At 63.1% G+C, this 57,671-nt stretch carries 52 protein-coding genes (2 of these 52 running past the window's edge); 30 read left to right on the top strand and 22 right to left on the bottom strand.

From position 1 onward, the window contains the following. Window positions 1-1,223: the 5' portion of a type VII secretion protein EccE gene (gene eccE / locus AB0H22_RS05300; protein ID WP_358145215.1), read on the bottom strand. Its footprint begins 409 nt before the window's first position; only the first 1,223 of its 1,632 coding nucleotides appear in the window; its start codon is at window positions 1,221-1,223; its stop codon lies off the left edge, out of view. 217 nt (window positions 1,224-1,440) lie between these two features. On the opposite strand from eccE, the gene eccB reads away from it, so the two are divergent. Continuing rightward, window positions 1,441-2,955, top strand: a complete 1,515-nt coding sequence (gene eccB / locus AB0H22_RS05295) for a type VII secretion protein EccB (protein WP_358145213.1) — start codon at window positions 1,441-1,443, stop codon at window positions 2,953-2,955. 6 nt (window positions 2,956-2,961) lie between these two features. On the opposite strand, the gene eccD (AB0H22_RS05290) is transcribed toward eccB, so the two are convergent. Then, window positions 2,962-4,467 (bottom strand): type VII secretion integral membrane protein EccD, encoded by a 1,506-nt coding sequence (eccD, locus tag AB0H22_RS05290; RefSeq protein ID WP_358145211.1) that lies wholly within the window; start codon window positions 4,465-4,467, stop codon window positions 2,962-2,964. A gap of 106 nt (window positions 4,468-4,573) precedes the next feature. Between eccD (AB0H22_RS05290) and eccCa the strand changes: the two genes are divergently transcribed. The 3 genes from eccCa to mycP are packed head-to-tail and all read left to right on the top strand — an operon-like array spanning window position 4,574 to window position 11,510. After that, the gene (gene eccCa / locus AB0H22_RS05285) at window positions 4,574-8,602 is read left to right on the top strand and encodes a type VII secretion protein EccCa (protein ID WP_358145209.1); all 4,029 of its coding nucleotides are present in this window, start codon (window positions 4,574-4,576) and stop codon (window positions 8,600-8,602) included. Between the two features lie 5 nt (window positions 8,603-8,607). Continuing rightward, entirely contained in the window at window positions 8,608-10,086 is a 1,479-nt protein-coding gene (gene eccD / locus AB0H22_RS05280; RefSeq protein WP_358146086.1) for a type VII secretion integral membrane protein EccD, read from the top strand. After that, complete coding sequence (gene mycP, locus AB0H22_RS05275; RefSeq protein WP_358145206.1) at window positions 10,080-11,510, top strand: type VII secretion-associated serine protease mycosin; 1,431 nt, start codon at window positions 10,080-10,082, stop codon at window positions 11,508-11,510. Before eccD (AB0H22_RS05280) ends, mycP begins: the two co-directional genes overlap by 7 nt. Here mycP and cysC read toward each other — a convergent pair. From cysC to AB0H22_RS05260, 3 genes are all read right to left on the bottom strand, one after another. Further along, window positions 11,507-13,408, bottom strand: coding sequence for an adenylyl-sulfate kinase (gene cysC / locus AB0H22_RS05270; protein WP_358145204.1), 1,902 nt, complete (start codon window positions 13,406-13,408; stop codon window positions 11,507-11,509). The two genes, mycP and cysC, sit on opposite strands and share 4 nt — an antisense overlap. Beyond that, a complete protein-coding gene (gene cysD, locus AB0H22_RS05265; RefSeq protein WP_358145202.1) occupies window positions 13,408-14,394 on the bottom strand; it encodes a sulfate adenylyltransferase subunit CysD in 987 nt (328 codons plus the stop codon). Before cysD ends, cysC begins: the two co-directional genes overlap by 1 nt. Window positions 14,395-14,575: 181 nt before the next feature. Beyond that, window positions 14,576-15,499, bottom strand: coding sequence for a helix-turn-helix domain-containing protein (locus tag AB0H22_RS05260; RefSeq protein WP_358146084.1), 924 nt, complete (start codon window positions 15,497-15,499; stop codon window positions 14,576-14,578). 119 nt (window positions 15,500-15,618) lie between these two features. Here AB0H22_RS05260 and AB0H22_RS05255 point away from each other — a divergent pair, with 119 nt between their 5' ends. The 5 genes from AB0H22_RS05255 (at window position 15,619) to dtd (ending at window position 20,576) form a co-directional block, all read left to right on the top strand. Continuing rightward, on the top strand, window positions 15,619-16,791 hold the full coding sequence (locus AB0H22_RS05255) for a hypothetical protein (RefSeq protein ID WP_358145200.1): 1,173 nt from the start codon (window positions 15,619-15,621) through the stop codon (window positions 16,789-16,791). Window positions 16,792-16,823: 32 nt separating this feature from the next. After that, window positions 16,824-17,609, top strand: coding sequence for an SDR family oxidoreductase (locus tag AB0H22_RS05250; protein WP_358146082.1), 786 nt, complete (start codon window positions 16,824-16,826; stop codon window positions 17,607-17,609). 16 nt (window positions 17,610-17,625) lie between these two features. Beyond that, the gene (locus AB0H22_RS05245; RefSeq protein WP_358145198.1) at window positions 17,626-18,777 is read left to right on the top strand and encodes a sulfotransferase; all 1,152 of its coding nucleotides are present in this window, start codon (window positions 17,626-17,628) and stop codon (window positions 18,775-18,777) included. 61 nt (window positions 18,778-18,838) lie between these two features. Beyond that, the gene (locus tag AB0H22_RS05240; RefSeq protein WP_358145196.1) at window positions 18,839-20,143 is read left to right on the top strand and encodes an FAD/NAD(P)-binding protein; all 1,305 of its coding nucleotides are present in this window, start codon (window positions 18,839-18,841) and stop codon (window positions 20,141-20,143) included. Between the two features lies 1 nt (window position 20,144). Then, window positions 20,145-20,576: a D-aminoacyl-tRNA deacylase gene (dtd, locus tag AB0H22_RS05235; protein WP_180749002.1), complete on the top strand. Its 432-nt coding sequence runs from the start codon at window positions 20,145-20,147 to the stop codon at window positions 20,574-20,576. A 1-nt stretch (window position 20,577) separates the two neighbouring features. Here the strand turns inward: dtd and AB0H22_RS05230 are convergent, their stop codons facing one another. Together AB0H22_RS05230 and AB0H22_RS05225 are read right to left on the bottom strand one after the other, a co-directional pair. Further along, window positions 20,578-21,015, bottom strand: coding sequence for a hypothetical protein (locus tag AB0H22_RS05230; protein ID WP_358146080.1), 438 nt, complete (start codon window positions 21,013-21,015; stop codon window positions 20,578-20,580). Window positions 21,016-21,067: 52 nt separating this feature from the next. Then, complete coding sequence (locus AB0H22_RS05225; protein ID WP_180749001.1) at window positions 21,068-22,267, bottom strand: Rieske 2Fe-2S domain-containing protein; 1,200 nt, start codon at window positions 22,265-22,267, stop codon at window positions 21,068-21,070. 140 nt (window positions 22,268-22,407) lie between these two features. Here AB0H22_RS05225 and AB0H22_RS05220 point away from each other — a divergent pair, with 140 nt between their 5' ends. Continuing rightward, window positions 22,408-22,929 (top strand): gamma carbonic anhydrase family protein, encoded by a 522-nt coding sequence (locus tag AB0H22_RS05220; protein WP_180749000.1) that lies wholly within the window; start codon window positions 22,408-22,410, stop codon window positions 22,927-22,929. A 10-nt stretch (window positions 22,930-22,939) separates the two neighbouring features. On the opposite strand, the gene AB0H22_RS05215 is transcribed toward AB0H22_RS05220, so the two are convergent. Then, complete coding sequence (locus AB0H22_RS05215; protein WP_358145194.1) at window positions 22,940-23,416, bottom strand: nitroreductase family deazaflavin-dependent oxidoreductase; 477 nt, start codon at window positions 23,414-23,416, stop codon at window positions 22,940-22,942. A gap of 124 nt (window positions 23,417-23,540) precedes the next feature. On the opposite strand from AB0H22_RS05215, the gene AB0H22_RS05210 reads away from it, so the two are divergent. Further along, window positions 23,541-24,887: an FAD-dependent oxidoreductase gene (locus AB0H22_RS05210; RefSeq protein WP_180748998.1), complete on the top strand. Its 1,347-nt coding sequence runs from the start codon at window positions 23,541-23,543 to the stop codon at window positions 24,885-24,887. A 65-nt stretch (window positions 24,888-24,952) separates the two neighbouring features. Here the strand turns inward: AB0H22_RS05210 and AB0H22_RS05205 are convergent, their stop codons facing one another. From AB0H22_RS05205 to AB0H22_RS05190, 4 genes are read right to left on the bottom strand one after another with little or no spacing between them, the layout of a single operon-like run. Then, window positions 24,953-25,354: a nuclear transport factor 2 family protein gene (locus AB0H22_RS05205; protein ID WP_358145191.1), complete on the bottom strand. Its 402-nt coding sequence runs from the start codon at window positions 25,352-25,354 to the stop codon at window positions 24,953-24,955. Further along, window positions 25,351-26,541: a thiolase domain-containing protein gene (locus tag AB0H22_RS05200; RefSeq protein WP_180748996.1), complete on the bottom strand. Its 1,191-nt coding sequence runs from the start codon at window positions 26,539-26,541 to the stop codon at window positions 25,351-25,353. The genes AB0H22_RS05205 and AB0H22_RS05200 overlap by 4 nt, the downstream gene beginning before the upstream one ends. A 2-nt stretch (window positions 26,542-26,543) precedes the next feature. Further along, window positions 26,544-27,599 carry a thiolase domain-containing protein gene (locus AB0H22_RS05195; protein ID WP_358145189.1) on the bottom strand — a complete coding sequence of 352 codons (1,056 nt, stop codon included), beginning with the start codon at window positions 27,597-27,599 and terminating at the stop codon, window positions 26,544-26,546. After that, a complete protein-coding gene (locus tag AB0H22_RS05190) occupies window positions 27,599-28,582 on the bottom strand; it encodes an OB-fold nucleic acid binding domain-containing protein (protein WP_180748994.1) in 984 nt (327 codons plus the stop codon). The genes AB0H22_RS05195 and AB0H22_RS05190 overlap by 1 nt, the downstream gene beginning before the upstream one ends. 77 nt (window positions 28,583-28,659) lie before the next feature. On the opposite strand from AB0H22_RS05190, the gene AB0H22_RS05185 reads away from it, so the two are divergent. Next, window positions 28,660-29,691, top strand: a complete 1,032-nt coding sequence (locus AB0H22_RS05185; RefSeq protein WP_358145186.1) for an LLM class F420-dependent oxidoreductase — start codon at window positions 28,660-28,662, stop codon at window positions 29,689-29,691. A gap of 3 nt (window positions 29,692-29,694) precedes the next feature. On the opposite strand, the gene AB0H22_RS05180 is transcribed toward AB0H22_RS05185, so the two are convergent. Together AB0H22_RS05180 and AB0H22_RS05175 are read right to left on the bottom strand one after the other, a co-directional pair. Then, the gene (locus tag AB0H22_RS05180) at window positions 29,695-30,312 is read right to left on the bottom strand and encodes an LON peptidase substrate-binding domain-containing protein (protein ID WP_358146078.1); all 618 of its coding nucleotides are present in this window, start codon (window positions 30,310-30,312) and stop codon (window positions 29,695-29,697) included. 32 nt (window positions 30,313-30,344) lie between these two features. Next, the gene (locus AB0H22_RS05175) at window positions 30,345-31,154 is read right to left on the bottom strand and encodes a crotonase/enoyl-CoA hydratase family protein (protein ID WP_358145184.1); all 810 of its coding nucleotides are present in this window, start codon (window positions 31,152-31,154) and stop codon (window positions 30,345-30,347) included. 83 nt (window positions 31,155-31,237) lie between these two features. On the opposite strand from AB0H22_RS05175, the gene AB0H22_RS05170 reads away from it, so the two are divergent. After that, window positions 31,238-32,890 carry an acyl-CoA synthetase gene (locus AB0H22_RS05170; RefSeq protein ID WP_180748991.1) on the top strand — a complete coding sequence of 551 codons (1,653 nt, stop codon included), beginning with the start codon at window positions 31,238-31,240 and terminating at the stop codon, window positions 32,888-32,890. Window positions 32,891-32,893: 3 nt separating this feature from the next. After that, window positions 32,894-34,009, top strand: a complete 1,116-nt coding sequence (locus AB0H22_RS05165) for a nitronate monooxygenase family protein (protein WP_180748990.1) — start codon at window positions 32,894-32,896, stop codon at window positions 34,007-34,009. Here the strand turns inward: AB0H22_RS05165 and AB0H22_RS05160 are convergent. From AB0H22_RS05160 to AB0H22_RS05150, 3 genes are read right to left on the bottom strand one after another with little or no spacing between them, the layout of a single operon-like run. After that, window positions 34,006-35,568 carry a long-chain-fatty-acid--CoA ligase gene (locus tag AB0H22_RS05160; RefSeq protein WP_358145181.1) on the bottom strand — a complete coding sequence of 521 codons (1,563 nt, stop codon included), beginning with the start codon at window positions 35,566-35,568 and terminating at the stop codon, window positions 34,006-34,008. The two genes, AB0H22_RS05165 and AB0H22_RS05160, sit on opposite strands and share 4 nt — an antisense overlap. A gap of 10 nt (window positions 35,569-35,578) precedes the next feature. Then, window positions 35,579-36,676 carry an acyl-CoA dehydrogenase family protein gene (locus tag AB0H22_RS05155; RefSeq protein WP_180748988.1) on the bottom strand — a complete coding sequence of 366 codons (1,098 nt, stop codon included), beginning with the start codon at window positions 36,674-36,676 and terminating at the stop codon, window positions 35,579-35,581. A gap of 30 nt (window positions 36,677-36,706) precedes the next feature. Continuing rightward, on the bottom strand, window positions 36,707-37,882 hold the full coding sequence (locus AB0H22_RS05150) for an acyl-CoA dehydrogenase family protein (protein WP_180748987.1): 1,176 nt from the start codon (window positions 37,880-37,882) through the stop codon (window positions 36,707-36,709). Between the two features lie 240 nt (window positions 37,883-38,122). On the opposite strand from AB0H22_RS05150, the gene AB0H22_RS05145 reads away from it, so the two are divergent. From AB0H22_RS05145 to AB0H22_RS05090, 12 genes are all read left to right on the top strand, one after another. Further along, entirely contained in the window at window positions 38,123-38,314 is a 192-nt protein-coding gene (locus tag AB0H22_RS05145; protein WP_180748986.1) for a ferredoxin, read from the top strand. Between the two features lie 94 nt (window positions 38,315-38,408). Beyond that, the gene (locus AB0H22_RS05140; RefSeq protein WP_180748985.1) at window positions 38,409-39,314 is read left to right on the top strand and encodes a 3-oxoacyl-ACP reductase; all 906 of its coding nucleotides are present in this window, start codon (window positions 38,409-38,411) and stop codon (window positions 39,312-39,314) included. 224 nt (window positions 39,315-39,538) lie between these two features. After that, window positions 39,539-40,306: an ABC transporter permease gene (locus AB0H22_RS05135; RefSeq protein WP_180748984.1), complete on the top strand. Its 768-nt coding sequence runs from the start codon at window positions 39,539-39,541 to the stop codon at window positions 40,304-40,306. Between the two features lie 118 nt (window positions 40,307-40,424). Further along, window positions 40,425-41,231, top strand: coding sequence for an ABC transporter permease (locus AB0H22_RS05130; protein ID WP_180748983.1), 807 nt, complete (start codon window positions 40,425-40,427; stop codon window positions 41,229-41,231). A gap of 7 nt (window positions 41,232-41,238) precedes the next feature. After that, a complete protein-coding gene (locus tag AB0H22_RS05125) occupies window positions 41,239-42,441 on the top strand; it encodes an MCE family protein (protein WP_358145178.1) in 1,203 nt (400 codons plus the stop codon). Further along, window positions 42,442-43,479, top strand: coding sequence for an MCE family protein (locus AB0H22_RS05120; RefSeq protein WP_358145176.1), 1,038 nt, complete (start codon window positions 42,442-42,444; stop codon window positions 43,477-43,479). Further along, window positions 43,472-44,530, top strand: coding sequence for an MCE family protein (locus AB0H22_RS05115; RefSeq protein ID WP_358145174.1), 1,059 nt, complete (start codon window positions 43,472-43,474; stop codon window positions 44,528-44,530). The genes AB0H22_RS05120 and AB0H22_RS05115 overlap by 8 nt, the downstream gene beginning before the upstream one ends. Next, window positions 44,527-45,924, top strand: a complete 1,398-nt coding sequence (locus tag AB0H22_RS05110) for an MCE family protein (RefSeq protein ID WP_180748979.1) — start codon at window positions 44,527-44,529, stop codon at window positions 45,922-45,924. Before AB0H22_RS05115 ends, AB0H22_RS05110 begins: the two co-directional genes overlap by 4 nt. After that, entirely contained in the window at window positions 45,921-47,087 is a 1,167-nt protein-coding gene (locus tag AB0H22_RS05105; RefSeq protein ID WP_180748978.1) for an MCE family protein, read from the top strand. Before AB0H22_RS05110 ends, AB0H22_RS05105 begins: the two co-directional genes overlap by 4 nt. Then, complete coding sequence (locus AB0H22_RS05100; RefSeq protein ID WP_180748977.1) at window positions 47,087-48,610, top strand: MCE family protein; 1,524 nt, start codon at window positions 47,087-47,089, stop codon at window positions 48,608-48,610. The genes AB0H22_RS05105 and AB0H22_RS05100 overlap by 1 nt, the downstream gene beginning before the upstream one ends. Before the next feature lie 11 nt (window positions 48,611-48,621). Next, window positions 48,622-49,335, top strand: coding sequence for a mammalian cell entry protein (locus tag AB0H22_RS05095; RefSeq protein ID WP_358145171.1), 714 nt, complete (start codon window positions 48,622-48,624; stop codon window positions 49,333-49,335). Beyond that, entirely contained in the window at window positions 49,314-49,817 is a 504-nt protein-coding gene (locus AB0H22_RS05090; protein ID WP_180748975.1) for a mammalian cell entry protein, read from the top strand. Before AB0H22_RS05095 ends, AB0H22_RS05090 begins: the two co-directional genes overlap by 22 nt. On the opposite strand, the gene AB0H22_RS05085 is transcribed toward AB0H22_RS05090, so the two are convergent. Further along, a complete protein-coding gene (locus AB0H22_RS05085; protein ID WP_180748974.1) occupies window positions 49,814-51,325 on the bottom strand; it encodes a trehalose-6-phosphate synthase in 1,512 nt (503 codons plus the stop codon). The genes AB0H22_RS05090 and AB0H22_RS05085 overlap by 4 nt on opposite strands. Window positions 51,326-51,350: 25 nt before the next feature. Next, window positions 51,351-51,515, bottom strand: a complete 165-nt coding sequence (locus AB0H22_RS05080) for a hypothetical protein (protein WP_180748973.1) — start codon at window positions 51,513-51,515, stop codon at window positions 51,351-51,353. 76 nt (window positions 51,516-51,591) lie between these two features. On the opposite strand from AB0H22_RS05080, the gene AB0H22_RS05075 reads away from it, so the two are divergent. After that, entirely contained in the window at window positions 51,592-51,948 is a 357-nt protein-coding gene (locus tag AB0H22_RS05075; protein WP_180748972.1) for a cupin domain-containing protein, read from the top strand. Between the two features lie 176 nt (window positions 51,949-52,124). Here AB0H22_RS05075 and AB0H22_RS05070 read toward each other — a convergent pair whose 3' ends face one another. From AB0H22_RS05070 to AB0H22_RS05060, 3 genes are all read right to left on the bottom strand, one after another. Continuing rightward, entirely contained in the window at window positions 52,125-53,918 is a 1,794-nt protein-coding gene (locus tag AB0H22_RS05070; RefSeq protein WP_358145168.1) for a PE-PPE domain-containing protein, read from the bottom strand. Between the two features lie 231 nt (window positions 53,919-54,149). Next, a complete protein-coding gene (locus tag AB0H22_RS05065) occupies window positions 54,150-54,593 on the bottom strand; it encodes an SRPBCC family protein (RefSeq protein WP_180749743.1) in 444 nt (147 codons plus the stop codon). Window positions 54,594-54,618: 25 nt separating this feature from the next. Next, window positions 54,619-54,978 (bottom strand): metalloregulator ArsR/SmtB family transcription factor, encoded by a 360-nt coding sequence (locus AB0H22_RS05060; protein WP_180748970.1) that lies wholly within the window; start codon window positions 54,976-54,978, stop codon window positions 54,619-54,621. A 233-nt stretch (window positions 54,979-55,211) separates the two neighbouring features. On the opposite strand from AB0H22_RS05060, the gene AB0H22_RS05055 reads away from it, so the two are divergent. The 3 genes from AB0H22_RS05055 to AB0H22_RS05045 form a co-directional block, all read left to right on the top strand. Next, complete coding sequence (locus AB0H22_RS05055; protein ID WP_180749742.1) at window positions 55,212-56,405, top strand: MFS transporter; 1,194 nt, start codon at window positions 55,212-55,214, stop codon at window positions 56,403-56,405. After that, window positions 56,402-56,929: a mycothiol transferase gene (locus AB0H22_RS05050; RefSeq protein ID WP_180748969.1), complete on the top strand. Its 528-nt coding sequence runs from the start codon at window positions 56,402-56,404 to the stop codon at window positions 56,927-56,929. Before AB0H22_RS05055 ends, AB0H22_RS05050 begins: the two co-directional genes overlap by 4 nt. A 113-nt stretch (window positions 56,930-57,042) precedes the next feature. Continuing rightward, a protein-coding gene (locus AB0H22_RS05045) for an aldehyde dehydrogenase family protein (protein ID WP_180748968.1) crosses the window boundary here: on the top strand, window positions 57,043-57,671 show its start. The gene runs 901 nt beyond the window's last position; 629 of the gene's 1,530 nt are visible here — the first part of the coding sequence; its start codon is at window positions 57,043-57,045; its stop codon lies off the right edge, out of view.

Below are 57,671 nucleotides of genomic sequence, written 5' to 3'. Positions count from 1 at the left end.
AGATGAAGGGTGCCGGAGATCTCTACACGCTCGATCTGTGGACCGAATATCGGCAGCGCGATGGCTCGCCCGTACTCGTCGGCCCCGATGACTTGGCCGCAACCGGATGCAGGCAGAGCCAGTTCTCGGAAGTCTTCGACGCGCCGCCCGTACACCCAGTGTCCTAATGGCCGCTTCGGTTGCGGCAGAGGCAGGCTGGAGACCAGCGCGTTGAACTGCTGTCCGCGCAGCGGTGCCAACCCCTTCAGGTTGATGCGGCTGCCGGAGCCATGACTGTCGAAACGAACAAGGCCGCGAATCTTGATGTAATCGTCCTCGCGGGCATTCTGCAGGGAGACGCACACCGTGGTCGAGTAACTCGGGATGGTCCACATCATGCCCAGCCCGGCAGTTGTCAACGTGCTGCCCTTCAGGGCGTAGCTGCGGAGCTGAAAATTGCCCTCGCGGCAATGGGTCCAGGTTTCCTCCACGTTGGTGAGGTTGACGCCGTCGGAGAGCTGATTGGTGGCATGGGCGATCTCGGCGGCGGTGAGGATTCGGGTGCGCAATCCGGCCTCGGTGAGACGGTTCGCGACGCGGCGTGTGGCAGTGGTCGCGGTACGCAGGATTCCAGTGCGTCCACCGCCGCGTTGGTTGACCGCTTCGACGCAGCGGGACGGGTCGAAACGTACTGCGATCCACACATTGCGTTGCGCGATGGCCGGTAGCGGCCCGAGTACCGCGTCATAGACGGCGGCGATTTGGGTGTGGCCGGAGGAACGCGCACCCTGGCTGATCACGTCGATCGAGTCGAGGTTGATATCGAACTGGCGCAAGCATTCGACGAGCAGCTTCACCGAAACCGTCTCGCCGGAGACAGTCATCCCAGGCTCCATGACGGTCAATGCCTGCGGGTTTTCTTCAATCTTCAATAGCGACAGGAGGGTTCGGCCATCCCAGCGGAATCCGATCTGCGCGTCGTCACCGAGCGGTGCGTCGAATGGTTCGGCCGCAGTCCTTTTCCGGATCTTACTGTGCTGGCCGCGGAAGTAGTCGAACCGTGCGGCTAGGGCACGCGGCAGCGTGGTGCCGCGGATTCGGACGACGAATATGAGCGAGAGCGCTAGGCCTGCAAGCCCGCCCTGCCACCACGGCACATTGATGAGCAACGCAACGGCGATGCCCAGTGCTGCTAGGAATTCCAACAGCAGGACATCGACGATCGGCAACGCCCGCTGCGGCACTATGTCCGTAGTGTTTAGGAGCTTGCTGGGGTCGATTGGCGTGGGCTGGCCTCGACGTGACTTGGCTTTGCGAGAGCGAGCTGCCACGTAATCGCCTTCCTGGTCCGGTTCCCGCGAGTGTGGTGTCGCTTCCCTGGTCGCTGTCGGCGTACCTGCGGTACGCTACCGTCGCCCACGGGGGGACGGATTCCCGCCATTGATGCAGATGGGAGCGGTGATGCCAGCGCAGATTACCACGCGTGCGCAGGTCAACGGGTACCGTTTCCTGCTCCGCAGACTTGAGCATGCGCTGATCCGAGGTGACTCCCGGATGATCCACGACCCGATGCGCGGTCAAATGCGTTCGTTGGTCGTCGGACTGGTAGTCGGCATTCTCATTACCGGTGCCTGCGGTGTGCTGGCCTTCTTCAAGCCTTCGCCCGCTATTGGGAATGCGCAAATTCTGCTCAGCAAGCAGGGCGGGTCGATGTATGTGCGCATCGGCGATAACGTGCACCCAGTCTTGAATCTAGCCTCCGCCCGGCTGATCGCTGGAAAGGCCGACAAGCCTGCGGCCGTCGATGACAAAAAACTTGGAGCGCTTCCACGTGGGCCGGTTGTGGGCATTATCGGTGCGCCGAACGCAATCTACGGTGGCGACGATATGGGCACCTCGCATTGGGCTGTGTGCGACTCGTACACCACCACCGATGTTCGGGAGACGGTTGGGTCCTCCAAACTGAAGACCACGGTGCTGGCGAACAAGCCCGAGTTGGGTAAGGAGATTCGTGCTGCCGCCCCCGGAGACATGTTGTTGGTCGGATCCGAGAACAACATGTTCCTGATCTACGACGGGGTGCGCGCTCCGATCGACACCACTGACCCCATCGTGGTGAAGGCGTTACACCTGGAGCAGGCCCCCATCCGAGAGATTTCTCCCGGGCTGTTGAACGCATTTCCTCGAGTCGAGCCGATCAAGAGGGTCCTCATCGACGGTATGGGTGACTGGAGCAACAACGAAGCTCTGCGTTCCGCCGGTGCGCGAATCGGTTCGATCGTCGAGACCGAGGATTCCAGCGGAAAGCGCTTGTTCGTCGTGCTCCGTGATGGGATTCAGCCGGTTTCTCCCGCCACGGCCGACATCATCCGCTACGGAGACCCCACCGGGCAGGTACGCGAGATCCGGAAGCTGCCGCCGGTGGTGGCTGGCATGACGCCCACCGTCCACACCCTGCCCGTCGACAAGTACCCGCAAGTGACTCCGGTTATCGCTCCGCTGGAACCTGACCGCGTGGTTTGCCAGGCTTGGGAGAAGGACAACGGCGCTCCGGAGGCAAAAATGCGCTTGTTGCTTGGACACCGCTTGCCCATCCCGCAGGATGCCGCACCAGTGCAGTTGGCCACCGCAGACGGCAATGGTCCAGGGCTTGATGAGGTCTATCTCAAGCCGGGGACCGGCGAATACGTGATGGCCACTGGGGGTGAAAAGGATTCGCGCGCATACGGTCAGCAGTTTTATGTCAGCGATACCGGGCAGATTTACCATATCAAGGACTTCCCGGCGGCCGCTGCGTTGGGCGTGACCGGATGGATGCCACAAGACAAGAAGGACACGCAGCATCCGCAGGATGCGCCCTGGCCAATTATCAAGCTGCTGCCGCCGGGCCCTGAGCTGTCTCAGCAGGCCGCACTTATCGCACATGACGGCATGGCCGCAGATCCCAAAGGGCTCAAAATCGGCCCGCCGAAATAGCTTCGGTCAGATGCGCATATCCCGCGCGAAGGAATAGAGCTGGACGATCCAGAAACACAGCGGGAACACCAATGCGATTGCCAGGTATTCCAGCACCTCTACCCACCGGCGCATCACGGGCGAGAATTCCAAGAGCGGTGCCACCACACCGCAGGCCACCGCGAGTGCGGACACGATCAACAAACCGAGCAGCGCGTTCAGCTCCCAGTCAGGGAGAAAGGTCCCAGATTTGACCATCACCGCCCACCCGATGACCAGTCCGGAACTGATCAAGGTCGCGGACTGGGTCAGATTGTGGTGGCTGCGACCGCGTAGGCACAGCACCGTCGCCACCGTGATCGCGAAAACTGTTCCTTGCCAGAAGAACCCGTTGGACACGTCGACCGCTAGGTACGCGCCGACAGCGGCGGTGACGGCCGCAGCGGCGAGAATGCCGCTGAGGTACTGATTGGCGCGTTTGACGCGCACAATCATGCCCTCTTCGGTCGGGATGATCTGCTTGCCAATCGCGTTCACGCCTTCGACCGTGGTGCCACCTTGGGTTTCGATGTCATCGAGCGGTTCCCCGGCGGTCGGTACTCGTGGAATCGGGAGTTTCGACAGCACGATGGTCATGCGCGGCGACATATACACGACGATCACTGAGAGGGTGGCCAGCACCGCGCCGAGTGCACGCGAGGGTGGCGTGAGTAGCACATTGGCCAGTGCAGTGCACCCGCCCAACACGGACAGGGCGATCACGAAGGTGTGGAACGTTCGACCTTCTCTACCAATTTGCAGGGCGAGAAGCGAAGCGAGTGCAGTAAGCGCACATGCCATCGGGAGGGACATCGCCCCAAACCCATCGGGAATCACATAAAGCGCACCGGCGAAGATCAATGGTGTTGCGACCGCGGAGAGCCCCAGCGGAACCCGCGGATCTTCGTCGCGGTGTGCGAGTACTGCACTGGTCACCAGCAGCACGACGCCGCTCAGTAGGGTCGCCAGGCCGGCCACCATGTTCTCGGAGTAGTGGTGTAGCAGCAGCGCGGCCGATAATGAGGCAGTCAGGCCCACACCAAAGTAGGTGATGTAGTTTCGATTGCGCTCCCAGAGATTGGGTTGGTCAGTGCCGGGTCGTCCTGTGCCGTCAAGCGCGTCGACGTCGTCGAACAGCAGCGGGGCCGCCGCTCCTGTCACTTCCCGCAGGACGAGGACGTCGCCGTCATAGATATCGGCTTCGGAAAGAGATTTGGCCAGATCGGCCGGTGGTGAGCCAAGCTTGCCCAAGCTCCACCGGCCCTCGGTGTTGTCGAACAGCTTCGCATCGCTACCCGAGATCGTTCCGACAGACTGCATTTGTAGTTGCCTGTTTGCGATGTCGATGACGTCGTCGATGAAGGCGCCGACACCGACATTGGCGGGCATGCCCACGTCCAATTGCATCCCGCCGACCAGCAGCGTCATCCGACTGAGCTCGGGTTCTGACCCGGCGTCCGGCTCAAGGTCAGCTAGTGACGGCGGTAATGTCATCGGCGGGAATGCCTCCATAGTGTGGTGCCAGGTCGGTTAGCGTTGCTGGATGGTGTGAGAATACCGACCAGCGCTGGTGTTGAGGGCATGTCGGAGGGGAGTGGGATTGGGAACACAAGGTTTCGTGCGGCGATCGCGGGTGGCACCGCCTCGCATGCCAGGCGGTGAGGTCAACTTGCAGGCACCGCCGGAGGTGCCGCGCGTCATTCCGGGGAATCTATTCATGAAACTGATGCCCTTCGTGATGATTGTGGCTGTCATCGGGATGATCGCATTGATGGTCACCGTCGGTGGGCGCAACTTGACCAGCAACCCGATGTTCATGATGTTCCCGATGATGATGATCATGTCCATGGCTGGCATGTTCATGGGTGGCGGTGGCCGTACCGGTAAAGCCGCCGCGGAACTGAACGAGGAGCGAAAAGACTACTTCCGATACCTCGCAAATTTGCGTGATGACTCCGATATGACGGGAGACGGACAGCGCGCCGCGTTGGAATGGAGCCACCCGGACCCGCGTGCTCTGGTCGATGTCGTCGGGGCGCGACGCATGTGGGAGCGGCGTCCCTCGGACCCGGATTTCTGTCACGTGCGTGTCGGGATCGGTACTCATCGTCTCGCCACTAGGTTGCTTGCGCCTGAAACCGGGCCTCCGGAGGATCTTGAGCCGGTGTCGACTGTGGCGCTGCGGCGATTCGTCAAAACACATTCAGTGGTGCACGCGCTGCCGACTGCGGTGTCGCTACGCGCGTTCCCGGCGATCAATTTGGAGGGCGACCGCAAACTCACCCAACAGCTGGTTCGTTCGATGCTGGTGGAGCTCTGTGTATTTCACGGGCCTGACCACGTTCAGATCGCCGTCGTCACGGCGAACCCGGATGGCGAGAACTGGGGCTGGGTGAAATGGCTGCCGCACGCTCAACATTCGACCGCACGTGACGGCATGGGCCAGGTGCGCCTGGTCTTTCCAACTCTGGAACTGCTGGAGAACTCACTGGCTGCCGAGTTGGGTGAGCGAGGCCGGTTCACCCGCAATGCCCAACCTGTGCAGGGCGTCAAGCATCTCGTGGTCGTCATTGACGACGGTTACACCGCAGGAACCGAACGGCTGATCACGGAGGCTGGATTGGACAGTGTCACCGTTCTAGACCTCAATGCCCCCGCCGACGGCGTGGCTGCTCGGCGCGGTCTGCAACTGGTGGTCGAGCCCGGTGATATCGGTGCCCGCACGGCTGTTGGTGTGGAGAGATTCGCCACCCCAGACGCACTGACGGTCGCGGAGGCCGAGGCGACGGCTCGCCGAGTCGGGCGGTTCCGGCCCGCGAATGCGGCACACATCGTCAGCCTCGAATCCGATTCGCGTGCAGTCGATCCAGGCCTGATGGCGTTACTCAAGATCCCCGATGCCGCCGAGATCGTTCCTGAACAGGTATGGCGACCTCGCTCTCCCCGTGAGCGCCTGCGGGTGCCCATCGGGATTACCCCCAATGGGCAGCCGCTTGAGCTGGATATCAAAGAAGCCGCCGAAAACGGAATGGGACCGCACGGTCTGTGTATCGGAGCGACCGGATCGGGTAAATCGGAGTTCCTGCGTACTCTTGTTACGGCGATGATTACGTCCCACTCGCCGGACGCGCTGAACCTGGTACTCGTTGACTTTAAGGGTGGCGCAACGTTTCTGGGTTTGGACGATGCGCCGCACGTCTCGGCCACTATCACCAACTTGGAAGACGAACTCATCCTCGTCGACCGTATGCGTGATGCACTCGCAGGTGAGATGAACCGCCGCCAGGAGTTGCTGCGATCTGCCGGCAACTTTCCCAACGTCACCGAGTACGAGCGCGCACGCGCGAATGGTGCCGACCTCGATCCGCTACCCGCGTTGTTCATCGTGGTCGATGAGTTTTCCGAGCTGCTCTCGCAGAAGCCAGATTTCGCCGAGCTGTTCGTCATGATCGGTCGACTGGGCCGCTCGCTGCATGTCCATCTACTGTTGGCGTCGCAGCGGCTGGAGGAGGGCAAGCTGCGCGGTCTCGACTCTCACCTGTCGTATCGAATTGGTCTTAAGACGTTCTCAGCCGGCGAGTCGCGCAGTGTGCTGGGGGTGCCGGATGCGTATCACTTGCCTAGCGTGCCGGGGTCGGCGTATTTGAAGACCGATTCGGCCGAGCCCACGCGCTTCAACGCGTCGTATGTCTCTGGTGATTACGTCAAACCACGCGGGGCGGCCCGTTCCGGCCGTGTGTCGCAGCTGGGCGCATTGGCCCCGAAGCTTTTTACCGCCTCGCCTGTGGCCAAGGACCCGAAACCGGAGACATCGGCCGCGATGGTTCTGGAGGAAACGGCCCCCGTATTACAATCGCCCACCAAGATCACCCTCCTCGATGTTGTAGTGAGCCGCATTAGGGGTCATGGTCGGCCCGCACATGAGGTGTGGTTGCCCCCTCTGGAGGAGAGCCCGGCGGTCAACCAGCTGCTGCCCGAGCTGGAGTGGAACAGCCCGGACAACATCAATGGGCGGCTGGTGATGCCGATGGGCATCATCGATCGTCCTTACGATCAGCGTCGCGATGTCCTGATGATCGACCTTGCCGGTGCGAACGGAAATGTTGTGGTGGTAGGCGGTCCGCAGTCAGGTAAGTCCACTGCGCTTCGCACCTTGATTGTTGCGGGTGCGGCCACGCACACCCCTGAACAGTTGCAGTTCGTCTGTTTGGACTTCGGTGGTGGAACACTGACCAGCCTCACGAACCTTCCGCATGTTGGCTCGGTGGCCGGACGCATGGATGCCGACAGAATCCGACGCACGGTGGCGGAGGTATCGGGGCTGCTGCGCGCACGCGAGCTGCGATTCCGTGACCTTGGTATCGAGTCGATGCGCGACTTCCGTCAGCGTAAGGCCCATCTGGCAACGTTGCCGCCCGAAGTCGCAGCACAGGATCCATTGAGCCAGGACAAATTTGGCGATCTTGTTCTCGTCGTCGACGGGTGGGCGTCAATCCGCAGCGACTTCGAAGCTCTGGAGCCGATTCTGCAATCCATCGCCATACAGGGGCTTTCCTACGGAATTCACTTGGTGATCTCCGCCTCTCGGTGGATGGAGATGAGGCCTGCGGTGAAGGACATGTTGGGTACCCGTATCGAACTGCGCCTTGGTGACCCGATCGACAGTGAGATGGGGCGTAAGTTCGCCGAATTAGTCCCCGTTGGTAGGCCTGGGCGCGGTATCAATGCAGAGAAGCTGCACATACTGCTGGCGTTGCCGCGTTTGGATTCCAGCTCGGATGTCGAGACGCTGCCACAGGGTGTGGCGGCCTCTGTCGAGATGATGCGTGATCACTATCAGGGCCGTGGCGCGCAGCAGGTGAGGATGCTGCCGTTCGATCTGGATCGCAATCTGGTGATCGAAGCCGCTCGCCGCGTGGGCCGGCTGTCGAAGTCGAAGATCGCGATCGGTATCGATGAGGGCGAGCTGGCTCCCGTGGTTGTCGATTTCGATGCCCAGCCGCACCTCGTTGCTTTCGCGGACGTCGAGTGTGGAAAGACCTCGCTTTTGCGCAATATTGCGCAGGGCGTAATGGAAAATTCCACCCCGGAGGAGGCCAAGGTCATCTTGGTGGACTACCGCCGCTCCATGCTCGGCGCGGTGGAAGGCGACCATCTTGGTGGGTATGCCACCGCTGCCCAGTCGTGCGGTGAGCTGATGGTGAGCTTGGCGAACTCGTTGCGGGAGCGGTTACCACCCAACGACATTACCCAGCAGCAGCTCAAGGAGCGGTCCTGGTGGTCGGGACCCGATATCTTCGTATTGATCGACGACTACGATTTGGTAGCCATCAGCAACATGAACAACCCGCTTGCTCCGATTGCCGAATTCCTGCCGCAGGCACGGGATATCGGGCTCCGTGTGGTGGTTACCCGCCGCATCGGCGGTGCCGGTAAGGCCATGTTTGATCCATTCATCGGCCGTCTGCGTGACCTGTCGTGCAACGGTCTGGTGATGAGCGGATCCAGGGAGGAGGGTGCGTTGTTCGGCGGATACAAACCGACGCAGATGCCGCCGGGGCGCGGCATGCTGGTTTCCCGCAGTATGTCCAGCGGCGTCATCCAGCTGTCGAGGATGTTCGAGCTGTGACGGGGATGAGGGAACTGGCGCAGGCCCAGATATTGTCGGCAGCAGCTGAGCATGTCCGTGTGTCGGTGTTCGGCGGCAGAACGCAACTCGATATTGCGCTCCCCCTCGATCTTCCGATTGCGGCGTTCGTTCCCGAGCTTGCCAAACTGGTGTCCTCACGGGATATCAAACGTGACGAAGACGTGGCTCCACGCGAGGAGCGTAAGAACCACTGGGTGCTTCGTCGCATGGGCTCCAAGGTCTTGCTGGAGCCGCATTCCACACTGCGCGACGCCGTTGTGAGCGACGGAGAATTGCTGTACCTGTCATCCGAGCGCACGCTCGATACTCCCACGTTGTATGACGATGTCGTGGACGCTGCCGCTCGGATCAACAAGTCGTCCTATGCGCCCTGGGATGCGACCGCTGCAGGGATTATGGGGGTGACCGGTCTGTATCTGGTATCGGCGGCCTTCGTGTACTTCTTGGTGGACCTGTCATTCCGGCCTCAGTGGCCGGTGGTGGCGGCGTTGTCGGTCATCATGGTCGGTGTGCTGTTGGCAGGTGCAACAGTCGGCTTCCGTTCCTATCAGAGAGCAGATGTCGCGGCCGCGTTGGCATGGGCGAGTATCCCCATTGCGGCCGGAACGTGCTGGGCGTTCTTGCACGTGTTCGGCGATTATGGTGTCGCTGGCGCCTGCCTTGCCGCGTTGGTGGTCAACTTTGCCGCGTATCGGCTTGTGGGGACAGGAAACTGGGGATTTCTCGCCAGTTCAGTGGTTTTCGCTTTGTGCGGGGCGACCTTGACAGTGCAGGGAATCTTGACTCCGGACACCTCGATCACCGGCGCGGCGCTGGCAGTAGGCGCAGCCCTGCTGACGATTTTGGTGCCCGGTATGACCCGATCACTTGGTCGTTTCGAGACGCCCACCGTCGAGACTGTCGAGGAAGAAGAACTTTTCGAAAACCCCTTCCAACGATCTCAGAAGGACAGTCAGGGGGAGGAGAATTCCGCCGAGTCAGTTCCGACCGCAGAAAGTGTGCGCGAGCGCGTGCGGCTGGCGGAGACGACTCGGTCGGCGTTCTTCGCAGGCTTTGCAGTGACGGCCGGAATCGGGATTGCGGTCACGCTGCGTCCCGCCAGCCAGGTGTCCTGGGCGGCATTGGCATTGGCGGCAGCTGTTGCGGGGGTGCTGGGCCTACGTGCTCGACTTCGCACGGCCGGGATAGAACGAGCAGTGCTGGGAGTGCCCGCCGTCGCGATTGTCGTGATGGCGTGTGTGCTCGCACAGTCTGGTCCGACGTTGATCGGGCTTGTCACTTTTGGGGTTCTGCTTGGGCTGGGCGTGACGGCCGCATTGATCGGCGCGGTACTCGCGGGCGGTCGTCGGGCGCCTCGCCTTACGACGAGTCTTTCTTACTTGGAGTATCTACTGTTGGCCTCCCTGATTCCGTTGGGGCTGTGGGTGGCCGGTGCTTACCGGCACTTCGGTGCGCCGTGGTGAGTGTGGCGGTGCGTAGTGCCGCGGTATTGGCGACGGTGGGTTTGGTATCTCTTTTATCACCGCCCTGGGCATATGCCATCGGACCGCCGATCGTCGAACCGGGCCCGCCTCCGTCAGGCTCGGTAGGCCCCACCGACCCTACGGAACAGAAGCAGGTGTGCGCGGTCACTGGGCTGCTCCCCGGGACCGATCTGGGATTGGTTACGCCCGCCGAAAGTATGCTGAACTACACAGCTGCACAACAGTTCTCCCGTGGGGCGGGACAGAAGGTCGCCGTTATCGATACTGGAGTCAGTCCGCATCCTCGGTTGCGAGTCGAACCGGGCGGCGACTATGTGTCGGGTTCCAACGGGCTGGAGGACTGCGATGCTCACGGTACCTTGGTCGCGGGTATCATCGCTGCGGCACCTTCGGACACCGATGCTTTCGTGGGCGTTGCACCGGAGGCGACTATCCTGTCGATCCGGCAGAACAGCAGCTCGTTCGCCGCTAAGGGCAGCGGTTCGAACAAGGACGATCCAAGCTCCAACTCGGCGGGTTACGGGAACACCACGACGCTTGCGCTGGCGATTGTGCGTGCGGTCGACCTTGGTGCGACGGTGATCAACCTGTCCGAAGTCGCCTGTGCCCCGGCTGGTGTGCAAATCGACGATGCGGCATTGGGTCGCGCGGTCCGATACGCGTATGAACGCAATGTCGTGGTGGTGGCCGCAGCGGGAAACACGGGTAACGACGGCGCATGCAAGACACAGAACGAGATCATCGATCCCAACCGGCCAATCGACACCGCCTGGTCAACGGTCAAAACCGTTGCCTCACCGGCATATTTCTCCCAGTATGTACTCACCGTTGCGGCGCTGAGTAAGGAAGGGGAGCCCGCCGACTTCAGCCTGCGCGGTCCCTGGGTCGGTGTGGCCGCCCCAGGGGAGGGGATCACGTCGCTGGATCCTTTGGGGCCTGGCCTCATCAACGGAGTCATGAGCCAGCAGGGAATGTCACCGGTGAACGGCACCAGTTTTGCCACGCCATTTGTCGCCGGTGTGGTGGCGTTGGTGCGGTCACAACGGCCTGATCTCAATGCAGGGCAGGTCATCGACTTAATCAAACGAACCGCACGTACGCCTGGTAACGGACCCAATATTGCGACGGGGTACGGAATGGTGGACCCGGTCGCAGCGTTGTCGGCCGAAGTCCCTCCAGTGGATCAGATGCCCGATCCTGACCAGGACAAGGCAGTCGTCGAACCGCCGAAGGCCAGTCGCGCGGAAACCTTGGCGCGCAACATCATGCTGATCGCCACCGCAACGTGCATCGCCGCGATGGTCGCCGTCTGGGCGCTGTTCCTGCCCAACCGGCGCCGCGAGGAGGCAACGGCGCCAATCACTGATGGGGACGCCGCGACCACCGTCGATATCAAGCGTTAGCCGACCGATAGCCAGAACTCCAGGATCGCGGCCGCCTGCTGTTCTGGATTGCCTTCATGGGGGCGCAGCACCAGGTCGGCCCGCTCGGGAGCCTCGTAGGGAGCATTGACTCCGGTGAAATCGCTGATCTCGCCGGCACGGGCCTTGGCGTACATGCCCTTCGGATCGCGCTGCTCGCAGATCTCCACCGGGGTGTCGACGAATATCTCGACGAACGGCAGCCCGGCCTTCTCGTGCTGGTCCCGGATCTTGTCACGATCGGCTCGATACGGACTGATGAGCGCGGCCACCGCGACAACGCCCGAGTCGGAGAGGATCTGGGCGACGGCACCGACACGGCGCACGTTCTCGGCGCGGTCGGTCGCGGAGAATCCGAGATCGGCGTTGAGGCCGTGTCGCAGATTGTCGCCGTCGAGTCGATAGGCGGGAATGCCCATCGCAACCAAGCGTCGCTCCAATTCTACTGCCACGGTGGATTTTCCGGAGGCCGAAAGCCCGGTGATCCAGATCGTCCCACCCTTGGTGGAGCGTTCCTCCCGCGAAACCGCGGACGAGTGCCAGACCACCTTGGACTGGTGCAGCGTGGGTCCGGAAATCATGCCCGCCGCGACGGTGTTGTTGGTCGCCTCGTCGATCAGGATGAAGCTGCCCGTGGTCCGGTTGCGTCGGTACGGGTCGAACATGATCGGTCGCTGCAGTCGTAGCTGCACACGACCGATCTCGTTGAGCTTCAGCTCTTTTGCTTCCTGGTCGCGGTGCAGGCTGTTGACATCGAGACGGTAGTCGAGCCCTGCGATGGCGACCTTCACCGTCGAATTCGCGTGCTGCATCACGAACCGCGACCCCTCGGACAGCGTGGACACATCGGTGAACCAGCACACCATGGCATCGATCTGCGCACCGACCAGCGGCCGGTTGTTCGGACGGCAGAGCATGTCACCGCGGCCCAGGTCCAGCTGATCGGCCAGTTGCACACTGACCGCGCTCCCGGCGAAGGCCTCGTCCACGACCGAACCGCCCGGCCCCCAGATCGCCGATACGGTTGAGGTGAAACCGGAAGGCAGCGCCACGATCTCGTCACCAGGTTTGAACACGCCACTGGCGACGGTTCCGGCGACGGCACGGAAATCGTGCAGGTCGGTGATCTGCTCGGCACCGTGTGCTGCCGCACCACCCTGGGGACGGATGACGTACTGGATGGGGAAGCGAGCGTCGATCAGGTTGCGGTCCGACGAAATGTGTACCTGCTCAATATGATGCAGCAGCGACGGGCCCTCGTACCACGGGGTATTGGTGGACCGGGTGACGATGTTGTCGCCGAGAAGCGCCGATACCGGAATGACGGTGAGGTCGTGCAGTTCTAGCTTCGTTGCGAATCGCCGGAACTCCTCCTTGATTTCGTCGAATCGCTGAGGGGACCAGTCGACCAGGTCCATTTTGTTGATGCACAGCACCACATGCTCGACACCGAGCAACGAGGTGATGAACGCATGCCGACGGGTCTGCTGGGTCAGGCCGTTACGCGCGTCGACCAGAATGATCGCCAGGTCTGCGGTGGAGGCGCCGGTCACCATATTGCGTGTGTACTGCTCGTGGCCTGGGGTATCGGCGATGATGAATTTACGCACGGGCGTGGAGAAATAGCGGTGCGCGACGTCGATGGTGATGCCCTGCTCGCGCTCGGCCCGTAGACCGTCGGTGAGCAGCGCGAGGTTGGTATGCGTTTCGCCCTTGGCCTTGCTGGTGGCTTCCACGGCGGCCAGCTGATCGGCGAAGATCGACTTCGAGTCATAGAGCAGGCGGCCGATGAGGGTGGACTTGCCGTCGTCGACGCTGCCCGCGGTGGCGACGCGGATGAGCTCCTGAGCCGGCTCGGCGGTTTCTATCACGGTGCTCATCAGAAGTACCCTTCCTTCTTGCGGTCTTCCATACCGGCCTCGGAGATCCGGTCGTCGGCTCGGGTGGCTCCCCGCTCCGTGATGCGTGTGGCGGCAATCTCTTCCACCACCGCGCTGGGCGTCGACGCGACGGACTCAACAGCGCCCGTGCAGGTGGCGTCGCCGATGGTTCTAAAGCGCACCGACTTCTCGACAAGTTCCTCACCCGGTTGCAGGGTAAGGAACCTGGTGTCTGACAAGAGCATTCCGTCGCGCTCCACTACACGGCGAGTGTGCGCGTAATAGAGAGGGGGCAGCGCCAGGCCATTGCGGCTCTCCGATTCGATGTACTGCCAGATGTCCAGCTCGGTCCAGTTGGACAGCGGGAACACACGGATGTGCTCACCCTTGCGGTGGCGGCCGTTGTAGATGTTCCAGAGTTCGGGGCGCTGCGCGCGTGGATCCCACTGACCGAACTCATCGCGGAAGCTGAACACCCGCTCCTTGGCACGGGCCTTCTCCTCGTCGCGGCGGGCCCCACCAAACACCGCGTCGAAGCGGTGCTCGGTGATGCTGCGCAACAGAGTCGCGGTCTGCAGACGGTTACGGGTGGCGCCCGGCCCGGTTTCCTCGACCACCGCGCCGGAGTCGATGTCGTCCTGCACGCTGCCAACTTCCAGGCGCAGGTTGTACCGGCTCACGGTCTCGTCGCGAAAGGCGATGACCTCGTCGAAGTTGTGCCCGGTATCGATGTGCATGACCGGGAAGGGCAGCGGCGATGGCCAGAACGCCTTGGCCGCGACATGCAGCATGACGACGGAATCCTTGCCGCCGGAGAACAGCAGTACGGGCCTTTCGAAGGTTGCTGCAACCTCTCGGAATATGTAGACCGCCTCTGCCTCCAGGGCGTTCAAGTGCGACAACTCATACGAATCGGCCCGTGATGAGGCCCCCGCAAGCGGGAGGGACCCCCAGCTTGCGCGAAGAGCATCGGTATCTGCCGTCATCCTCGACTCCTTTAGTGGTCCAAATATGTACCGCATCGGTTCGTATTCGGTCCAGCCCAGATTAGAACGCGTTCTCGTCGGGTGTCAATGGCGAGTCGCCGGACGTCGAGTGTGAGTGTCAGCGCGCGAAAACCACCGAGTGTGGGCGCGGGTGCGCACACACTCGGCAGAAAAGGTGCAGCTAGGCGGGCTTGATGCCGCCGATGTGTTCGGTGATCCCGTCCGCGGTGCGAACCAGCGCCTTGGCCCGCGCGGTGATCTCCGCGTCCGTGAGGTCGGCGGCGATATAGAGGCTCGCGACCATGGCTTGCTTGCCGTTGTGGTCGTAGACCGGTGCCGACATGACATTTACCCGGTGGCGCGCCTTCGCCCCCGAGCCGACGGTGTAGTTCTCACTGCGCAGGTAGACCCGCTCGCCGATTCCCGAGACGATCTCCCCGAGTAGGGCGCGTAGCTCATTGGGTATGTCGCCGGGCACCCCGGCCATGAGGGAGTACAGCTGCCGGCCGGCGGGGGTCAACAGCTCGACGAGGTAGCCGTCGGTGCGACATTCCTCGATCACCTTGCGGAGGCGATCATCTGCGGTGCGGCCGGGTGCGGTGGGGTCCTTGGCCAGCCAGGAGGTGATGGTCTCGTCGGTATCCCAGAGGACGAACATGAGGCCCACCGGAGGGGTGAACGGATAGCTCTGGCCGACCTCGACACGGACGGGGTGATCGGGGTCGCTGACCACTTCCAGCACGGTGACCCGGTCGCTGACCACTGCGGACAATGCCGCAGTATGGCCGAATTCGCGTGTCAGCGCCAACAATTGATCGCGGCTCGCGGGCTTGGCGCGCAGTGACTCCTGGGCGGCTCTGCCGATGCGGATGAGCGCCGGGCCCAGGCTGTACGTCTTATCGCGGTCGTCCCGGATGAGGTACCCCGACTCGGCGAGGGTGGTGACGATGCCCAGGCAGGTGGGCTTGCTCAGGCCGAGTCGACGCGCCAACTCGGAGAGTCCGAATCGTTCGGTGCGATGCCGCGCCATGAAGTCGAGTACGGCCATCACGCGTTCGGTGGGAGGGGATGTCCTGCCGGCCCCATTGTCCCGATCCTCGACCACTGGCGAAACCTCCTGTGCCCCTCCGTAGTTCCTGGCATTCTTGACGTACCTGTGCATAGCGCTCTAGTGTCGGAGTAATTCTACCACTGCGGTACAAATTTGTACCAGTCAGGAGCGCCATGTACAGCGAGGCATTCACTTCTGCGATCGCGGAAGCGGAGGAGCTGATTGTCGCGGCACCCCATATCGAAACCGAAGCCGACCTGCTTGAGGGGTTGCAATATCTGGCCCAGGGGATTGCGGCCTGCACTCATGTGGCGTTCCACACCGACCGCGATCATCCGTTTCTGCTCTCCGGCACAGGGCCATTCACGAAAATGGGGTTGGACAACCCGGACACTCTGTACTTTGGCGCCCGTGTCAACGGCGAGCACGAGTATGTCGTCACCGGAAAGCGCGGCACCACTGCCGATTTGAGCTTCCAGGTGCTCGGGGGCGGTGACTACACCGACAAGAATGTGCCGGGCAGCGCCATCGCTTTCGATGACCGTGAGATCCATATCGAGAGCGACGGCAGCTTCGAGGTCCGTTTCGGGCCCGGGCCGGCGAGCGAATCGCGGCCCAACTACTTCGCCCTCGGGCCGGGTCCGGCGCAGCTGGTCATGCGTGAGGTGTACAGCGACTGGCGCGCGCAGCGCGGCACCCTTGCCATCGCACGGGTGGACACTGCAGGCACGGCGCCAGCCCCGTTGACGAAAGAACAGATCGAAAAGCGTTATGCCAGTGCAGGTAAGCAACTGGTGAACCGTGTCAAGACATGGCTGCAGTTCCCCAAATGGTTCTACGACAATCTGCCTGTCAACACCATGACCGAGCCTCGACTCACCCCAGGCGGCCTCGCCACCCAGTTCTCCTCGGTGGGGCACTACGACCTCGCCGACGATCAGGCGATGATCATCACCGTTCCCAAGTCCGATGCGCCGTACCAGGGTTTCCAGCTGGGCAGCCTCTGGTACATCTCGTTGGATTACGTCAACCATCAGACTTCGCTGAACTCCAGCCAGGCCCAGGTCGACCCGGATGGCAATATCCGGATGGTAGTGAGCAATGCCCATCCCGGTGTTACCAACTGGATTGAGACGTTGGGTCATCGGCGTGCGTATCTCCAGTTCCGGTGGCAACGGGCGGACAGGAAGCTCACCGCTAGCGATGGGCCGACGGTCGAGGTGGTCGGCATCGACGAAATCGCCACCGCGTTACCGCATTACCCGCTCAATCAGATCAGCGCGGAGGGCTGGCGCAGTCGTATCGCGGAGCGCCAGACTGCCATCGGGGCAAGGATGTTGGGCTGATGAGTCTCTCGGGCGAAGAAGCGACAACTGGTATGGGTCTCCTCAACTTTCACGGCAAGGTTGCCGTGGTATCTGGTATCGGTCCGGGTCTCGGCGCCATGTTGGCCGTCAAGTTCGCCGAGGCGGGCGCGGATGTGGTTCTCGCCGCACGTACTCAATCGCGCCTCGACGAGGTGGCCGAACAGGTCACCGGCACTGGGCGCAAGGCGCTCACCGTGGCGACGGATATCACCGACGAGGCCAGCGTCGCCAATCTTGTCGAACGTGCGAGGGAAACCTTCGGCAGCATTGACGTTCTCGTCAACAACGCCTTCAGCATTCCCTCGATGAAGTCGTTGGAGAAGACGGACTATCAGCAGATTCGCGATAGCGTCGAGCTCACTGTGGTCGGCACGCTGCGTTTGACGCAGGGGCTCTCGGGCGCGCTGGCCCAATCGAAGGGTTCGGTGGTCAACATCAACTCGATGGTCATCCGGCACTCGCAGATCCGCTATGGCAGCTACAAGATTGCCAAGGCCGCACTGCTGGCCATGTCCCAATCGTTGGCCACGGAATTGGGTCCGCAAGGGGTTCGGGTGAATTCGGTTGTACCCGGATACATGTGGGGTGAGAACCTCAAGGGGTACTTCGAACACCAGGCCAAGAAATACGGCGGCACCGTCGAGCAGATCTACGAGTACACAGCCGCAAACTCGGATCTCAAGCGCCTGCCGACCACCGACGAGGTGGCCAATGCCGTGTTGTTCCTTGCCTCCGACCTGGCGAGCGGGATCACCGGGCAGGCTCTCGATGTCAACTGCGGCGAGTTCCACGCCTAGCCACAAGGAGGATCCAATGAGTACAGAGCGCACCAGCGTCGGCACCGTCGACGATCTACACGAGTCGGCCACCCGGCTGATCGGCCTCGAGGACTTCGGGGACGGGTCGGTTGACAACTACCGCGAAGCACTCGGCGTCCTACTGGACTCCTATCAGCGTGAGGCCGGGCTGACTCCGCTGGGCTCCAAGATGTCTCGGGTATTCCTGCGGGGCGCGCTGGGCGCGCGGCTGCTCAGTGAGGCCGCATTCAAGGCGCATCCCGACTACGCGCAGGTGGCCATCGATCGGCCGATCTTCGTCACCGGCCTACCGCGTACCGGCACCACCGCGCTGCATCGTCTCCTCAATGCCGATCCGATGCACCAGGGCCTGGAGATGTGGCTGGCTGATTTCCCGCAGCCGCGGCCTGCGCGCGACTCCTGGGATACCAATCCGGTGTACCAACAGCTGGAAACGCAGTTTTCGCAGCACCATGTGGCGAACCCGGAGTTCATGGGCCTGCATTACATGTCAGCCAGCGAGGTGGAGGAATGCTGGCAGCTGCTGCGTCAGTCGGTGCACTCCGTGTCGTATGAATGTCTTGCCCATGTGCCGTCATACGCACAGTGGCTGGATCAACAGGACTGGACACCGGCATACCGTCGCTACAAGGCCAATCTGCAGCTGATCGGTCTCAATGACATCGAAAAGCGCTGGGTGCTCAAGAATCCGAGCCATCTGTTTGCCCTCGACGCGCTCATGGAGGTGTACCCGGACGCGTTGGTTATTCAGACTCATCGCCCCGCCGAGACCATAATCGCGTCGGTATGCTCGCTCAACGAACATGCAACGGCGGGTTGGTCGGAGACCTTTGTCGGTGCCACCCTTGGCGCCGATCAGCTGGACACCTGGGCCCGCGGCCTGGAGTCGTTCAAGTCGGCTCGCACCAAGTACGACGAGGCCCAGTTCTGCGATATCGACTACTTCGACTTCATCTCCGACCCGATCGGCACCGTCGAATCCATCTACCGGCATTTTGGACTGGAGCTCTCGGCGTCTGCGCTGGTGGAGATGCAGAAGATGAATGACGAAAGCCAAAAGGGTCCGCGCGCACCGAAGCACGTCTACTCGCTCGCCGACTATGGGCTGAGCAAGGAAGCGGTGATGGAGCGCTTCTCCGGGCTGTGATGTTGGTCTTCGCGCAGGCGGCTCATCCGGTGTTATTGGTCTTCGCGCAAGCGGCTCATCTGTGACACACGTTGCCGTCGTGGGTGCAGGTGCCGCCGGAACAATGGCGGCGCTGCACTTGCTGCGTCGCAAAGACTCACGGGCATTGCGTCTCAGCCTGATCGATCCCGAGACAGGTACCGGACCCGGAGTTCCGTACCGTACGGCAGATCCGCGGCATCTCCTCAACGTTCCGGCGGGAAAGCTCAGTGCTGATGTGACTGTGCCGCTGGAGTTCGTGAAGTGGTTGGGGAACAACGGCCTACCGGGCGCAGGCCCCGAGGATTTCGTTCCGAGGGGACTGTTCGGGCGTTATCTCTCAGGTGAATTCGAGGGAGCGCGGGATGATCGCGTGACCCGTATCCATCGTCGAGCCGTCGCGGTGACGCGGCAGGGTGACGGGCTCTCGGTAGCCTTGGGTAACGGCGATAACGTGCAGGCAGACGCCGTGATCCTGGCCGCGGGCCCCAACATTCCCGGAACATCCTGGGCCCCAACCTGGTTGCGTGACAGCACAGTATTCGTCGACGACCCCTGGCGTCCGGGTGCGCTCGACGATATTCCCGAGGGCGGGGATCTGCTGCTGGTGGGAACCGGTCTGACGATGGCCGATATGGCGTGCACGCTACGAAGCCCCGGTCGCGTCGTGCACGCCATATCCCGCAGCGGACTGCTACCCAGAGCGCATCGACCGCAACCGTCATCGCCGGTGTCTGCCCCTACGTTCACCATGGATCGCGGCCACGTGTTGGAGCGTTCCGTGCGCTACATCCAGGACGTGATCGCCGAGGGCGGCGATGCGTGTGCGGCCGTGGATGCGCTGCGCCCCCGTGCCGGCGTGCTCTGGGCCGGTATGACCGTCGATGAGCACGAGCAGTTCCTGCGAAAGTATCGCAGGCTGTGGGATATTCACCGGCACCGGATGGCCCCGCAGACCGCTGCTCGGATCGACGATGACATCGCCGACGGTGCGCTGCGTATCCATCGTGCGGAGTTGCGGGATTCCGCGGCCTCCGGCGTGGGAGCCAGGGTGACGTTGTCGACGGGGCAGGTTCTCGATGTATGCAGGGTGATCAATTGCACGGGCCCGCAATATGACATCACGACAGGTACCGATCCACTGTGGAGCCGGCTGCTTGCCAGTGGCTTGGTGCGACCCGGCCCGCTCAACCTCGGACTGGATACCGACCCGGACGGGAAGCTTGCCCCGGGGGACGCACCGATGTGGACGCTCGGGCCGCTTCGGCGCGGAAATCTATGGGAAACAACAGCATTCGTGGAGATCAGGGCGCAGGCGGAGGGGCTTGCGGCGCTGATAGGCTCGTAGCGTGCGTGTTCTGGTGCAGCGGGTCGCGTCCGCAACCGTATCCGTGGACGGGGAAGTGGTCGGGGAGATCCGGCCCGAAGGTCAGGGGCTGCTGGCACTGGTGGGCGTCACCCACGACGACGATGCGGCGAAGGCGGCACAGCTCGCCGAGAAGCTATGGCAACTAAGGATTCTCGACGACGAGAAGTCCGCTGCTGACCTCTGTGCGCCGATATTGGTGGTCAGTCAGTTCACCCTATACGCCAATACGAAGAAGGGGCGTCGTCCGGCGTGGAACGCGGCGGCACCCGGAAGTGTCGCCGAACCCATCGTGACGGCATTCGCCGACGCCTTACGGCTGCTCGGTGCACAGGTGGAAACCGGAGTGTTCGGCGCGCATATGCGGGTTGAGCTGATCAACGACGGTCCGGTGACCGTACTGTTGGAGCTCTAGTTCAGCCGTCTCCGGGCGGGGGAGCCGTGCAGATCGGGTCGAGGCAGCCCTCGGCGACGGCGTGGGAGATGCTGTCGGAGAGGCGCGGGCACCCACGCACCCTCGCGGTGTTGGTACCTTCCTCACGCATTTGCGCGAAGAAGGCGCACCTCCCGGCCGCTGCGGTATTCCATTGCACGGCAGTTTGATTGATGCCCAGCTTCTTTACCATCACCGAGCCATGGCAGAACCGGCAGTCGACCTCCTGCAAGCCCGAGGTCAAATACCGCTGCTTGTCGCCCTCGGTTGCCTCGTGTAGCCGGGCGGCCCGTTCTGGATCGTGCTCGAATGCGGGCGCTTTCGACCATTGGCCGTTCGGGCGCCCTGTCGATGGATGATCGTGATCGTCTTCCCCGTGGGCGCCATGCAGTGCCAGCATCGACTGAGCCAGCTCCTCCACGCTGGGAGGGCTGGTGTTGGCCTCAGTCGATTCTGAAACTTCGGTCATGGCACTAGCTTTGCGTCGCCTCGGCATGAGATTCGGCCTCGGCCGCAGCCTTCTCTTCTGCTTGGCGTTTGAGGTTTTCGTCGACTTCTCCGTGCCAGAATTCGTTGGCTTTGGTGGTGTCGATTTCCAGCTCGAACCGGTCGGTCATTTCCGGGGTGACATCGGCCTTATCGACGTAGAACTGCGAGTACCAGCGACGCATCTGATAGACGGCGCCGTCCTCCTCGACAAGCAGGGGATTGTCGATGCGGGTCTTGTTCTTCCAGATCACGACGTCCTGTAAAAAGCCTTGTCCCACACCCTTGGTCATCGCCCGCGAGAGCTTGCCGGTCATCTTCTCGTCCATGCCCTCGGGCTTTTGGACCATGACGCCGTATTGGAGCACAAAGGAATTCTGGTCGATGGGGTAGTGGCAGTTGATCAGGATCGACTCGGCTTTGTAGCCGGCGTAGTTGTTGTGCAGCCAGTTGATCATGAACGAGGGCCCGAAGTAGGAGGCCTCCGAATCGAGGATCTGCTCACCGGTGTACTGCGAGGAGCCGCCCAGCGTGACGTCCGGGCGCCCGACGGTACGCAGATATTGCGAGGCGATATGGCCCTCGAAGACGTTCTTGAAGAACGTCGGGAAGCCGAAGTGGATGTAGTAGAAGTGCGCCATATCGGTGACGTTGTCCACGATTTCGCGGCAGTTGGAACCCTCGATGACGATGGTGTTCCAGTCCCAGGTGGTCCAGCCGTCGTCGTGATACTCCGGGACTTCCGGAATCGCAACGTCATCCGTGGGGCCATTGCCCTCGGCGTCGTGCCAGACGAACAGCAGGCCGCTCTTGACGTCGGTGGTCCAGCTGCGGGTACGGGCCAGCTTCGGGGTGCGCTTGGCGTAAGGCACCAGCTTGCATTTGCCGTCGCCGCCCCAGCGCCAATCGTGGAACGGGCACGCGACGTTATCGCCCTTGACGGAGCCCTGGGAGAGGTCGCCGCCCATGTGGCGGCAGTATCCGTCCAGCACCTTGATATCGCCGTGGGAATCGGCGAACACCACCAGCTTGGTGCCGAAGGCATCGATCGCATGGGGTTCGCCGTCCCTGAAGCTCTCGGCGACGCCCAGGCAGTGCCAACCGCGGGCATAGCGCGTTGGTAGCTCGCCGACGTCGATCTCGCGGACAGTGTTTCCTTCGGAAACGGGCCGAGTATCTGTGCTCATGGCGGGGCTGCCTCCAGTGTTTCGATGCTGGCCGCCCTAGCGGCCATCTCCAACTAGAACATGTTACAGTTTTGCCACCCTCGGGCGCAAGAATTATGCTTGCCACAAGCAGAAATAGATGCTTTGGCTAGGGTCTGCGCATGCCTTTGTACTCACTCGACGGAAAAAGCCCGAGCGTCCACCCCGAGGCGTTTGTCGCGCCGACCGCCTGTCTTATCGGCGATGTCACGGTGGAGGCCGGTGCATCGATCTGGTTCAACACGGTCCTCCGCGCCGATTACGCGCCGATTGTCATCCGCGCGGGTGCCAACATTCAGGACGGGTCGGTGCTGCACAGCGACCCGGGGATGCCGGTCGATATCGGCGAGGGAGCCACTGTGGCTCATATGTGCCTGGTGCACAGCTGCACCGTCGGCGACGGTGCTTTGATCGGAAATCACGCGACGGTGCTCGACGGGGCCTCCATCGGTTCCCGCAGCATGGTGGCCGCAGGATCGCTGGTCCTCGGCGGCGCTCAGATCCCCGAGGACGTGCTGGTCATGGGCTCGCCCGCCAAGGTCAAGGGGCCCGTCGCGGGAACCCCGGCGGAGTTCCTGACTAAGGGCGTTCCAGCCGCGTACCAGGCGCTGGGCAAGCGCTACCTGGCCGGTTTGGACACGTAGTCCAGCACCGTCAGGTCCTCGTCAGTTGTAGGCATTCGGGGACGTTGAACAGCCGCAGCATTCGCAGCTCCTTGGCCGGGAGCTGTGACCGCACCCCGGCTGTGGGGACCACCCTCGGGTTGGTCAGACCGAGCTGCTCGCCGGCCCGGAGTAGCTCGGCGCCGCCGTGGGCGGTCACGTTGCGTACCCAGTCGGCCGTCTGCCCGTAAGGCAGGAGTATCACCACGGTGCCGTCGGCGGCATCGAAGACCTCGACCGGGGTCTCGTACGCATGGCCGCTACGCCGACCGGTGTGCCGGATGATGGCGGTCGAGCTGGCGGTGGTCCGGGCGGTGGCCATGATCCTCGGGTTGGTCACGGCGTGATTGAACCGGCGGATTGCATTGAGAATCGGGCGGATCGGCAGCCGGATGCCCGCCACGAGAAGCGTGAACAGGACGAGCGGCACCAACACGATGGCGCCGACGACGATTAATGCAATTGCCACGTGATCAGGCTACTGAGATCCGATGGCGGTGTGACGGGGATCTCGGGACGTGCGTCCCACTTCCTGAGGAATTATATTTAGGCTTGCCTTACCTAAGCGATTTCCTAAATCAAAGAGGATGGGCATGAGGAAGATTCGAGTTGCGGTCGTTGGCGCAGGTCCGGCAGGCATTTATGCCGCCGATATCCTCACCAAGGAGTACGAGCAGGCACAGGTCGATGTCTTCGACCGGCTGCCGGCGCCGTACGGCCTGGTGCGCTACGGCGTGGCTCCCGATCATCCGCGCATCAAGGAGATCATCAAGGCCCTGCGCCGCGTACTTTCGCGTGACGAGATTCGGTTCATCGGCAACGTCCACTACGGCACCGATATCAAGCTGTCCGACTTGCGGCGCTTCTATGACGCGGTGATCTTCTCCACCGGTGCGCGCGCCGACCGTGAACTCGATATCCCGGGTGTAGACCTCCCAGAGAGTTATGGCGCCGCCGACTTCGTCTCCTGGTACGACGGTCACCCCGATGTCCCGCGCGAGTGGCCGCTGACAGCCAAGAGCGTCGCGGTTCTGGGCGTAGGGAATGTCGCGCTGGATATCGCGCGCATGCTCGCCAAGCCGGCGGACGAGCAGCTCACTACCGAGATCCCGGCCAACGTCTACCAAGGATTGGCGCTCAACCAGGCAACGGACATTCACGTGTTCGCGCGGCGTGGTCCGGCGCAGATCAAGTTCAGTCCCATGGAGTTTCGCGAGCTCTCGCACTCGCCGAGTGTGGATGTCATCGTGCACCCGGAAGGATTCGAGATCGACGAGGGCAGTCAGCAGGCCATCAACTCCAGCAAGGCCACCAAGCTTGTCGTCGACACCATGATGAAGTACCTCGATCAGGAGCCCACCGGTGCACCGCATCGCATTCACATCCACCTCTGCCAGTCACCGGCCGAGGTGCTGGGAACAGACTGTGTGGAGGGCCTGCGGACCGAGCGGACCGAGCTGATTGGCGACGGAACCGTCAGGGGTACCGGAGAATTCACCGATTGGCCGGTTCAGGCGGTGTACCGCGCGGTCGGGTACATATCCTCGCATCTGGCGGACCTGCCGTTCGATCATCACGCCGGGGTTGTCCCGCATGATGCCGGGCGGGTGCTCGATATCGATAGCATCCCGATTGAATCCACCTATGTCACCGGGTGGGTTAAGCGCGGGCCCGTCGGATTGATTGGGCACACCAAATCCGATGCCGCCGAGACGATTGCGAGCCTGCTCGCGGACCTCCCGGGTATTCAACCCGCTGAAATCTCCGACCCCGATGCGATCTTCGCGCATCTACAGGGAAGCGGGATTGACTACACCACCTGGGAGGAGTGGGAACGGCTCGATGCCCATGAGGTCGCATTGGGTGAGGAACAGGGCCGCGAACGCATCAAAGTGGTGCCCCGCGAGGAGATGATCAGCGCCGGACGCCAGGCCTCCTAGCGGGAAGACATAAAGGCCCCCGACGCTCCGGGCGTGGGGGCCTTTATGTGTGTCCGGCGGGCGGGTTAGACCTTCTTCGCGGTCCCGGCGACTTTGTCGAACTCCCAGTAGGCGCGCAGCACTACGAGCTTGCCCTCGTCGTTGGCCTGGTAAGTGAACACACCCTCGGCGGTCATCTGGTAGCCGTTCATGGTCGTCACGATCCGGCCCACATTGGCCTGATGGGTGCCACAGTCGTAGGTGGCGTCGAAGATAAAGTCCAGCTTCTCGGTGGGCGCAATGATGTTGTCCCAGAAGGCTGCAATGGCCTCCTTGCCGCGATGTCCGTTGCCTTCGGTATCGAACGGCGACGGACCCACCGGATCCTGGACCACGCCGTCCTCGGCGAAGTTGTCGACCCACGCCCGCTTGTCGCGGGCGTCTACGGCCTCCCGGGACCGACGTCCGGCTTCATCGGCAAGGCTCATGCTGGCTGCACCTCCGGTTTTTCGCTTCCAACGACCCACATCGAGTAGTACTGCGAGCCACCTCCGTAGGCGTGGCCCAATGCCTTCTTCGCGCCCGGTACCTGATGGTCACCGGCCTTGCCCATCACCTGGATGGCCGCCTCGGCAAACCGGATAAGACCCGAGGCCCCAATCGGATTCGAGGAGAGCACGCCACCGGAGGCGTTGACGGGGATCTTGCCGCCGATCGCGGTCTCACCGGCCTGGGTCAGTTTCCAACCCTCGCCCTCGGCCGCAAATCCCAGGTTCTCCAGCCACATCGGCTCGAACCAGGAGAACGGTACATAGATCTCCGCAGCGTCGATCTCGTCGATCGGGCTGGTGATACCCGCATCACGCCACAGTGCCGCCGCGGCGTCGCGTCCGGCTTGCGGGTTCACGCGGTCACGTCCGGTGTAGTCGAGGGGCTCGGTGCGCAGCGCGGTAGCGTGCACCCAGGCGACCGTATGGCCCTCGGCAATACGGCGATCCGCAGTCTCTTCGTTCGCCACGACGATTGCGCAAGCGCCGTCTGAGGACGGGCAGGTCTCGTCGAACCGGATCGGATCCCACAGCATCGGCGAGGCCATCACCTTCTCCACGGTGATATCGGGCTGATGCAGGTGTGCCAGCGGATTCTTGGCCGCATTGAGCCGGTCCTTCACCGCGACGATGGCTCCGGTGTCCAACGGCGCCTTGGAGCGTTCGATGTACGCACGCACGTGCGGGGCGAAGTAGCCGCCCGCACCTGCACCCACGGGGACCGAGAACGGCACCGGAATCGACAACGCCCACATGGCATTCGACTCGGACTGCTTCTCCCAAGCCAGCGCCAGCACTCGCCGATACTTGCCCGACTGCACCAGGCTGGCTGCAACCACACCGGTGGAGCCGCCGACCGAACCAGCGGTATGCACCCGGATCATCGGCTTGCCGGTCGCACCGATCGCATCCGCCATGAATAGCTCGGGCATCATGACGCCCTCGAAGAAGTCGGGGGCCTTGCCCACGACGACGGCGTCGATATCGTCCCAGCCGACACCCGCGTCGGCCATCGCGCGGTCAATCGACTCGCGCACCAGACCGTTCATGGAAACGTCGTGGCGCTTGGCAACGTACTTGGTCTGCCCAGTGCCGATAACGGCAGCGAGGTTCTTAGATGTACCCACTGTTATTTGCCTTCCAGCACGGCGACAAGGTTCTGCTGAAGCACCGGCCCACTGGTCGCGTGAGCCAGCACCCGCTGTGCCGAACCGTTCCAGATATGTTGTGCTGCAAAGCCGATCCGTTCCAGCCCGGCCGAGAACATTGGATTGGCCACCAGTGCACCACCCGACGGGTTGATCGTCGTGGTCTCTTTGAGGCCGATGGCCTCGGCGAGAATCAGCTGCTGATGGCTGAACGGGGCATGCAGTTCGGCGATGTCGATGGAACCGGTATCGCCACCGGTTGCAGCCGCGGCGGAGGCCGCCGTGGACGGTGACACGGTGATATCCCGGCCGCCGATCGCGGGAGAGTCGATGCGATGTTCAAACCCGGTAATCCAGGCCGGGTTTTCGCGCAGCTCGCGTGCGCGGTCGCCCGCGGCCAGCACCATGATCGAAGCGCCGTCGGAAATGGGCGCGATGTCGTGTTTATGCAGCGGATCGGCGAAGTAGTCCCGAGTCAGCAGCTCCTCGACGCTGGCTGCTGTGGGTTCGGTGTCGACGCGTTGCGCCCGGCCGAAGGCGTCGAGGGCAACCTGTGCCATCTGTTCCTTGGTCCACTTGCCCGAATCCAGGCCGAGCCGTGCCTGTAGCGCGGCCATCGATACCGAATCGGGCCACAGCGGGGCGACGGTGTACGGATCTGTTTGCAGAGCAAGGGCTCTGCGGAGAATTCCGGCGGAGGACTTTCCGAATCCGTAGACGAGAGCGGTCTCGACCTGCCCGCTCAGGATCTTGATGTAGGCCTCGTACAGCGCCCAGGCGGCGTCCATCTCGACATGGGATTCGTTGATCGGCGGCACCGCACCGATCGAATCGATGGCAGAGATGAAGGAGAACGCGCGCCCGGCCAGGTAATCCGATGAGCCGGAGCACCAGAAGCCGATGTCCGACTTGGTGATTCCGAGATCACCGTAGATCTGACGGAAACAGGGGACCAGCATCTCGACGCCATTGGTGGTGGCATCGGTGGACCGCACATGGGGTGCATGGGCGAAGCCCACTACTGCGATGTCTGTCATTACATCCGGTCCTTGTAGGTCTCGTAGTCGGCGTCGGGTTCGCCGGTTGGGCGGAAGTACTGGATGTTGTCGATCCCGTATCCCCACTCTTCCTTAGGTTTCCACACAGCCTGGACCCGCATGCCCATGCGGACATCCGCCGCGTCGATGTCATAGACCAGATGCAGGAACGGAATATCGGCGCCGTCGAGCAGCACGTAGGCGGCCACATAGGGTGGTTTGATGCGCTGCCCGGGGAACGGGATGTTGATGATTGCGAAGGTGGTGACGAGGCCCTTGTCGGACACCTGCACCAGATCGGAGGTTGGCTCGCCGGTAAGCGGATCGGCACCGCGTGCCGGGAAGTAAACCCGCCCACCGGAACCCGTACGCCCGCCGAGCAGCTTGCCCTCTGCCAGCGCGCGCAGATAGGCGCTCTCTTCGGGGGAGGTGATGTGCTGAACCTCAAGACGGATCGGAGTGACCTGCATGGTCACCGGCTCCTGATCCGAAACGGGTGCCGGAACATCCACCGGTCGATCCCCGAGCGCGAAGTAGGCGATATCGGTGATGGCGCCGACGGTCTCGTCCGCCCACACCGCATGCACGCGGGCGCCGGTCTCGATCGCGCCGGGTTCCCCCGCATTGACAGCGTGCAGTAGCGAGGTGTCCGCTCCGTCGAGCTTGATCAATGCCCAGGCGAAAGGCTTCGCGAGCGGCTGGCCCTCCAGCGGTTCGGGCTGCCATGACCACGACTGAACGGTGCCGACGCTCGATACCGAGACCACTTCGGTCAGCGGTGCGTAGGTCACCGGGTCGTACTCGGCTGCCGGTACATGCACCCGGCCGTCACTGCCGCGGGTGCCGACGATGTGTCGATCGCGCAGGGCGGTGAAGAACTTCGACAGGGTCGGGCCCACCGAACGGGTGTAATCAAAAGACAGTTCGAGGGGGGCGGTCAGGAGGGGTAATTGCCCCGATGTGCTGCTTTGGCTTGCTGTCACACCTCCGAGTAGAACAAGTTCTAGTTTTTTTCGCAAGGGCGGTGGTCATGGCATATCCCGCCGGTTACAGTCGGGCCATGAAATTCGGATTGCAGCTGGGGTACTGGGCGGCCTCACCGCCGGACAATGCGGCCGAACTGGTGACTGCGGCAGAGGAGGGCGGGTTCGACGCCGTCTTCACCGCCGAGGCCTGGGGTTCGGACGCGTACACCCCGCTGGCCTGGTGGGGATCCGATACCAGCCGAATTCGCCTGGGCACCTCGGTGGTTCAGCTCTCGGCGCGCACACCCACCGCCTGTGCGATGGCGGCGCTGACGTTGGATCATCTGTCCGGCGGCCGGCACATTCTGGGCCTGGGTGTCTCGGGCCCGCAGGTAGTGGAGGGCTGGTACGGGCAGTCGTTCCCCAAGCCCCTGGCCCGCACGCGTGAATACATCGACATCATCCGGCAGGTATTGGCCCGTGAGGCCCCCGTGCGCAGCGACGGGCCGCACTATCCGCTGCCGCTGACTGGGGGCAGCGCCACCGGGCTGGGCAAGCCGCTCAAGCCGATCGTGCACCCGCTGCGGTCTGATCTGCCCATCTTCCTGGGCGCCGAGGGACCCAAGAATGTGGCCTTGACGGCGGAGATCGCCGACGGCTGGCTGCCCATGTTCTATGCGCCGCGGTTGGCCGATATGTACAACGAATGGCTTGACGAGGGCTTCGCGCGCCCCGGCGCGCGGCGCAGCCGCGAGGATTTCGAGATCGCCGCCACCGCGCAGGTGATCGTCACCGACGACCGCCGCTCGGTGCTCGATCAACTGAAGCCGTTCTCCGCCTTGTACATCGGCGGCATGGGGGCCGTCGAGCTGAACTTCCACGCAGAGGTGTACCGACGCATGGGATACGGCGAAGTGGTCGATGAGGTCACCGAGCTCTTCCGCACCGACCGCAAGGACAAAGCCGCCGAAGTGATTCCGGACGAGCTGGTGCTCGACACCACGATCGTCGGAACCGAGGCCGAGGTGCGCGAGCAGATCAAGGCGTGGGAGGCCGCCGGGGTCACCATGCTGGTGGTCGGCTGTCGCAGTGTCGAACACGTCAAGCAGCTGGCGGCGCTGACCTAGCCGTTAGCGCTCCGATTCGCGGAAGTCGAGCATCGCGTTGACGGTATCCACCGCTTCGTTCAGGGCGGCCACCCGGGCTGTCAGTGTCGAGGCGGCGAGCACGGCGTACCGGTCGGCCTGACCCATCGGTACGCGAGATGCCAACGTGTACAGTCGCTTTTCCGCGCCGCTCGGCAGGCCGGTAGCGATCGACCATCGGCGGGGGAGGCGCACCTGCTGCACGGTCGCGACGCGCCGTAACAGATCCTCGATACGTGCCTGCACCTCGTTGAGGGCACCCAAGGGCAGTACTCGGTCGTCGGGTTCATCGGGCCAGGGTTCGATATCGGCCCGCGGGTAGGGGTCGTCCTCCAGCCACTTGTTGATGCGGATCCGATACGCACCCTCACAGCGCACCGCGAAGCGTTCGGCCCCGAGTGACTCGCAGTCGAGGACACGGGCGGCAGTCCCGATGTCATGGCGGACGTCTCCGCCCCCGACCTCCCGGCCGCGCGCGATCAGCACGACACCGAAGATGCGGTCCGTGGCCATGACGTCGCGGACGAGAGCGACATAGCGCGGCTCGAAGATGCGCAGCGGTAGGGGCTCACCGGGCAGCAGTACCGACTGCAGCGGGAACATGGGCGTCACCCGCCCACACTATGCGTGGTGTCTTATGTCCCGGTGAAGTTGGGGGCGCGCTTCTCGGCAAAGGCGCGTGGACCTTCCTTGGCGTCGTTACTGGTGAAGACGCCGATGCCGACCTTGGTGTCCGCCTTGAATGCCTCGTTCTCGTGCAGGCCCTCCGAATCGCGGATCGTCTTGAGCACGGCCTGTACCGCGACAGGTCCATTCGCGGCGATCATCGCCGCGAGCTCCAGGGCCTTCTCCAGCGCCTGACCATCGGGAACCACATGTCCGATGAGCCCGATCTCCTTGGCCTCCGGGGCCTTGATGTGACGTCCGGTGAGCAGAATGTCGGCGGCCACGGTGTACGGGATCTGTCGGGGAAGGCGCACTGCCGACCCGCCCATCGGGTACAGGCTCCACTTCACCTCGGAGACGCCGAACTTGGCGCTCTCACCCGCGACACGGATATCGGTGGCCTGCAGGATCTCGGTGCCACCGGCGATCGCGGGGCCCTCCACCGCCGCAATCAGAGGCTTGGTAAGGCGCCGCCCCTTGAGTAGTCCGGGGATGACCGAGGGGTCGTAGCTGCCGTCGGCGAACTGGTCACCGGGGGCGCGCTTGTTCATGGCCTTGAGGTCGGCGCCAGCGCAGAAGTACCCGCCCGCGCCGGTCAGGATGCAGACGCGAACATCGGGATCGTTATCGACGCGGTCCCAGGCCTGCGTCATGATCTCCAACATTTCGCCCGAGAGGGCATTGCGCGCGTGCGGACGGTTCATCGTCACGATCAGCACGTGGTCGCGAAGCTCGACGAGGGCGTGTGGGGCGTCCTGTGCGGTCGCTGTCTCAGTCATGGTTTTCCTCCACCAGGATGCCCCTGAACGGGGGCGGGGCTTGTCTAACAGTGCTTGCCAAAAAATGTAACACGTTCTAATTTATGGACATGGCCCTTAACATTGCCGACCTCACCGAGCATGCAATCGACACTATGCCCGATCGTGTCGCCATCATTTCTGGCGATCGGAAGCTGACATACGCCGAGCTTGAGGAGCAGGCCAACCGTCTAGGTCATTTCCTGCAGAGCCAGGGTGTCGGCCCCGGCGACAAGGTTGGCTTGTACTGCCGAAACGGTATCGAGATCGTCGTCGCGCTCGTTGCGCTTGTGAAGATCCGCGCGATCTCGGTCAACGTCAACTATCGCTACGTCGAGTCCGAGCTGCATTACCTCTTCGAGAACTCCGACATGGTCGCGTTGGTGCACGAGCGGCGGTACAGCGACAAGGTCGCCAACGTGCTGCCGAGCACGCCGAACGTCAAGACGGCGGTCGTTGTGGAAGACGGGACCGAGGGCGACTCCGCGTCCTATGGCGGGGTCGCGTTCGCCGACGCGCTCGCCCAGGGCTCCCCGGAGCGTGACTTCGGCGAGCGCAGCCCCGATGACATCTTCCTCATTTACACCGGCGGCACCACCGGCTTCCCCAAGGGCGTGATGTGGCGGCACGAGGACATCTACCGATCCCTGTTCGGCGGTATCAACTACGTCACCGGGGAGGTTGTCGAGGGTGAATGGGATCTGGCCAAGCAGGGTGCCGAGGCCGCGCCGTTCATCGGGTTCCCGATCCCGCCGATGATCCACGGCGCCACTCAGGCCGCCACCTTCATGGCCTTGTTCAGCGGCCGGACCACGGTGCTGGCACCGGAATTCGATCCCGACGGTGTGTGGGACACCATCGAGAAGAACAAGGTCAACATGCTGTTCTTCGCCGGGGATGCCATCGCCCGCCCGCTCATCGATGCGCTGGACACCGATAAGGGCCGGGCGCGTGATCTGTCCTCGCTGTGGGTGCTGGCCAGCAGCGCCGCGCTCTTCTCGCAGACGGTCAAGGAGCGCTACCTTGAGCTGCTGCCCAACCGGATGATCACCGATGCCATCGGTTCCTCGGAGACGGGCACCGGCGGCCTGAGCAGCGTGGCGAAGGGGCAGATGCATCCTGGCGGCCCGACGGTCAAGATCAGCTCCACCACAACGGTTCTCGACGAGGAAGGCAACCCGATCGAACCAGGCTCAGGGGTGCGGGGCCTTATCGCCAAGAGCGGCCACATCCCGGTCGGATACCTCAAGGATGAGAAGAAGACCGCCGAGACATTCAAGACATTCAATGGGGTCCGGTACGCGATTCCGGGTGACTGGGCGACCGTCGAGGCCGACGGCACCGTCACGATGCTCGGCCGCGGGTCCGTCTCCATCAACACCGGTGGCGAGAAGGTGTTCCCCGAAGAGGTCGAGAGCGTTCTCAAGGGCCACCCCGCGGTATTCGACGCGATTGTCGTCGGTGTTCCGGACGAGAAGTGGGGCCAGCACGTAGGCGCGGTCGTCTCTGTCCGGGACGGCGTGGAACTCACTTTTGAGGGTCTGGATGCGCACGCGCGCAAGGAGATCGCCGGATACAAGGTGCCGCGCAGCGTGTGGATCGTGGACACGGTTAAGCGGAACCCCGCGGGCAAGGCCGACTACCGCTGGGCGAAGGAAGTCTCGGAGACCGAGAAGGTAGACCTGGTCAACACCAAACACGTCAACACCGGGGCCTGAGTCATGCACACCGACCTCTGTGAACGGTTTGGGATCCGTTACCCCATATTCGGTTTCACGCCGTCGGAGAAGGTTGCCGCCGCAATTACCCGCGCGGGAGGCATGGGCGTGCTCGGCTGTGTCCGCTTCAACGACCCAGACGAGCTTGACGCCGTGCTGAGCTGGATGGACGAGAACACCGACGGTAAGCCGTATGGCGTCGACATCGTGATGCCGGCCAAGGTGCCCACTGAGGGTTCCGCGGTCGATATCGAAAAGCTGATCCCGCAGGGGCACAAGGACTTCGTCCAGAAGACGCTCGCCGATCTGGGTGTGCCGCCGCTGCCGGGTGAACGCGAGTCGGCCGGTGTGCTTGGCTGGCTGCATTCGGTGGCCCGATCACATGTGGAGGTCGCGCTCAAGCACCCCATCAAGCTGATCGCCAACGCGTTGGGCTCGCCGCCGAAAGATGTCATCGACCAGGCCCATGAGCATGGCGTGCCGGTGGCGGCGTTGGCGGGCAAGGCCGAACACGCCAAGCGGCATGTCGAGAACGGCGTGGATATCGTGGTGGCCCAGGGGTATGAGGCCGGTGGACACACCGGCGACGTGGCATCCATGGTGCTGTGGCCGGAGATCGTGGATGCGCTCGACGGCAGCGCCCCAGTGCTGGCGGCCGGCGGTATCGGTAGCGGCAGGCAGGCTGCGGCGGCCCTGGCGTTGGGCGCCTCCGGGGTGTGGACCGGGTCGATCTGGTTGACCGCGGCCGAGTACGACCTGGGAACTGTTACGTCGGGCGGGGATTCGGTGGTGCAGCAGGCGCTGCTCAAGGCGACCTCCAGTGACACCGTGCGCACCCGCATCTACACCGGTAAGCCCGCGCGGCTGCTGAAGACCAAATGGACGCAGGCCTGGGACGCCGAGGACGCGCCGACCCCGCTGCCGATGCCGCTGCAGAACATTCTGGTGAGCGAGGCGCATGAACGGATGAACCGCGCGCACGACCCGGAAACGGTCTGCTTCCCGGCAGGGCAGATCGTCGGGCGGATGAACGAGATCCGGCCCGCCGCCGAGATCGTGGCCGATCTGGTGTCCGGTTTCGAGAGCACGGTCGACAGGCTGAATCAGATCCGCGGCTAGCTGCGGACGTACGCCGTCCCGTCGCGGTGCCATAGCCGATCGCCGGTCTCCAGCGCCTGGGCGGACAGCTGTCGTTTGATCACCTTGAAGGTCGCGGTTCGTGGCAGTGACTCGGCAACTCGCACATAAGACGGCCATTGCTTGGGCCCGAGATCCTCTTGGGCGGCTAGGAATTCACCGAGCGAGCCAGGGTTGAAATCCGAATCGACGACAAGCGCCGCCATCACCTGATCCCCGACGGTCGGATCCGGTATGCCGTAGACGGCGACCTCGGTGATGCCGGGATGGCGCAGGAGCACCCGCTCGATAGGAGCGGTGCCCAGGTTCTCGCCATCGACACGCAACCAATCGCCCAGTCGTCCGGCGAAATACACGTAGCCGTTCTCATCGGCATACGCCAGGTCACCGCTGCGGTACTTGCCGTCGACCATGCGCTCGGCGTCGGCTTCGGGATTCTTGTAGTAGCCGGTGAACCGCCCGGGCCCCGTAACGTTCACCAGCTCGCCGGTCGCCTCGGCGGCATTCATCAACTTGCCGCTGTCATCGAAAATCGCAGGGGGGCAGGATTTTCCGTTGTTGATGTCAAGAATCTGGACGTCTGGCGTGAGTGGCCCGATCGCGCCGCTCGGAGTGCCGGGTGCCCAACCGAGGGCCACCCCGCCCTCGGTCGATCCGAATCCGTCGACGACAAATGCGCCGAACCGCTTGGCGAATCGGTCGGTATCTCCGGATGCCGCCTCGTTGCCGTACATGATCTTTAGAGTGTTTTCGGCGTCGTCGGGCTGTTCCGGTGTCGCCAGCACATACGACATCGGCTTGCCGACGTAGTTGGCATACGTTGCACCGTATTTGCGCACATCATCGAGGAAGCCGGATGCGGAGAACCTGCGTCGCAAAGTAATCGACGCGCCCGCCGCGACCGCTACCGACCAGCCCGCGAGTACCGCATTGGAGTGGAACATCGGCATCGACAGATAGCAGACGTCTGCGGGACCGAGGCCGAACCGCGAGGACAGCATGATTCCCGCGGAGGCCACCTTGGAGTGCGTGATCTGGACGGCCTTGGGATCGCCGCTGGTGCCCGAGGTGAAGATGAGCATGAACAGATCACCCGGGAGCACATCAGGGATCTCCAAGGGCGCCGTGGATGCCCGGAATTCTGTAGCGAGGGAATCGATATCGACGTAGTCGACGCCGTCCAGCAGGTCCGAGCTCGCGGAGTCGGTGAGTATCAATTGACAGTCGGCCAGGTCAACATCCCGCTGCAGTGCCGTGCCGCGCCGGGTGGGATTGAGCCCCACCAACACCAGGCCGCCGAGTGCGGCGGCGCCCAACAGATACGAGAAGGTCGGGGTGTTCTCCAGCAGGACAGCGATATGCGGCGGCTTCTCCGGATCCAGACGTGCACGCAGTACGGATGCGAGACGGCGGCTTTCGGCCACATGATCACGCCACGACGTGAACGAACCCTCGAAGTGCAACCCCCGGTCCTCGACATCGGCCAAGCCCAACAGCAGCTGAGTGACCGTCGTTTCTGGGTCCCCCGGGGGAAGGCTCACCACTGGAATACTAGGCAGGGGTGTCGGCGAGCTCACGCCCGATGCGGCGCAGCTGCTCCGTCGCGCTACCAGAGGCGAACTCGCCGTGCTTCGCGGCCAGGAAGTAGCGATGTATCGGATGGTCTTCGTCGATGCCGACACCGCCGTGTACATGTACCGCGGTGTGCGCGACACGGTGCCCGGCATCGGAAGCCCAGAACTTCGCCGTCGCAACGTCGACATCGGCGGGCAGGTCCTCGGACACCCGCCATGCGGCCTGCCACAAGGTCAGTCGCAGCCCCTTGACGTCGATGTACCCGTCGGCCAGTCGCTGTGCCACCGCCTGGAAGCCACCGATCGGCTTACCGAACTGCTCGCGGGTACGCGCGTAGTCGGCTGTCAGCTCCAGGGCCCGCTCCAGCACGCCGAGCTGGTAAGCGCTGTGGCCCAAGGACTCCCGCTGTCGCAGCCACGTAACCACTGCCTCTCCGCCGACCCTGCGATCGGCCGAGACGGGGACCTCGGACAGGATGAGTTCCGCGGAGCTGTCCTTACCGGTGGTGTCCAGGGTCTCCTGGGTGACGCCGGCGTCGTCGGCGGCCACAAGAAAGACCGCGGTACCGGTCTCGGTCTCGGCGGACACCAGATAAGCATCGGCCTCCACCCCAAACGGCACCAAGGTGCGATTGCCGGTCAGGACGTAGCCTGCGCCCTCGGTACGCGCGGCCACCGGGCCCTCGCCCGGCTCGCCGTCGAGCGCGATCGTCAGTACTTTCTTGCCGGCGACAGCCGGTGCGGCCCAATCATTCTGTAGCGCCTCGGACCCGAAGGCGGCGAGTGCGCCTGCAGCCAGCACCACCGACTCCAGGTACGGCACGGCAGCCAGTTCGCGGCCCAGTTCGACAAGAATCGACGACTGCTCCAGAACACCGAAACCGCCACCGCCCACAGGCTCGGGGGCCGCGGTGGACAGGATGTCCGCCTCGGCGAGCTTGGCCCAGAGCTGCCAGTCAAACCGGCTGTCCTGCTTGTCGAGTTCCTTCTGCCGCTCCGGCGTACTAACCGCCGACGCGATGGTGCGAGTCAGGCCGGCGAGGTCGGTCTGTGCCTCGGTAAGGGAGAAATCCATAGTGTGTGGAGCCCTTCTAGTTTGTAAGAGCTAGCGTGTCGCGGCAGGCTGGCCGAGTGCGGTCATCGCGATGATGTCGCGCTGAACCTCATTGGTGCCACCGCCGAATGTGAGGATCAAGCAGGCCCGGTGCATCCGCTCGACGCGGCCGCGCAGCTGCGCGCCCGGGGAGCCCTGACGGAGCGTTGCGGCCGTTCCGAGAACCTCCATGAGAAGGCGGTAGGCCTCGGTGGCAAGTTCGGTACCGAAGACCTTGGTAGCCGAGGCGTCGGCGGGGGAGGGGGCGGCGGTGGTGGACGCGAGTTCCCAGTTGATGAGCTTGAGGTATTCGACCTTGGCATGCACCTTGGCCAGGTTCAGCTGAACCCATTCCGAATCGATGATTCGGCCCCCCGGGCCCTTGGTGTTCTGGGCCCACTCGCGGACCTCGCGCAGCGCGGTGACGATTGGTGCCGACGACACCAGTGCGACACGCTCGTGGTTCAGCTGGTTGGTCACCAGCTTCCAGCCCGCGTTCTCCTCACCAACCCGGCTCGTCGCCGGTACGCGCACATCCTGGTAGTAGGTGGCGCTGGTGCCGGGTCCGGCCATGGTGCGCACCTTGGTGTACGAGAAGCCCTCGGCGGTAGTGGGCACGATGAGCATCGAGATACCGCGGTGCTTCTTCACTTCGGTGTTGGTACGCACCGCCAGCCAGATGTAGTCGGCGTACTCGATGAGGCTGGTCCACATCTTCTGGCCGTTGATGACGTAGTCGTCACCGTCGCGGACCGCCGATGTACGCAGTGAGGCGAGGTCGGTGCCCGCGCCAGGCTCGGAGTAACCGATGGAGAAGTGCAGCTGTCCCGCAGCGATCTTGGGCAGGAAGAACTTCTTCTGCTCTTCGCTGCCGAAGTGCATGATGGTCGGCGCGACGCTGTTGATCGTCAGGAACGGCACCGGGGCACCGGCGACGGCGGCCTCATCGGTGAAGATCAGCTGATCCATCACCGAACGGCCTTGGCCGCCAAACTCCTTGGGCCAGCCCAGGGCCAGCCAGCCATCGGCGCCCATCTGCTCAACGGTCTCGCGGTAGACGTTTCCGCTGCCGTACTCACCTTGATTCGACGCGAGGGCCTCGCGACGCTCCGGGGTCAGCAGTTTGTCGAAGTACGCGCGCAGTTCGCGGCGCAGCTCTTCCTGCTCGGGCGTGTAAGCGATGTGCATGTGTGACCTCCGCTGCCGTGGCTCTCAGGTGTGACCCACGTTGACACAAGATTTGTAACACGTTCTAGTCTAGGGAGTCCAGACGCGACTTCACTGCACAAACCCTGCCCAGCGATCCTGGCGTCACGGGGGTTGTGTCGACGGTCACGTGTCGTAGTCTGGCGATACAGCCCAGTTTGAACGATGGCGTCGGCTCGGAGAGTCGGAAAGCGTCGGAATGCCCCAATGAGGAGGTTTCCTATGCGTGTCGGTGCAGTTCCTGACCGGTGTGAAGGCAACTTGGTATGCCTTGGGATCGCTCCGGAGGTATTCGACGTCGATGACGACGACTATGTCGTCATCCTGCAGGAGGAAGTACCGGCCGATCAGGAAGATTTGGTCGAGCAGGCGATCGCGGAGTGCCCGCGCGCCGCATTGATTCGCAAAGACTAGAGGCATTCGTAAACCACCCGGTCCGTTGAGTTCGAACGAACGGAGCCGGCGTGGTCGGGTGCGTCCGGAAAGCATGGACTGAAGGGATATATCTATGAGCGCGATTGCTGATGCCGATCTAAGTGGTCGGGTCGCCATTGTCACCGGAGCGGCCGCTGGTCTCGGCCGCGCCGAGGCGATCGGTCTGGCCCGGTCCGGAGCGACGGTCGTCGTCAACGACATCGCGCCCGCCCTAGAGAAGAGCGATGTGCTCGACGAGATCGCGGCGGTGGGATCCAAGGGAGTGACCGTCGCGGGCGATATCGGTGAGCGCACCACGGCCGACGAGCTGATCTCCACCGCCGAATCACTTGGTGGAGTGCATGTTGTGGTCAACAACGCGGGTATCACCCGTGACCGGATGCTCTTCAACATGTCGGACGAGGAGTTCGACGCCGTTATCCGTGTGCACCTTCGTGGCCACTTCCTGCTGACCCGTAACGCGGCCACCTACTGGCGCAATGCAGCGAAGGCCGCGGGCGCCCCCGTATACGGACGCCTAATTAATACGTCTTCGGAGGCAGGCCTGTTGGGGCCGGAGGGTCAGGCCAACTACGGCGCCGCCAAGGCGGGTATCACCGCGCTGACGTTGTCGGCGGCGCGTGCCCTCGGCCGCTCCGGAGTGCGCGCCAATGCCATCGCCCCGCGTGCCCGTACGGCGATGACCGCCGACGTCTTCGGTGAGGCACCGGAGGGTTCTGTCGACCCGTTGTCACCCGAGCATGTGGTGTCCCTGGTGCGGTACCTCGCCTCGCCCGCCGCCGAAGCCGTGAACGGTCAGCTGTTCATCGTGTACGGGCCGACCGTGACGCTGCTGGCTGCGCCTACAGTGGAAGCGAAGTTCACCGCAGAGTCGGACGCATGGGATCCGTCGGCACTCAATTCGGCCCTGGCTGATTTCTTTGCTGGACATGATCCCAAGAGGACATTTTCGGCGACCGCACTGATGGTCGAAGATTAAGGAACGATGAGGGTGGCGGTGCGATCCGGAATAGAACCAGTTCTAGATATCGCATCAAAATCCCAGCGCAAAGTGGACGCGGTGTGCGATTTGCCCGCCCATAGATGAATTGACACTAAGAATTTTTTCTCGTTAATATGATGCGCCTCACAGCGTGGTAGGTACACGTCGATCGTTAACCGAGTTGTCGGGCGAGGCAGCGATGTGTGAGACAGGAGCAAAGGTTGAAGCAGCAGCTCGCGGCGCCAGCGCGTGCCGTCGGCGGCTTCGTCTCCATGTCGTTGGCCACGTTTCGGAACATGTTCCGCCGCCCGTTCCAGGGGCAGGAGTTCCTGGACCAGACATGGTTCATCGCACGGGTCTCGTTGGTGCCGACGCTTTTAGTCGCCATCCCCTTCACCGTGCTGGTCGCCTTCACGCTCAACATCCTGCTGCGCGAGATCGGTGCCGCAGACCTGTCCGGTGCGGCCACGGCCTTCGGCACCGTGACGCAGCTTGGCCCGGTGGTGACGGTGCTCGTCGTCGCGGGCGCCGGTGCCACGGCGATCTGCGCCGACCTGGGTGCCCGCACCATCCGCGAGGAGATCGACGCGATGCAGGTGCTGGGCATCGATCCGATCCAGCGGCTCGTGGTGCCGCGGGTGCTGGCGTCGACGTTCGTCGCACTGCTGCTGAACGGCCTGGTGTGTGCCATCGGCATGGTCGGCGGCTATGTGTTCTCGGTCTTTCTGCAGGGCGTCAACCCGGGAGCCTTCATCAACGGCCTGACGGTGCTCACCGGTCTGGGCGAGCTGATGATCTCGGAGGTAAAGGCGTTCCTGTTCGGCGTCTTCGCCGGTCTTGTCGGCTGTTATCGCGGACTTACCGTCAAGGGTGGGCCTAAGGGCGTGGGCGATGCGGTCAACGAGACCGTCGTCTACTCCTTTATTTGTTTGTTCGTCATCAATGTGGTCATGACGGCCATCGGCGTCCGGGTCCTGGTGAAGCACTGATGAGCGACTTGCGCGAAGAAGCAAGTTCGCTGATGAGCGACTTGCGCAAAGAGGCGACTATCTAGTGGCCGGACCGTATCTTTCGACGCACACGCTTACCTCCTATACCGTTCGGTATATGCGTGGTCTGGGGCGCTCATTCGACAAGTTCGGTGCGCAGGCTCTCTTCTATGCGGAGTCCCTGAGCTACATCCCCGCGGCGTTGACGAAGTACCGCAAGGAAACCATCCGGGTGCTTGCCGAGATCACCATGGGCACGGGCGCCCTGGTGATGATCGGCGGCACCGTGGGCGTCGCGGTGTTCCTGACGCTGGCCTCCGGTGGCGTTATCGCGGTGCAGGGCTACTCCTCACTCGGCAACATCGGTATCGAGGCGCTCACCGGCTTCCTATCGGCCTTCCTCAACGTGCGCATCATCGCGCCGGTGGTGGCAGGTATCGCGATGGCGGCGACGATCGGTGCCGGAACGACCGCCCAGCTCGGTGCCATGCGGGTTGCCGAAGAGATCGATGCGCTGGAAACCATGGCGGTGCATGCGATTTCGTATCTGGTGTCCACCCGCTTGGTAGCCGGGCTAATCGCCATCGTTCCGCTGTATTCGCTGTCGGTGCTGGCGGCGTTCTTCGCGTCCCGCGCGACCACAGTGGTGATCAACGGCCAGTCTCCGGGTGTGTACGACCACTACTTCAACACCTTCCTGGTACCCACCGACCTGCTGTGGTCATTCCTGCAGGCGATCGTCATGTCGGTGGTGGTGATGCTGGTGCACACCAACTACGGATTCAACGCCTCCGGCGGACCGGTCGGTGTGGGCGTTGCTGTCGGTCAGGCCGTACGTACCTCTCTCATCGTGGTCGTGCTCGTCACCCTGTTCATCTCGCTCGCCGTGTACGGCGGGTCCGGCCACTTCAACCTTTCGGGCTAGGGACCAGATGTCATCCGCAGACTCATCGCGTCGATCCGTCCGGCTTGCCGGCACGGTGTTGGCTGCGCTGCTGGTGGGGTTCACCGCGCTGACCTATTTCGCTTACAACGACGCCTTTTCGGATACCAAGTCCATCACCGTCGTCTCGCCGCGGGCCGGTCTGGTGATGGAGGAGGGCGGCAAGGTCAAGTTCCATGGCCTGCAGATCGGCAAGGTCAAGTCGATCACCTATGCCAACGAGCAGGCGAAGCTGGAACTCGCCGTCAACACCAAAGACCTCAGGTTGATTCCGTCGAACGCCACTGTCCGCATCGCGGGTACCACGGTGTTCGGCGCCAAGTCGGTGGAATTCCTCGCTCCGCAACAGCCTTCGGATTCATCGCTGCGACCGGGTGCGACGGTGACCGCCGAGTCGGTGGCCCTCGAAGTCAACACCGTGTTCGAGAACCTCGCCCGATTGCTCGGCAAGATCGACCCGGTCAACCTCAACGCCACCCTGACCGCCGTCGGTGAAGGATTGCGCGGGAACGGGGACAACTTCGGGCAGGGCCTTGTTGAGCTCGATCAATACCTGGATCAGCTGAATCCGAAACTTCCTGTGCTGCAGCAAGATTTCCAGAAGGCCGCGCAGGTGGGACAGATCTACGGCGACTCCGCGCAGGACATCGTGCGCATCCTCGACAATGTGCCTACCCTGAGCCGCACGATCGTCGACCAGCAGCAGGACCTCAAGCAGACGCTGCTGGCCGCCATCGGGTTGGGCAATAACGGATACGAAACCCTTGCCCCCGCAGAGAAAGACCTCACGGCGGCGCTGCAGCGGTTACGGGCCCCCACCACACTGCTCGGCAGGTACTCGCCGGAAATTCCCTGCACGCTGCAGGCGATCTCCAAAGCGCTGGTGACCTTCACACCGCTGATCGGCGGCGTTCGGCCAGGTCTGTTCCTGAGCAACAGTTTTCCGTTGGGTGCGCCGGTATACACGTATCCGGACAGCCTGCCCATCGTGAACGGCTCAGGCGGACCCAATTGCCGTGGCCTACCGAATATTCCGACGAAGGCGCAGAACGGTTCCTGGTACCGATCGCCCTTCCTGGTGACCGATAACGCCTACATCCCGTACAAGCCGGTGGAAGAACTGCAAGTCAACGCTCCCGACACCCTGCAGTACCTCTACAACGGCTCCTTCGCGAAGCGAAGTGAGTTCTAAATGAGCAACAGAAGCACACAGGTCAAGGTCATCGTCTTCACCGTGGTCATGCTGCTGGTGGCGGCGGGTCTGATCATCACCTTCGGTGAGTTTCGGTTCGGTGCGGGCAAGCGCTATCACGCAATCTTCACCACGGCATCCGATTTGAGATCCGGGCAGAAGGTCCGCATTGCCGGCGTCCCGGTGGGGCGCGTCAAGGATGTGTCTCTCAGCCGGGACAACAATGTCGACGTCACCTTCGACGTCGATTCGAAATACCAGCTCTACAGCTCTAGCCGGGCGATCATCAGGTACGAGAACCTGGTCGGCGACCGGTATCTGGAGATCTCCTCAGGTCCTGGAGAGCTGCGCAAGCTGCCCGACGGCGGAACGCTCGACAAGGAGCACACCCAGCCCGCCCTCGATCTGGATGCGCTACTCGGCGGACTTCGGCCGGTGGTCAAGGGATTCGACGCCGCGAAGGTCAACGAGATCAGCAACGCGTTCATTCAGATCCTGCAGGGCCAGGGTGGGACGCTTTCCCAATTGCTGGGCGACACCTCCTCATTCACCTCAGGACTGGCCGAACGCGATCAGCTGATCGGCGATGTGATCAACCATTTGAACGAAGTGCTTGCCACCCTCGATTCGAAGAGCAGCCAGTTCTCATCGAGCGTCGATCAGCTGCAGCAGCTGGTCTCCGGCTTGGCACAACAACGCGACGTGATTGCCGGCGCCTTGCCGCCGCTTGCTTCGACGGCCTCATCGCTGGAATCGGTGCTCAAGGACACCCGCCCGTATATCAAGGGCACCATCGAACAAACGCGCCAGCTGGCCACCCGGATGGACGAGCGTAAGGCCGATATCAACGTCGTCGTCGAGAACTTGGCCGAGAACTACCTGCGGCTCAACGCTCTTGGCGCCTACGGATCCTTCTTCAACATCTTTTACTGCTCCATCCGGATCAAGGTCAACGGACCCGTCGGAACCGATTGGTTGATCCCGTTTGGTGGACCGCCCGACCCATCGAAGGGCAGGTGTTCCTTCAAGAATGAGTGACATAGGGGAGAAAGATCCGGTACGGACCGGCATCTTCGGTATCGCCGCGGTGACGATGGTGGTGCTCGTCGCCTTCGGCTACACGGGCCTGCCCTTCTGGCCGCAAGGCAGGGAGTACACCGGGTATTTCGCGGACTCCGGAGGCATCGAGGCGGGCGGCAACGTCTTCGTCTCGGGCATCAAGGTGGGTCAAGTTAAGAATGTGTCCTTGACGGGCAACAAGGTTCGTGTGACCTTCACGGTGGATCGTTCCATCCATCTCGGCGACCAGTCACTGGCCGCGATCAGGACCAGCACCGTGCTGGGCGAGAAATCGGTTTCGGTCACCCCGCTTGGGTCGGGTCGCATCACCGAGATCCCGCTTGGTCGCACCACGACTCCGTACACGCTCAACACCGCGCTGAGCGACCTGGGCGGAGCCGCTGAGGGGATAGACAAGGCGCAGCTGGACCAGTCGCTGCAGGTCCTTACCGACGCGATGCGTGATGCCACACCGCAATTGCGTGGCGCTCTGGACGGTGTCGCTTCCCTGTCGCGCACGCTGAACGCCCGCGATGCCGCGCTCGAACAACTATTGGCGCGCGCCAAATCGGTCAGTGGGATCCTGTCCGAACGTGCCGGGCAGGTGAACAAGCTTGTCACCGACGGCAATCAACTGTTCGCCGCGCTCGATGAGCGACGTCTGGCCATCAGTGAGCTGATCAACCGAGTCCAGGGACTCTCGCAGCAGATCAGCGGATTCGTGGCCGATAACCGCCAAGAGTTTCGGCCCACCATGGAGAAGCTGGGCGTGGTGCTGGACGATCTGCTCCAGCGGAAGGCGCACATCAGCGAGGCACTCAAACGCCTACCCGGATACGGCACAGCCCTTGGTGAGGTTGTGTCCTCTGGACCGGGCTTCCACGTCAACGTTTACGGCTTCCCGCCCGCCACGCTGACCGCCGTCATGTTCGACACCTACTTCCAGCCCGGCAAGCTGCCTGCCAGCCTCTCGGACTACCTGAACGGTCTGATCGGTGAACGCCAAGTGATGAGGCCGAAATCGCCATGACAGCATCAAAGACTTGGCTCAAGCGGAGCGCCTTCGCGATGCTTGCCGTCGCTCTGGTGGGCGGCCTGCTGTATTGGGTGTGGCCCAGCCGCGGGACGCACAAACTCGTCGGTCACTTCACCTCTGCCATCGCGCTGTACCCGGGCGATGATGTTCGGATTCTCGGCGTGAAGGCCGGGCGCATTAGCGCCGTCGAGCCGCGTGAAGGTGACGTGAAGGTCACCATGGAGATCCCCGACGAGTTCAAGGTGCCTCAGGGGGCTCAAGCGATCATCATGGCCCCGAACCTGGTGAGTGCCAGGTTTGTTCAGCTGACCCCTGCCTACACCGAGGGGCCGGCGCTGGGCGACGGGGCGTCGTTGGGGCTGGATAAGACCGCGGTCCCGATCGAGTGGGACGAGGTCAAGACCGAACTGGCCAAGCTCAGCGATAGCTTGGGGCCACAAGGCGAATCTAAAGGTCCGGTAAGCGATTTCATCAACCAGGCGGCCAGCACTTTCGACGGCAACGGTGACTCGTTCCGCAATTCGGTCCGTGAGCTCTCACAAGCGGCCGGGCGGCTGGGGGACTCGCGCACGGATCTGTTCGGCACCATCAAGAACCTTCAGGTGCTGGTAGATGCATTGGCGAACTCCAACGAGCAAGTCGTACAGTTCAGCACCCATCTGGCGTCGGTCTCCAAGGTGCTGGCGGCCAGCACCGAGAACCTCGGTCCCACCCTTGGCGCGCTCAACCAGGCACTCACCGATGTGCGAGGTTTCCTGGGAGACACCAACTCCGCGCTCATTGACTCGGTGAACAAACTGAGCGATTTCGTGAAGATCTTCTCCGACCAGAGCGACGACGTCGAGCAGATCCTCCACGTCGCACCGAACGGCCTCGCCAACTTCTACAACATCTACAACCCGGCAGCCGGCACGTTGAACGGAATGCTCTCGATTCCGAACCTGGCCAATCCGGTTCAGTTCATCTGCGGTGGTGTGTTCGAAACAGGTACCAAGACCGAGTATCTGAAGCGGGCCGAGATCTGCCGTGAACGGATGGGTCCCGTGCTGCGCCGCGCGACCTTCAACTACGCCCCGATCCTGCTGCACCCGATCAACCAGATCTCGGCGTACAAGGGACAGATCATCTACGACACCCCCGAGACCGAAGCGAAGTCCGAGGCGCCGCGTGAGGACCTGGTCTGGGTTCGCCCCAACGGCGCGCCGCCGCCGCCCAAGCCGTCACCCCAGGACCTCAGCGCACTGATGCTCGGGCCCGATGAGGTCAACGCACCGCCGCCTCCCGGTACAGAACTGCGTCCCGCTGAGCCGGGGCCGGTGCCACCGGGATTCCCCGCAGCTCCAGCGGCGGATCAGGCAACGCCCATGATTCCGGGAGCGCCACGATGAGCCGAAACATATTGCGTGGCATGGCGCTCAGTGTTGGTGTCGCCGTAGTCGCGAGCGGATGTCAGTTCAATGGGCTCAACTCGCTGACTCTTCCGGGAACTGCAGGACACGGCTCACACTCCTACACGATCACCGTCGAACTACCCGATGTCACCACGTTGCCGCAGAACTCCCCGGTCATGGTGGACGACGTCACTGTGGGCAGTGTCTCCGGTATCGATGCCGCCCAAAAACCCGATGGGTCTTGGTATGCGGCGGTCAAGGTGGCATTGGGCCCGCAAGTCCAGCTGCCGGCCAATGCTGTTGCGAAGGTCGCCCAGACCAGTCTTCTCGGCTCGCAGCACATCGAGCTGGCCGCCCCCACTGCGGAGCCCGCGGAGGGGCGGTTGAAGGGTGGCGCGACCATTCCGCTGAGTCGGACCGGTAAGTACCCCAGCACCGAAGAGGTGCTGTCTGCATTGTCCGTCGTGGTGAACAAGGGCAATCTCGGTGCGATACAAGACATCACGGACGAGGCCTACAACATGTTCAAGGGGCGCACCGGGAACCTGACCCAGGTGCTGCCCAAGCTTGCCACGCTGATCTCCTCGCTGAACGCTCAGCGCGGTGACATCGTTTCGGCGATCGAGGGCATCGACAAGTTCTCGCGAGTCCTGGCTGAGCACAAGGAAAGCCTTGGGCGTGCAATCGATTCGATCGAGCCCGCGCTGAAGGTGCTCAACGAGAACCGCGCCAATATCGTGGAGGCGTTCCGTTCGGTAGGAAACCTCGCGAAGGTCACCGACCGGGTGCTCCGGACCGCAAAAGAAGATCTCGTCGCCGATCTCAAGGGGCTGTACCCGGTGGTTCGGGCATTGGCAGAGAACCGCGACGTATTGATCGACTCCCTCGACCTGCTGCCCACGTTCCCGTTCAGCACCAAGTACCTGAGGAACGCGGTGCGCGGCGACTATCTCAACGTGTTCGTGACGTTCGATCTGACCGCACGGCGCCTGGGTGAAACGCTTTTCACCACATCGTTCTTCGATCCGAACATGCAGCATTTCAACGACGTTGTGAACCCGCCGGAATGGCTGATCGGATCGATGGCCAACCTGAACGGCAAGGAGACCAGCCCGTTCGATTTGCCTGCACCGGCCGCTCCGCAGGGAGGTGGTCGCTGATGGAGAAACTGATCAAGACGCAGTTGGTGATCTTCGCCGTGGTAACGGTGATCAGCGTGGCCCTGATGGCCATCTTCTATCTGCGGTTGCCGTCGGCCCTCGGTATCGGCAATCACGAGGTAAAGGCAAAATTCGTCGCGACGGGCGGCTTGTACGAGAACGCGAACGTCACCTACCGCGGTGTGCAGATCGGCCGCGTGACCAACGTTGAGCTGACTCCTGAGGGCGTTACCGCCAACATGCGGCTCAACGACAATGTGAAGGTGCCGGGCAATGTCCTGGCCGCTGTCAAGAGCGTGTCCGCCATCGGTGAGCAGTACGTGGATCTGACCCCGCCTCCCACGGGTGCGGCCGGGAGTCTCCGTCACGGCGATGTCATCGGTACCGACCGCACCTCCATTCCCACCGACGTCTCCACCTTGTTGCGTCAGGCGGACGGCCTGGTGAACACCGTGGCCGATACCCGGCTGCGCGAGGTGCTGGCCGAGGCATTCAAGGCGTTCAACGGATCCGGTCAGGAGCTTTCCCGGCTGATCGATTCATCACGGCTGCTGATCCAAGAGGCCAACACCAACTACGACAGCACCACCAAATTGATCGATCAGGTGGGGCCGCTGCTGGACGCCCAGATCCGCAGCGGTGACAACATCCGCGGTGGCGTGTCCAGTCTGGCGGCGTTGACTGATCATTTCGTCAAGGCCGATCCGCAGCTGCGGCAGTTCCTCAAGGTGGCGCCGGGCGCTGCCGAGCAAGCCTCCGAACTGTTCGCGGGTATCCGTCCGTCGTTCCCGGTCCTCGCGGCGAGCCTGGCCAATTTGGGTCGTGTCGGCGTTATCTACAACAAGTCGATCGAGCAGTCACTGGTGATTCTCCCGGCGCTGTTCTCGGCGCTGTTGACCGTGGCGGGTGGTGCGCCGATGGACGAGGGCGCGAAGTTGGACTTCCGGCTGAACCTGGGTGATCCGCCGCCGTGCCTGACCGGTTTCGTGCCGCCGCCGCTGATGCGCACCCCGGCCGATGAGACGCTGCGCGAACTGCCCAACGACATGTACTGCAAGACCGCACAGAACGATCCGAGCGCGGTGCGCGGTGCCAGGAACTACCCGTGCCAGGAATTCCCCGGTAAGCGGGCACCGACCATTCAGCTGTGCCGCGATCCGCGCGGATACGTGCCGATCGGCACTAACCCGTGGCGTGGCCCGCCGGTACCGTACGGCACCCCGGTGGAGGATCCTCGGAACATCCTGCCGCCCAATAAGTTCCCGAACATCCCGCCGGATGCCGAGCCGGACCCGGGTACACCGACACTGCTGCCGCCGCCGGCACCGGCACCGCCGCAGGTGGCGGGCGATGCGACGCCGGTGGCAGCGAAATCGGAGCCGATGGTCGCCCGTGCCTATGATCCGAAGAGCGGCGTCTTTCTCGACGGCAATAATCAGCCAAGCGTCTATGCGCCCGCGCTGGACCGTGGCAGTGAGGCGGAGACGTGGGCGGATCTGATGTTGGGGCCGAAGCCGGTATGACCCAAGAAGATATGACCCAAGAAGATATGACGGAGCCACCGCAGCCTGATGGTCTTCGCGCAAGTGGCTCATCATCGGTGACCCGGCGCCGGGCGGCTCGACCTGCCGGCCCGACGGGTGAGATCGGTGCCGAGCCCATCAGTGTTTCGTTGGGCCGCACCGAGGCCCGGTCGAAACCCGAGCCCTCCGTTGCGGCTTCACGGCGTACCGGTAACGCGCGCGCGGTGGCCCGGGTCGCGGCGGTGGCCGCGGTAGTGCTCATCGGTGCCTTAGGGGTGGCGGTAGCGCTCATGGGCCGCGCTCAGCATCGCGATGACCTTCAGGCCGCGCGCGATCAGCGGTTCGTAGACACCGCCGTGCAGACGGTGACGAACATGATGACTTACGGCCAGGACAGCATTGACAAGAATGTCGACCAGTTCGTTAACAGCACCAGCGGACCGTTGCGGGGCACGTTCAACCCCGACAACACTGCCAATCTCAAAGCGCTGTACCACCAAACCGGGTCCAGCTCGGAGGTGGTGATCAAGAAGGCGAGCCTGGAGACTGTCGACGAGGTGAGCAAGAAGGCCTCGATACTCATCTCCGCGCGCGTGACCCTCACCAACGCCGACTCGGGGGTCAACGAGCCCTCCAAGTCGTACCGCATGCGGATGATCGTCGCCGAGGATCAGCAGGGCAACATGACGGCGTATGACCTGCGGTGGCCGGACGGGCAGAGCTGATGCGCTGGTTGACAAGAGTATTCGTCGCGACCGTGGTGCTCGCCGTGATCGGGTTGTCGGCCGTCGCAGGCGGAATGTACTGGCACAGGGTCGACACGAAGGCCAGTCGGGCCGCCGGTGAAACACTGATCAAGCAGGCCGGCAAGCAGGTTGGAAGTATCTTCGGATACGACTACCAGACCGTCGAACGCAGTCTCGACCAACAGTACGCGGGGCTGACTCCTGAGTACCGGCGCGAGTTCCAAGACAAGGCCAACAGGGAGATCATCCCGCAGGCCAAACAGCGCAAGATCGTCAGCCAGACAAGCATCGTAGGTACCGGAATCATTGCCGCACATAGAGACTCGGCGCAGGTGGTGGTGTACATGAACCGCACCATCACCGACCAGTCGCGCACTCCGGTGTACGACTCGTCGTCGATTCAGGTGAACTATGAGCGTGTCGGCGACAAGTGGTTGATCGCCTACATCACGCCACTCTAGAGAGGCTCGCCGCCCAATACCGCGGGCTGCTCCGGTGCGATCGAGTCACCGGTGGCGGGAGTCGCCAGCGCCTCGAGAAATGCGCGCGCCCACCGATCCACGTCGTGAGCGAGTACCTGGCGGCGTAGCGCCCGCATCCGGCGCCGCCCTTCCTCCGGGGCCTGGTTGAGCGCAGACTCGATACCGTCCTTCACGCCGTCGATATCGTGCGGATTGACCAGGTATGCCTGGCGTAATTCCGCTGCGGCGCCTGTGAATTCGGAGAGGATCAGCGAGCCGCCCAGATCGCTGCGGCAGGCGACGTACTCCTTGGCCACCAGGTTCATACCGTCACGCAGGGGTGTCACCAACATGACATCGGCGGCGACGAAGAATGCAATGAGATCCTCGCGCGGCACCGGTCGATGCAGGTAATGCACCACCGGATGTCCGACTTCGCCGAACTCTCCGTTGATGTGACCCACCTGCTGTTCCACATCGCCGCGCATCTTCTTGTAGCTCTCGACGCGTTCGCGACTGGGGGTGGCGAGCTGGACGAATACCGTGTCCCGGCTGCTGGCTCTGCCCTCGGCGAGTAGTTCCTCGTAGGCGTGCAGTCGAATATCGATGCCCTTGGTGTAGTCGAGCCTGTCCACGCCCAGCAGGATCTTGCGCGGTCCACCGAGCTCGGCGCGAATCTCCTTGGCGCGCTGGCGTATCTGCTTGCTGCGGGACACATTGTCGAGCTGCGTCGAGTCGATGGAGATGGGAAATGCGCCCACTTTCACCGTGCGGAAGCCCACTCGGATCTCGCCGAACCGCGAGCGCACACCGATGGAGGCGCGAGATGTGCTGGCGCCCACCAATCTTCGCGCTAAGTACATGAAGTTCTGGGCACCGCCGGCCAGATGGAATCCGATGAGGTCGGCGCCCAGTAGGCCGTCGACGATCTCGGTGCGCCACGGCATCTGCATGAACAGCTCGACGGGCGGGAAGGGGATATGTAGAAAGAAGCCGATGGTCAGATCGGGGCGCAGCATGCGAAGCATCTTGGGCACCAGCTGGAGCTGATAGTCCTGCACCCAGATTGTGGCGCCCTCCGCTGCGACTGCCGCGGTTGCCTCCGCGAACTTGCGGTTGACGTCGACGTAGGTCTGCCACCACTCGCGGTGATATTCCGGTTTGACGATCACATCGTGATAAAGCGGCCACAGGGTGGCGTTGGAGAAGCCTTCGTAGTACTCGGCGACTTCTTCGGTGGAGAGGCGCACCGAGTAGAGGACCATGTCGTCCTCTGAGACCGGCTCGACGTCGGTGTCGGGGACCCCGGGCCAGCCCACCCAGGCGCCGCGGCGCTTGCGTAGCAGCGGCTCCATCGCGGTGACGAGCCCACCGGGGCTGCGCTTCCAGCTATTGGAGCCGTCGGGCAGCTTCACTAGGTCGATCGGGAGGCGATTGGCGACGACGACGAAGTCGGAGGTGCCGGCAATAGCCTCTACCGGCGATCGTTCATCCGATCGAGGCTTCATTGATTCCTAAATGGAAACGTATCTGCTACGCGTCGACCTTGGTTGGCCCGATACCCAGCATCGCGAGCAGCATGCGGCATTCATCGGCATCGTTGGCGTAGGCGGCGACGACGCGCTGCGCCTGATGTGCAGTCTCGTCGGCCAGCGGCTCGAATTCTTCGTCGGCGGCCGGTTCGGTCTTGGCTGGCATACACCCAGTCTAGGCGACGAATGGTCGGCGGCCCACACGAGGAATGCCCAGACGGCCGGATCGGGTTGCTCCGCACATGACGACGCTCCAGGGTGATCCTGCTCAGTTCGGTCCCAATGCGCCGGGATACGCGTGGAAATCGGCTGCCGATGTCGAGCCGATCGAACTCTTTCCGGGGGTGACCATTCAACCGCTCTGGGAGGGTGAGAATGGTGCGAAAGCGCTGATCACGACCATCGCGCCCGGAGCGGTATGGGTGGGAGAGGACCACCATCGCCCCGGGCCGGAGGAGGTGTACGTCGTCTCCGGGGTGCTCAATGACGGGGTCAACGATTACCCCGCGGGCACCTTCCTGCATGCACCCGCGGCGTCTTGGCACATTCCCCAGTCTGAGCAGGGCTGCGTGCTTTTCCTCTTCTATCCCGAGGGGTGATGTTTGACTTGCCCCGGTGCGGAACGCGGGGGTTGTGATCTGGCTGATTTGTGCGGTGGCTCTCGGTGCCTGTGCCGAGCCTCCGCGGCAGGATCCCAGGCCGCTGACGCTCGAACCGCACCACCGGACGGTTTCCGATCGCGACCGATGACGCCGCTGATGCCGTGCGGGTGGCACTAGGCCGCGTTGCTCGCTGAGCGGCCGCCGCCGGAGTTCGAGTGATCGCCCGAGTTGGAGTGGTCACTCGGGTTGGCGTGGCTGGGGGATCCGGAGTCACTGGCGTTTCCGGTGTCACCTGTTCCCTTGTTGGTGCTCGTGTTCGGGCCGGTGTTTGTGTCGGTGCCACCAGTGGTGGTGGTGCTGGGTGTCTTGCTGATACCCAGGCCCGGAATCGACTTGAGGCTGTCTCTGATTGACGGGAGTTTCGGGTTCTTCGGGGTCGTCCCGGACTGTGACGCAGGAAGTTTTGGAAGTCGCAGGGTGGGCTTTGTGGTGTTCGTCGGTTTGTCGGTGTCCTTGACGGACGTCAGCGTGGGCTTTTGATCGGGCTTCTCATCGGCCTTTGCTTCCGGCTTGGTTTCAGGCTTCGCCTCGGTCGTCGGCGCGGAGGCCGTACCGGTTACGGCGGGGGTGGCGTTCACGATTTCCGGCGTCGTCCGTGTGGTGGCGCTGACTGCGATGGCGGTGGGATCGGGGACTTTGGTCGGCGCCGGGGGAGTGGTCGGCTCGGATGTGGTGAGGGTGAGGACCGGCGCCTTGGGGGCCTCGGGTGCGGGTTTCTGGGCTGCGGGTGGCGTGGCCTTCGCTGGGTCCGCAGGGGGATTGGCGGGCTTGTCGGCCGGTGCGGGTTGCTTGGGAGCCGAGCCGGTCAGTCCGTTCTGGAAGTTCTCGGCGCCTTCCTCGATGGCGCCGGGGAGCTTCTTGAATGCGTCGATGATGTTCTTAGTTGGGGTGAAGAGGCTGAACGGTTTTACGGTGCCCGGGCTGGTCTCGCGGTCGTAGGCCATGTCGATGAACACCCGCAGGGTGGGTTCGATGGCATCGAGCACGAAGGAGGCGCCTATCGGATTGGTGAGAGCGCGCAGCGGCTGCAGCAGCGGGAGGTGTTCGGTATGCACCACGTAGTAGGTGGATGTGGAGCCGTTCGCGTTGGCGATAACGGTCTTGGTCGTGCCATCTTCGTAGTGGAACGTGGTCTTGTTGCCTTCCGTCTGGGTTTTATCCGGAATGGCGTCGGCGTTGTCGTACTTGTTCAGATCGGTGTTGTCGTAGAACTGGTCAGGATGTGTATACGGAAATGCCACAAGGGCATTGGCGACGGCGAGCGGATTGAAGTATGCGGGGAAGTCGCCGATGGTGTCGTACTCGTTGGTGACGTCCGTCGTAGTGAAGATGCCTGGTTTCGCAGGCTCGGTCGAGTAGATGTCCATGAACGGAATCCAGATACCTGGGAGGCGGGCCAGAATGCCCCCGTTGGGCTTGTAAGCGTTAGAGATCAGGACGAATTTGATGTCCGGGTTTCCCTCAGGCCCGTACTGCTTTCCGAGGTCCTTGCGTGACTCGTTGACGACTACAGCACCGAGTGAATAGCCAACGATGACCTTCTCCCCTGGATGCGTTGCGATTTCTTGAGCAAGTGCGGTGTGCCCTTCCGTGACAGATTGGCGAAAGGTCTTGTCTTGCAGACTGTCGACGGGCCACATCGTCCCCGGATATGCGACGGGGACGTACGTATCGGAGGACGAGTTGTAGAAGCCGTCGAGGCCACCGAGCTTGGCGGGAATGTTCGCACTCGGGCCATCACCACGGCCGCCGACTCCGATGACATAGGACACGAGCGTCGAGGCGATGGTTCGCGACTCTATTGCGACTGGTGCCAGGACGGTGCATGTCGCCGCCACCGCGGCAGCAGTCGCTATCGAGCGCTTGAGTGAGCGACGTTTCCCCAAAACAGAATGCTGCGCAGCCATACCAAGCCCTCCCGTGGCAACATTCGGCGCCGATGCCGAATGCGGTGGCCTGAGAGTAGAAAGGGCAAAGCTTTTTCGCCATAGCCTGAACGGTCAAAACGGGCAATCGGCGCAAATTTGCCACTACACGTGTAGTTGGCGCTGATCTGCGATTTTAGGTAGCTTTGCGTAGTCAAATTAACTGGCTGGCCCCTGGTTGCCCGGCTGTGGGCGGGCAAATTTTGTGAGAGTTCAGCCGAGTATCGCCGCGTACCCGTCGTTGAGGCGTTGCCAGTCGTGTTCCATGGCGCCCATGCTGACCACTCGGCCACGCGGTTTCCCGTCAACGGCGAGGGTGAGCGTGTCCAGGCAGATATGCCAACCGCCGGCGTTTCCGGAGGCATTGCCGCGATCGGACATCGAATGCTCCAGGGTGAGTCGGCATCCGGTTTCCGTGGGTTCGATTCGCCAGCGCAGAGTGTCGTCGGGACCCCAGCGGTGGATGAGCTCGCGCGGTGGATCGACGGTGAGTACTTCGCCGTCGAGCACCGGATCGGCCGAGGTTTCCTGAACGTGCGCGGCCCCCACGGAATCCAGTGGACGATCGGGTACGGCGGGTGACCACTGGCGCAGTTTGTCGGGGTCGACGAGCCAGCGCCAGACCTTCTCCGGCGGGTGGTGCAAGTCGCGGGACATGGCGAGAACCCACTTGCCCTCGTGGTCATCGCAGGGGGCGAGGGTAGCGGCCAGGGGATTGGTCACGGTCATCTTCTTCCTTGTCGTCATCGCTGTCGATGAGAAATGTCAGGCGGTCGAGCGCATTGGCCCACTTGCGGTGATAGGGCGTCACCCACGCCAGCACGGCGGGCAGGGGATCTTCGGCCAAGTGGTAGACGCGATGTTTTCCGGCGACCTCCACTCGCACCGTGCCGGCGTCGCGTAGGACGCCGAGGTGCTTGGACACCAGGGACTGTGAAAGGTCGAGCCGCTCGATCAATGTCGTGACATCGGCTGCCCCTTCACGAAGGGTGTCGATGATCCGGCGCCGGGTCGGATCTGCGATCACCATGAAGGCGTCCATGGATTCATATCACCATAAAGTCATATGAATATCAAGGGATATGTTCCCCGCTGCCCGAGAGAACATCTGCGCAGACATCGGCCGAATAACACCGTGTGTGAATGTCCACTCGGCCCGGGGCAACTACTGTGGACCAGAGGTACCGGTGAGTGCTGCTCGCCGAGGTCGTGGTGGGTGCGCGATCGTTGGCTCAATGCCCGAGGTGAGGATTTTTCTTGACGAAACCGCTACGTATGCGGGTGGCCGTGATCGGCGTGTTTGCATCGTTCGGCCTGGTGGTGGCTACCTGGGCGGTGCACCTGCCCACGATGAAACAGGCCGCGGGCATGTCCTCCTCAATGCTCGGCGTCGTGGTGTTGGTTCTGGGGTGCGGTGCCCTCGCGGGTATGCAACTCAGCGGTCTGCTCGTCGACCGTTTCGGTAGTGGTCCCATCGCCGTCGCCGGAGGCGCCGCCATGGCGATCGGCGTCAACTTCCCGCTGTCGGCGCACACGATGTTGGCCGCAGCGATCGGCGCGTTCCTATGTGGCGTCGCGGTCGGTGTCACCGATGTGGCGATGAACGCCGCCGCGGTCGATGTCGAACGCTTCTACGGTCGGCCCATCATGGCCTCGTTCCACGGGGTGTTCTCCGTCGGCAATGTGGTGGGAGCAGGCATCGGGTCGGGTGCCTTCGCGCTGCACATCCCCATTTTGGTGACCGTTCTCGGCGTCACCGTGCTGTGCCTGGCGGTGCTTGCATGCGCTGGGACGGTGCTGTTGCGGGGCAGGCTACGAGCGGGTGAGACAGAAGCGCCGGACACGATGCCGTACACGATGCCTCCGGCTGTCGCCTATCGCCGCAGCCAGGTGTGGATACTCGGCCTCCTGGCGTTCCTGCTCATGCTCTCTGAGGGCTCGGCGACGGACTGGAGCAGCCTGCATGCGCAGGAGCATCTGGGCGCCTCTCATTCCCAGGGAGCCTTCACGTTCGGGGTGTTCATGGCCGCCATGACGGTCGGTCGGTTCACCGTCGACAAGCTGGTGGCACGTGTGGGTCGGGTGCTGGTGGTGCGCTGGGGTTGCGCGCTGGCCGCGGTCGGCCTGGTGGTCGTGATCGCCTCACCGATGCTGCCGCTCACATTGGTGGGATGGGCGGCCGTCGGCCTCGGTCTCGCGGGCGGTGTCCCCCAGGTGTTCACGGTGGCGGGCAATATCGACGAACAGCACGAGGGCAGGGTGCTCTCGCGAGTGGTCGGGACGGGATACGTCGCGGTGCTGGGCGGCCCGGCCCTTATCGGCTGGTTGGCCGATGCGTTCTCGCTGAACACTGCTCTGGTGCTGCCGATCTTGGCGGTACTCGTCTGCGGCTGCTTGGCGAGCAACCTTGCGATGATCAAACCGCCGACTAAACCGGTGGCCAAGCCCCGGCGTACCGTCAAGCCATGACGGATGCAACCGCGGCGGCCTCAGCGCGGGAACTGTTGCGTGACAGCTTCACTCGGATCATCGAACATGTCGGCGAGGTGACCGACGGTGTTCCCGATGAGGGGTTGGTCCATCGCCCCACTCCGACCGCGAACAGCATCGCCTGGCTGATCTGGCATTCGGCGCGGTGTCAGGACGCGCAGATCTGCGCCATCACCGGTGAGGAGCCGGTGTGGACGGCCGGCGGCTGGGAACCGCGCTTCGGTCTCGATCTGCCGGCCGACTCCAACGGGTACGGACACACGCCGGAGGACGTGGCCAAGGTCATCGCGACAGCCGACCAGCTGAGCGGCTACTACCGTGACGTGCACGAGATGACGCTGCGCTACGTCGAGACCCTGACCGATGCGGAACTCGCGCGCGTCGTCGACGAACATTGGGATCCCCCGGTCACGGCCAGCGTCCGGTTGGTCAGCATCGTCGACGATTGCGCACAACACCTGGGGCAGGCCGCGTACCTGCGCGGAATCATCCCGCGGGGCTAGTGCGTCGCGAGTCTGCGCTGAGCGCGGAGAATCCGCCGGAATCTCGCACTGGACGCAGGCTCGGGAGCGAGCTGGGGGTGCGACTTATGTCACCTCATGCCTAGACTCACACAATGACAACGACGTCTGAAAATCCCGTCACTGCTGCCCGCAACATGACCCATGACGTGCGCAATCCCGCGAATGGGCAGGTTGTCGGCCAGGTGAACTGGACCGATCCGTCGGATATCCCCGTGATCACCGCGCAACTGGCGAAGGCGCAGCCGTCCTGGGAACGCCTCGGCCCTGAGGGGCGTGGCAAGGTGCTGGCGCGGTTCGCGCAGTGGCTGACCGATAACACCCCGCGTATCGAGGCTCAGTTGATCGCCGAGACCGGCAAGTCGAAGATCGACGCGGGCATCGAAATCCCGTCGATCCTGGCCATCATCGCGTACTACGCGCCGCGTGCCGCGGAATTCCTGGCGCCCGAGTCGCGACCCGCCTCCTCAATCGCGATGAACACCAAGAAGATCACGCTGCACCAGCGGCCCCGCAAGGTCGTCGGTGTCATATCGCCCTGGAATTACCCTGTGGCGCTTGGATACTGGGATGTTGTACCGGCGCTACTGGCGGGCTGTTCGGTGCTACTGAAGCCTTCCGAACGCACCCCACTCGCCGATGAACTCATTGCCCGCGGCTGGGAGGAGATCGGTGCGCCGCCCGTGTTCGAGATCGTCCACGGCGCGCGTGAGGTGGGGGAGGC

Origin of the sequence: Mycobacterium sp. NPDC050853, assembly GCF_040653875.1 — a bacterium.
Classification (GTDB): Bacteria; Actinomycetota; Actinomycetes; order Mycobacteriales; family Mycobacteriaceae; genus Mycobacterium.
The sequence above is the reverse complement of the archived record's forward strand: the minus strand, read 5'-3'. Positions and strand labels throughout refer to the sequence as shown.

Excerpts from the sequence above, each read along its gene's own strand:
- eccB (WP_358145213.1), top strand. The coding sequence starts at position 1,441 with ATGCCAGCGCAGATTACCACGCGTGCGCAGGTCAACGGGTACCGTTTC.
- eccD (WP_358145211.1), bottom strand. The coding sequence starts at position 4,467 with ATGACATTACCGCCGTCACTAGCTGACCTTGAGCCGGACGCCGGGTCA.
- eccD (WP_358146086.1), top strand. The coding sequence starts at position 8,608 with ATGAGGGAACTGGCGCAGGCCCAGATATTGTCGGCAGCAGCTGAGCAT.
- cysC (WP_358145204.1), bottom strand. The coding sequence starts at position 13,408 with ATGAGCACCGTGATAGAAACCGCCGAGCCGGCTCAGGAGCTCATCCGC.
- cysD (WP_358145202.1), bottom strand. The coding sequence starts at position 14,394 with ATGACGGCAGATACCGATGCTCTTCGCGCAAGCTGGGGGTCCCTCCCG.
- AB0H22_RS05255 (WP_358145200.1), top strand. The coding sequence starts at position 15,619 with ATGTACAGCGAGGCATTCACTTCTGCGATCGCGGAAGCGGAGGAGCTG.
- AB0H22_RS05250 (WP_358146082.1), top strand. The coding sequence starts at position 16,824 with ATGGGTCTCCTCAACTTTCACGGCAAGGTTGCCGTGGTATCTGGTATC.
- AB0H22_RS05245 (WP_358145198.1), top strand. The coding sequence starts at position 17,626 with ATGAGTACAGAGCGCACCAGCGTCGGCACCGTCGACGATCTACACGAG.
- AB0H22_RS05225 (WP_180749001.1), bottom strand. The coding sequence starts at position 22,267 with ATGAGCACAGATACTCGGCCCGTTTCCGAAGGAAACACTGTCCGCGAG.
- AB0H22_RS05220 (WP_180749000.1), top strand. The coding sequence starts at position 22,408 with ATGCCTTTGTACTCACTCGACGGAAAAAGCCCGAGCGTCCACCCCGAG.
- AB0H22_RS05210 (WP_180748998.1), top strand. The coding sequence starts at position 23,541 with ATGAGGAAGATTCGAGTTGCGGTCGTTGGCGCAGGTCCGGCAGGCATT.
- AB0H22_RS05205 (WP_358145191.1), bottom strand. The coding sequence starts at position 25,354 with ATGAGCCTTGCCGATGAAGCCGGACGTCGGTCCCGGGAGGCCGTAGAC.
- AB0H22_RS05195 (WP_358145189.1), bottom strand. The coding sequence starts at position 27,599 with ATGACAGACATCGCAGTAGTGGGCTTCGCCCATGCACCCCATGTGCGG.
- AB0H22_RS05185 (WP_358145186.1), top strand. The coding sequence starts at position 28,660 with ATGAAATTCGGATTGCAGCTGGGGTACTGGGCGGCCTCACCGCCGGAC.
- AB0H22_RS05180 (WP_358146078.1), bottom strand. The coding sequence starts at position 30,312 with ATGTTCCCGCTGCAGTCGGTACTGCTGCCCGGTGAGCCCCTACCGCTG.
- AB0H22_RS05175 (WP_358145184.1), bottom strand. The coding sequence starts at position 31,154 with ATGACTGAGACAGCGACCGCACAGGACGCCCCACACGCCCTCGTCGAG.
- AB0H22_RS05170 (WP_180748991.1), top strand. The coding sequence starts at position 31,238 with ATGGACATGGCCCTTAACATTGCCGACCTCACCGAGCATGCAATCGAC.
- AB0H22_RS05165 (WP_180748990.1), top strand. The coding sequence starts at position 32,894 with ATGCACACCGACCTCTGTGAACGGTTTGGGATCCGTTACCCCATATTC.
- AB0H22_RS05155 (WP_180748988.1), bottom strand. The coding sequence starts at position 36,676 with ATGGATTTCTCCCTTACCGAGGCACAGACCGACCTCGCCGGCCTGACT.
- AB0H22_RS05150 (WP_180748987.1), bottom strand. The coding sequence starts at position 37,882 with ATGCACATCGCTTACACGCCCGAGCAGGAAGAGCTGCGCCGCGAACTG.
- AB0H22_RS05145 (WP_180748986.1), top strand. The coding sequence starts at position 38,123 with ATGCGTGTCGGTGCAGTTCCTGACCGGTGTGAAGGCAACTTGGTATGC.
- AB0H22_RS05140 (WP_180748985.1), top strand. The coding sequence starts at position 38,409 with ATGAGCGCGATTGCTGATGCCGATCTAAGTGGTCGGGTCGCCATTGTC.
- AB0H22_RS05130 (WP_180748983.1), top strand. The coding sequence starts at position 40,425 with ATGCGTGGTCTGGGGCGCTCATTCGACAAGTTCGGTGCGCAGGCTCTC.
- AB0H22_RS05125 (WP_358145178.1), top strand. The coding sequence starts at position 41,239 with ATGTCATCCGCAGACTCATCGCGTCGATCCGTCCGGCTTGCCGGCACG.
- AB0H22_RS05120 (WP_358145176.1), top strand. The coding sequence starts at position 42,442 with ATGAGCAACAGAAGCACACAGGTCAAGGTCATCGTCTTCACCGTGGTC.
- AB0H22_RS05115 (WP_358145174.1), top strand. The coding sequence starts at position 43,472 with ATGAGTGACATAGGGGAGAAAGATCCGGTACGGACCGGCATCTTCGGT.
- AB0H22_RS05110 (WP_180748979.1), top strand. The coding sequence starts at position 44,527 with ATGACAGCATCAAAGACTTGGCTCAAGCGGAGCGCCTTCGCGATGCTT.
- AB0H22_RS05105 (WP_180748978.1), top strand. The coding sequence starts at position 45,921 with ATGAGCCGAAACATATTGCGTGGCATGGCGCTCAGTGTTGGTGTCGCC.
- AB0H22_RS05100 (WP_180748977.1), top strand. The coding sequence starts at position 47,087 with ATGGAGAAACTGATCAAGACGCAGTTGGTGATCTTCGCCGTGGTAACG.
- AB0H22_RS05095 (WP_358145171.1), top strand. The coding sequence starts at position 48,622 with ATGACCCAAGAAGATATGACGGAGCCACCGCAGCCTGATGGTCTTCGC.
- AB0H22_RS05085 (WP_180748974.1), bottom strand. The coding sequence starts at position 51,325 with ATGAAGCCTCGATCGGATGAACGATCGCCGGTAGAGGCTATTGCCGGC.
- AB0H22_RS05080 (WP_180748973.1), bottom strand. The coding sequence starts at position 51,515 with ATGCCAGCCAAGACCGAACCGGCCGCCGACGAAGAATTCGAGCCGCTG.
- AB0H22_RS05075 (WP_180748972.1), top strand. The coding sequence starts at position 51,592 with ATGACGACGCTCCAGGGTGATCCTGCTCAGTTCGGTCCCAATGCGCCG.
- AB0H22_RS05070 (WP_358145168.1), bottom strand. The coding sequence starts at position 53,918 with ATGGCTGCGCAGCATTCTGTTTTGGGGAAACGTCGCTCACTCAAGCGC.
- AB0H22_RS05065 (WP_180749743.1), bottom strand. The coding sequence starts at position 54,593 with ATGTCCCGCGACTTGCACCACCCGCCGGAGAAGGTCTGGCGCTGGCTC.
- AB0H22_RS05060 (WP_180748970.1), bottom strand. The coding sequence starts at position 54,978 with ATGGACGCCTTCATGGTGATCGCAGATCCGACCCGGCGCCGGATCATC.
- AB0H22_RS05055 (WP_180749742.1), top strand. The coding sequence starts at position 55,212 with ATGCGGGTGGCCGTGATCGGCGTGTTTGCATCGTTCGGCCTGGTGGTG.
- AB0H22_RS05050 (WP_180748969.1), top strand. The coding sequence starts at position 56,402 with ATGACGGATGCAACCGCGGCGGCCTCAGCGCGGGAACTGTTGCGTGAC.